At 61.3% G+C, this 57,671-nt stretch carries 50 protein-coding genes (2 of these 50 cut by a window edge); 26 read left to right on the top strand and 24 right to left on the bottom strand.

Annotated elements, in window-relative coordinates; translation table 11 throughout:
- A protein-coding gene (locus tag AB8A23_RS03725; RefSeq protein WP_439061196.1) for an AMP-binding protein crosses the window boundary here: on the top strand, positions 1-2,595 show its 3' portion. It extends 105 nt beyond the left edge of the window; only the last 2,595 of its 2,700 coding nucleotides appear in the window; its start codon lies off the left edge, out of view; its stop codon occupies positions 2,593-2,595.
- Between the two features lie 51 nt (positions 2,596-2,646).
- Here the strand turns inward: AB8A23_RS03725 and AB8A23_RS03720 are convergent, their stop codons facing one another.
- Positions 2,647-3,174: a DsrE family protein gene (locus AB8A23_RS03720; protein ID WP_089266626.1), complete on the bottom strand. Its 528-nt coding sequence runs from the start codon at positions 3,172-3,174 to the stop codon at positions 2,647-2,649.
- Between the two features lie 512 nt (positions 3,175-3,686).
- On the opposite strand from AB8A23_RS03720, the gene AB8A23_RS03715 reads away from it, so the two are divergent.
- The 3 genes from AB8A23_RS03715 to AB8A23_RS03705 are packed head-to-tail and all read left to right on the top strand — an operon-like array spanning position 3,687 to position 6,763.
- On the top strand, positions 3,687-5,075 hold the full coding sequence (locus AB8A23_RS03715) for a hypothetical protein (RefSeq protein WP_439060386.1): 1,389 nt from the start codon (positions 3,687-3,689) through the stop codon (positions 5,073-5,075).
- 48 nt (positions 5,076-5,123) lie between these two features.
- Positions 5,124-6,146: a TAXI family TRAP transporter solute-binding subunit gene (locus tag AB8A23_RS03710; RefSeq protein WP_089266912.1), complete on the top strand. Its 1,023-nt coding sequence runs from the start codon at positions 5,124-5,126 to the stop codon at positions 6,144-6,146.
- Positions 6,143-6,763: a hypothetical protein gene (locus AB8A23_RS03705; RefSeq protein WP_439060387.1), complete on the top strand. Its 621-nt coding sequence runs from the start codon at positions 6,143-6,145 to the stop codon at positions 6,761-6,763. Before AB8A23_RS03710 ends, AB8A23_RS03705 begins: the two co-directional genes overlap by 4 nt.
- A gap of 175 nt (positions 6,764-6,938) precedes the next feature.
- Here AB8A23_RS03705 and AB8A23_RS03700 read toward each other — a convergent pair whose 3' ends face one another.
- From AB8A23_RS03700 to AB8A23_RS03685, 4 genes are all read right to left on the bottom strand, one after another.
- Positions 6,939-8,435: an HlyD family type I secretion periplasmic adaptor subunit gene (locus AB8A23_RS03700; RefSeq protein ID WP_439061197.1), complete on the bottom strand. Its 1,497-nt coding sequence runs from the start codon at positions 8,433-8,435 to the stop codon at positions 6,939-6,941.
- Entirely contained in the window at positions 8,432-10,231 is a 1,800-nt protein-coding gene (locus AB8A23_RS03695; RefSeq protein WP_439060389.1) for a type I secretion system permease/ATPase, read from the bottom strand. Before AB8A23_RS03695 ends, AB8A23_RS03700 begins: the two co-directional genes overlap by 4 nt.
- A gap of 241 nt (positions 10,232-10,472) precedes the next feature.
- Entirely contained in the window at positions 10,473-12,092 is a 1,620-nt protein-coding gene (locus tag AB8A23_RS03690; RefSeq protein WP_439060390.1) for a calcium-binding protein, read from the bottom strand.
- A 584-nt stretch (positions 12,093-12,676) separates the two neighbouring features.
- A complete protein-coding gene (locus AB8A23_RS03685) occupies positions 12,677-13,300 on the bottom strand; it encodes a TetR/AcrR family transcriptional regulator (RefSeq protein ID WP_120288111.1) in 624 nt (207 codons plus the stop codon).
- Positions 13,301-13,498: 198 nt separating this feature from the next.
- On the opposite strand from AB8A23_RS03685, the gene AB8A23_RS03680 reads away from it, so the two are divergent.
- The 9 genes from AB8A23_RS03680 to AB8A23_RS03640 are packed head-to-tail and all read left to right on the top strand — an operon-like array spanning position 13,499 to position 22,333.
- On the top strand, positions 13,499-14,362 hold the full coding sequence (locus AB8A23_RS03680; protein ID WP_439060391.1) for an FAD binding domain-containing protein: 864 nt from the start codon (positions 13,499-13,501) through the stop codon (positions 14,360-14,362).
- Positions 14,359-14,871: a (2Fe-2S)-binding protein gene (locus AB8A23_RS03675; RefSeq protein WP_439060392.1), complete on the top strand. Its 513-nt coding sequence runs from the start codon at positions 14,359-14,361 to the stop codon at positions 14,869-14,871. Before AB8A23_RS03680 ends, AB8A23_RS03675 begins: the two co-directional genes overlap by 4 nt.
- Positions 14,868-17,240 carry a xanthine dehydrogenase family protein molybdopterin-binding subunit gene (locus tag AB8A23_RS03670; protein ID WP_439060393.1) on the top strand — a complete coding sequence of 791 codons (2,373 nt, stop codon included), beginning with the start codon at positions 14,868-14,870 and terminating at the stop codon, positions 17,238-17,240. The genes AB8A23_RS03675 and AB8A23_RS03670 overlap by 4 nt, the downstream gene beginning before the upstream one ends.
- A 29-nt stretch (positions 17,241-17,269) precedes the next feature.
- Positions 17,270-18,520: an ABC transporter substrate-binding protein gene (locus AB8A23_RS03665; protein WP_439060394.1), complete on the top strand. Its 1,251-nt coding sequence runs from the start codon at positions 17,270-17,272 to the stop codon at positions 18,518-18,520.
- Positions 18,521-18,538: 18 nt separating this feature from the next.
- Entirely contained in the window at positions 18,539-19,405 is an 867-nt protein-coding gene (locus AB8A23_RS03660; protein WP_092140480.1) for a branched-chain amino acid ABC transporter permease, read from the top strand.
- A gap of 50 nt (positions 19,406-19,455) precedes the next feature.
- Entirely contained in the window at positions 19,456-20,409 is a 954-nt protein-coding gene (locus AB8A23_RS03655) for a branched-chain amino acid ABC transporter permease (protein ID WP_439060585.1), read from the top strand.
- A complete protein-coding gene (locus AB8A23_RS03650; RefSeq protein ID WP_439060395.1) occupies positions 20,406-21,161 on the top strand; it encodes an ABC transporter ATP-binding protein in 756 nt (251 codons plus the stop codon). Before AB8A23_RS03655 ends, AB8A23_RS03650 begins: the two co-directional genes overlap by 4 nt.
- On the top strand, positions 21,154-21,858 hold the full coding sequence (locus tag AB8A23_RS03645; RefSeq protein WP_439060586.1) for an ABC transporter ATP-binding protein: 705 nt from the start codon (positions 21,154-21,156) through the stop codon (positions 21,856-21,858). Before AB8A23_RS03650 ends, AB8A23_RS03645 begins: the two co-directional genes overlap by 8 nt.
- 28 nt (positions 21,859-21,886) lie before the next feature.
- Positions 21,887-22,333: a CoxG family protein gene (locus tag AB8A23_RS03640; RefSeq protein WP_439060396.1), complete on the top strand. Its 447-nt coding sequence runs from the start codon at positions 21,887-21,889 to the stop codon at positions 22,331-22,333.
- Positions 22,334-22,345: 12 nt separating this feature from the next.
- Here AB8A23_RS03640 and AB8A23_RS03635 read toward each other — a convergent pair whose 3' ends face one another.
- Positions 22,346-23,233, bottom strand: a complete 888-nt coding sequence (locus AB8A23_RS03635) for a LysR family transcriptional regulator (protein WP_309940952.1) — start codon at positions 23,231-23,233, stop codon at positions 22,346-22,348.
- A 98-nt stretch (positions 23,234-23,331) separates the two neighbouring features.
- Between AB8A23_RS03635 and AB8A23_RS03630 the strand changes: the two genes are divergently transcribed.
- Positions 23,332-24,825, top strand: a complete 1,494-nt coding sequence (locus AB8A23_RS03630; protein ID WP_439060397.1) for a CoA-acylating methylmalonate-semialdehyde dehydrogenase — start codon at positions 23,332-23,334, stop codon at positions 24,823-24,825.
- 63 nt (positions 24,826-24,888) lie between these two features.
- On the opposite strand, the gene AB8A23_RS03625 is transcribed toward AB8A23_RS03630, so the two are convergent.
- The 4 genes from AB8A23_RS03625 to AB8A23_RS03610 form a co-directional block, all read right to left on the bottom strand.
- Entirely contained in the window at positions 24,889-26,193 is a 1,305-nt protein-coding gene (locus tag AB8A23_RS03625; protein ID WP_439060398.1) for a PQQ-dependent sugar dehydrogenase, read from the bottom strand.
- 136 nt (positions 26,194-26,329) lie between these two features.
- Positions 26,330-26,695 (bottom strand): response regulator transcription factor, encoded by a 366-nt coding sequence (locus AB8A23_RS03620; protein WP_176454687.1) that lies wholly within the window; start codon positions 26,693-26,695, stop codon positions 26,330-26,332.
- 99 nt (positions 26,696-26,794) lie between these two features.
- Entirely contained in the window at positions 26,795-27,436 is a 642-nt protein-coding gene (locus tag AB8A23_RS03615; RefSeq protein ID WP_439060399.1) for a response regulator transcription factor, read from the bottom strand.
- The gene (locus AB8A23_RS03610; protein ID WP_439060400.1) at positions 27,429-28,934 is read right to left on the bottom strand and encodes a sensor histidine kinase; all 1,506 of its coding nucleotides are present in this window, start codon (positions 28,932-28,934) and stop codon (positions 27,429-27,431) included. The genes AB8A23_RS03615 and AB8A23_RS03610 overlap by 8 nt, the downstream gene beginning before the upstream one ends.
- Positions 28,935-29,200: 266 nt before the next feature.
- Between AB8A23_RS03610 and AB8A23_RS03605 the strand changes: the two genes are divergently transcribed.
- The 3 genes from AB8A23_RS03605 to AB8A23_RS03595 all read left to right on the top strand — a co-directional run bounded on the left by AB8A23_RS03605 (position 29,201) and on the right by AB8A23_RS03595 (position 31,414).
- Positions 29,201-29,758, top strand: coding sequence for a helix-turn-helix domain-containing protein (locus AB8A23_RS03605; RefSeq protein WP_439060401.1), 558 nt, complete (start codon positions 29,201-29,203; stop codon positions 29,756-29,758).
- 132 nt (positions 29,759-29,890) lie between these two features.
- Positions 29,891-30,205, top strand: coding sequence for a hypothetical protein (locus tag AB8A23_RS03600; protein WP_439060402.1), 315 nt, complete (start codon positions 29,891-29,893; stop codon positions 30,203-30,205).
- A gap of 189 nt (positions 30,206-30,394) precedes the next feature.
- Positions 30,395-31,414, top strand: coding sequence for a carbon-nitrogen hydrolase family protein (locus AB8A23_RS03595; protein WP_439060403.1), 1,020 nt, complete (start codon positions 30,395-30,397; stop codon positions 31,412-31,414).
- Here the strand turns inward: AB8A23_RS03595 and AB8A23_RS03590 are convergent.
- The 5 genes from AB8A23_RS03590 to AB8A23_RS03570 are packed head-to-tail and all read right to left on the bottom strand — an operon-like array spanning position 31,411 to position 36,229.
- On the bottom strand, positions 31,411-32,358 hold the full coding sequence (locus AB8A23_RS03590) for an acetamidase/formamidase family protein (RefSeq protein ID WP_439060404.1): 948 nt from the start codon (positions 32,356-32,358) through the stop codon (positions 31,411-31,413). The two genes, AB8A23_RS03595 and AB8A23_RS03590, sit on opposite strands and share 4 nt — an antisense overlap.
- A gap of 14 nt (positions 32,359-32,372) precedes the next feature.
- Positions 32,373-33,149: an ABC transporter permease gene (locus tag AB8A23_RS03585; RefSeq protein ID WP_068737726.1), complete on the bottom strand. Its 777-nt coding sequence runs from the start codon at positions 33,147-33,149 to the stop codon at positions 32,373-32,375.
- A complete protein-coding gene (locus AB8A23_RS03580; RefSeq protein ID WP_439060405.1) occupies positions 33,146-33,988 on the bottom strand; it encodes an ABC transporter ATP-binding protein in 843 nt (280 codons plus the stop codon). The genes AB8A23_RS03585 and AB8A23_RS03580 overlap by 4 nt, the downstream gene beginning before the upstream one ends.
- Before the next feature lie 4 nt (positions 33,989-33,992).
- A complete protein-coding gene (gene allB / locus AB8A23_RS03575; RefSeq protein ID WP_439060406.1) occupies positions 33,993-35,420 on the bottom strand; it encodes an allantoinase AllB in 1,428 nt (475 codons plus the stop codon).
- A 14-nt stretch (positions 35,421-35,434) separates the two neighbouring features.
- Positions 35,435-36,229, bottom strand: a complete 795-nt coding sequence (locus AB8A23_RS03570; protein WP_439060407.1) for an SDR family NAD(P)-dependent oxidoreductase — start codon at positions 36,227-36,229, stop codon at positions 35,435-35,437.
- Here AB8A23_RS03570 and AB8A23_RS03565 point away from each other — a divergent pair.
- Positions 36,228-36,380, top strand: a complete 153-nt coding sequence (locus AB8A23_RS03565; RefSeq protein ID WP_439060408.1) for a hypothetical protein — start codon at positions 36,228-36,230, stop codon at positions 36,378-36,380. The two genes, AB8A23_RS03570 and AB8A23_RS03565, sit on opposite strands and share 2 nt — an antisense overlap.
- A gap of 38 nt (positions 36,381-36,418) precedes the next feature.
- On the opposite strand, the gene AB8A23_RS03560 is transcribed toward AB8A23_RS03565, so the two are convergent.
- The 3 genes from AB8A23_RS03560 to AB8A23_RS03550 form a co-directional block, all read right to left on the bottom strand.
- Positions 36,419-37,468: an ABC transporter substrate-binding protein gene (locus AB8A23_RS03560; protein WP_439060409.1), complete on the bottom strand. Its 1,050-nt coding sequence runs from the start codon at positions 37,466-37,468 to the stop codon at positions 36,419-36,421.
- A 206-nt stretch (positions 37,469-37,674) separates the two neighbouring features.
- The gene (locus tag AB8A23_RS03555) at positions 37,675-39,132 is read right to left on the bottom strand and encodes an amidohydrolase family protein (RefSeq protein ID WP_439060410.1); all 1,458 of its coding nucleotides are present in this window, start codon (positions 39,130-39,132) and stop codon (positions 37,675-37,677) included.
- Positions 39,132-40,184, bottom strand: a complete 1,053-nt coding sequence (locus tag AB8A23_RS03550) for an ABC transporter substrate-binding protein (protein ID WP_439060411.1) — start codon at positions 40,182-40,184, stop codon at positions 39,132-39,134. The genes AB8A23_RS03555 and AB8A23_RS03550 overlap by 1 nt, the downstream gene beginning before the upstream one ends.
- A gap of 166 nt (positions 40,185-40,350) precedes the next feature.
- Here AB8A23_RS03550 and AB8A23_RS03545 point away from each other — a divergent pair, with 166 nt between their 5' ends.
- Together AB8A23_RS03545 and AB8A23_RS03540 are read left to right on the top strand one after the other, a co-directional pair.
- Positions 40,351-41,259 (top strand): LysR family transcriptional regulator, encoded by a 909-nt coding sequence (locus tag AB8A23_RS03545; protein ID WP_175369547.1) that lies wholly within the window; start codon positions 40,351-40,353, stop codon positions 41,257-41,259.
- An 89-nt stretch (positions 41,260-41,348) separates the two neighbouring features.
- Positions 41,349-42,974: an ABC-F family ATP-binding cassette domain-containing protein gene (locus tag AB8A23_RS03540; protein WP_175369548.1), complete on the top strand. Its 1,626-nt coding sequence runs from the start codon at positions 41,349-41,351 to the stop codon at positions 42,972-42,974.
- A 46-nt stretch (positions 42,975-43,020) separates the two neighbouring features.
- On the opposite strand, the gene AB8A23_RS03535 is transcribed toward AB8A23_RS03540, so the two are convergent.
- Entirely contained in the window at positions 43,021-43,497 is a 477-nt protein-coding gene (locus tag AB8A23_RS03535) for an Lrp/AsnC family transcriptional regulator (RefSeq protein WP_068737711.1), read from the bottom strand.
- A 153-nt stretch (positions 43,498-43,650) separates the two neighbouring features.
- Between AB8A23_RS03535 and alr the strand changes: the two genes are divergently transcribed.
- The 3 genes from alr to AB8A23_RS03520 all read left to right on the top strand — a co-directional run bounded on the left by alr (position 43,651) and on the right by AB8A23_RS03520 (position 48,035).
- On the top strand, positions 43,651-44,814 hold the full coding sequence (gene alr / locus AB8A23_RS03530) for an alanine racemase (RefSeq protein ID WP_439060412.1): 1,164 nt from the start codon (positions 43,651-43,653) through the stop codon (positions 44,812-44,814).
- Positions 44,811-46,064: a D-amino acid dehydrogenase gene (locus tag AB8A23_RS03525; RefSeq protein ID WP_439060413.1), complete on the top strand. Its 1,254-nt coding sequence runs from the start codon at positions 44,811-44,813 to the stop codon at positions 46,062-46,064. Before alr ends, AB8A23_RS03525 begins: the two co-directional genes overlap by 4 nt.
- Before the next feature lie 333 nt (positions 46,065-46,397).
- Positions 46,398-48,035 (top strand): GMC family oxidoreductase, encoded by a 1,638-nt coding sequence (locus AB8A23_RS03520; RefSeq protein WP_439061198.1) that lies wholly within the window; start codon positions 46,398-46,400, stop codon positions 48,033-48,035.
- Positions 48,036-48,056: 21 nt separating this feature from the next.
- Here the strand turns inward: AB8A23_RS03520 and AB8A23_RS03515 are convergent, their stop codons facing one another.
- Positions 48,057-48,404 carry a helix-turn-helix domain-containing protein gene (locus tag AB8A23_RS03515; protein ID WP_439056869.1) on the bottom strand — a complete coding sequence of 116 codons (348 nt, stop codon included), beginning with the start codon at positions 48,402-48,404 and terminating at the stop codon, positions 48,057-48,059.
- The gene (locus AB8A23_RS03510; protein ID WP_439056870.1) at positions 48,364-49,011 is read right to left on the bottom strand and encodes a hypothetical protein; all 648 of its coding nucleotides are present in this window, start codon (positions 49,009-49,011) and stop codon (positions 48,364-48,366) included. Before AB8A23_RS03510 ends, AB8A23_RS03515 begins: the two co-directional genes overlap by 41 nt.
- 145 nt (positions 49,012-49,156) lie before the next feature.
- Here AB8A23_RS03510 and AB8A23_RS03505 point away from each other — a divergent pair, with 145 nt between their 5' ends.
- Positions 49,157-51,280 (top strand): molybdopterin-containing oxidoreductase family protein, encoded by a 2,124-nt coding sequence (locus AB8A23_RS03505; protein ID WP_439056871.1) that lies wholly within the window; start codon positions 49,157-49,159, stop codon positions 51,278-51,280.
- 9 nt (positions 51,281-51,289) lie between these two features.
- Here the strand turns inward: AB8A23_RS03505 and AB8A23_RS03500 are convergent, their stop codons facing one another.
- The 3 genes from AB8A23_RS03500 to AB8A23_RS03490 all read right to left on the bottom strand — a co-directional run bounded on the left by AB8A23_RS03500 (position 51,290) and on the right by AB8A23_RS03490 (position 54,862).
- A complete protein-coding gene (locus tag AB8A23_RS03500) occupies positions 51,290-53,380 on the bottom strand; it encodes a molybdopterin-containing oxidoreductase family protein (RefSeq protein WP_439056872.1) in 2,091 nt (696 codons plus the stop codon).
- Between the two features lie 96 nt (positions 53,381-53,476).
- Positions 53,477-53,668: a hypothetical protein gene (locus tag AB8A23_RS03495; RefSeq protein ID WP_081422070.1), complete on the bottom strand. Its 192-nt coding sequence runs from the start codon at positions 53,666-53,668 to the stop codon at positions 53,477-53,479.
- Positions 53,669-53,749: 81 nt separating this feature from the next.
- Entirely contained in the window at positions 53,750-54,862 is a 1,113-nt protein-coding gene (locus tag AB8A23_RS03490; protein WP_439056873.1) for an alkene reductase, read from the bottom strand.
- Positions 54,863-55,054: 192 nt separating this feature from the next.
- On the opposite strand from AB8A23_RS03490, the gene AB8A23_RS03485 reads away from it, so the two are divergent.
- Both AB8A23_RS03485 and AB8A23_RS03480 read left to right on the top strand, forming a co-directional pair.
- Positions 55,055-57,337: an FdhF/YdeP family oxidoreductase gene (locus AB8A23_RS03485; RefSeq protein WP_439056874.1), complete on the top strand. Its 2,283-nt coding sequence runs from the start codon at positions 55,055-55,057 to the stop codon at positions 57,335-57,337.
- 84 nt (positions 57,338-57,421) lie between these two features.
- A protein-coding gene (locus tag AB8A23_RS03480) for an MFS transporter (RefSeq protein WP_439056875.1) crosses the window boundary here: on the top strand, positions 57,422-57,671 show its 5' portion. Its footprint extends 1,031 nt past the window's final position; the window shows 250 of its 1,281 coding nt (coding positions 1-250); the start codon lies at positions 57,422-57,424; its stop codon lies off the right edge, out of view.

Raw genomic sequence — 57,671 nt, 5'->3', positions numbered from 1 at the left:
CTGGGCGGGCCTGTCGATCGCCCCTTCAATCGTATGGGAGTCGAGTTTGCCTGCGTGCCCGCGATCACGCATCTGGATGCGGTTGCAAAGAGATTTCCGAACAACGTAGCCATCAGCGACGACACCCGCCAAATCACATATTCGGATTTTCTGATCAGAGTGTTGACGCTGGCCCAGGCTATTGCAGCGGTGGCTCCCGAAGGGCGGGCCGTCGGCCTGTTGTTGGGCCACTCGATCTGGCATCCGATCGCCATGCTTGCATGTATGGCCGCAGGGCGCGCCCTGGTGCCGCTCAATCCGCGCGATCCCGACCAGCGACTTGCCCACATCGTTGCTAATGCGCAGATTTCTGTACTGATCGGCCAGGGCGACAGTAGCTCAACCAAATGGATCGACGAAGACGGCCTGCGTTGGATCGATATTACGCGCGCCAACGAACTTTCCGGCAACGTCGCATCGCTTGAGCCGATCTCGGTGGATGCTCCTGCCCTCGTGCTCTACACCTCGGGCAGCACCGGACAGCCAAAGGGCGTTGTGAATAGTCAACGCAGCTTGCTCCAGCGCGTCCAGCAATATGCGGATGCATGCCACATAGACGCCACTGACGTCTTCATGCCTCTGAGCGGCCCTACGACCATTGCGGGCACCAGAGAGATGCTCACGGCCTTGCTGACCGGCGCAAGATTGCATATGGCGGATGTCGAGGCCCTTGGCCTTCGCGGCGTGTTGCGTCAGATCCGATCGCAGCAGATAACGATCACCTACATCGTTCCCGCTCTCCTGCGGGCAGTGATTACCGCGAGCGAAACCGGTGATTTCGAATCGCTCCGGGTTGTTCGCATCGGCGGCGAGAAGGTGCTGTGGACGGATGTTGCACTCGTCCGAAAGGTCGTGAAGCCCTCCTGCTTCATCCAGATCAGCTATTCGTCGACCGAGACTACCGGCACGCAGTGGTTTCTTCCCGACGACTGCAAGGAAAGTGATTTCAGCATACCCCCGGTTGGCTATTTGCTTCCCGGAATGTCGTTTGCCGTCGTCGACGACAACGGGGTGCCTGTGCCCACCGACGAGGTTGGGGAGCTGATCATTAAGAGTATGCACGTGCTGCTTGGTTACTGGGAGAACGGTCAGGTGCTTCCTGCATTACCCGACCCGGATGACGACCGTTGCCGCATCTTCCCGACAGGCGACCTTGTTACTGTCGATCCGCGCGGATTGATGCAGATGCTGGGACGAAAGGGGCGTCAGCTCAAAATCAATGGACGGCGTGTCGAACCGGCTGAACTCGAGGTCGTCGTACGCAGAATTCCCTATGTGAGCGACGCCGTCGCCATCGTCACCGATTCAAGCGAGCTGGTTATTTTTGCATCGCCAGGTCTCGAGGCCAAAGCAACATTCACGGCTGACGTTCGGGACGTCATCAGGCAGACGCTTCCGAGCGCATTGCATCCCACCAGATTGCATGAAATCGCAGAGCTTCCGCGGCTCGCCGGCGGAAAGATAGACGTCGCGAAACTCAAGGTGCTGGATACCGAGAGCCGAAGAGGTCCAGCCCCACCTCAGCCCCCAGGGGCGGGTGAAGTGAAGCAAGCCGAAAAAATAGTGGCGCAGGTATGGATGCGGATCCTAGGTACGACCGACGTTGCCAGCCGCTGGGACGAGGCAGGTGGCGATTCCCTCAAGCTTTTGCGATGCGTGATGGAGCTGGAAGAGCTGGTCGGCCAAGAGCTCAACATGGAAGCTTTCACGGTGGACATGAGCGCAGCCGATATGATTCAGATCGTCGCTGCAGGTGGCCGATCGCAGCGGCAACAAGCCGCCGGGGAACTCCTGCCTCATCTGGTGATGTTGCCAGGCTCGATAGGTTACGGTCCGAGTCTGGCGGCGTTCGGGGCGCAGCTGAGCAAGACGGCTCATGTGATCCCGATCCGCTACCCGGATCTGACGTCTGCCCTGACCGGATGTGGCTCGGTCGACCACATGGCGACGTTGGCTCTGGAACAGATTAACGCCGTTCATCCTCGCGGCGACATACGTCTGATCGGTTATTCGCTGGGTGGCGGCGTCGCATTTGAAGTGGCAGCCCGGCTGATTGCGGAAGGCCGGTCAGTGAAATTTCTGGGCATATTGGACACGAATATCGGCCCCCGCAGGAGTGACTATCGGGAGACCCTGTCACGTACGCTGCAGCGGGTCAGATCACACCGGGTTACGATGTACCGAATGCTGTGTCGCGCTATCGCAAAATGTGTTGCTCGACTCCACTGGGAGGTGAAGTTCTGCCGAATTCTCGATGCGAGGATCTGGACGCGTCTGGCCGGCACCCGCTTCATGCTCAAGTTGGAGCTTGAGGAGATTCTCCGGATGCAGGAATTCGGACGCTGGGTGGCGAGTGCCAAACCTCGCTTGCCAATTACCGGAACGCTATTCCTTTGCAACCGGCGAGGGTCACCAGCACACCTCGGATGGGACTCTTTGTTTGCAAAACTGGAGGTAATTCCGATTGCTGGCGGCCATCTCGATCTCGTGATCGACCCGCATTTGACCGTCAACCGACCAGTCATCGAACGCGCGATCACGTCGTCCTGTTCCTGATCTCGACCAACAGATTCGAACGAGGCGATGCAGATCGCAGGCCCCTCTGGATTAAGGTCGCAAGTAACTCCAGCCTCGCTCTTGCAGCTCCATGATCCGTACCACTCCGGATTTGGTGACCTTGGCCTGCGGGATAAGAGGAATATCTTTCGCCTCAGCTTTTGCCATGTTCTCGCGGGTGTTCCCGCATGCTGAAAAGGTCAGCTGTGGCATGGTTTCGCTCATGGATTTGATGCGCGCTTTGACGGGAGAAGTATCATCTCGCAGCATATGCAGTCCGGGTCCAAAAACGACCACTTCGATTCCAACCTTTTGACCGATCTCGCTGTAGTGCTGAGCTACATTGCTAACATTATTGAGAGCGAGATTGATTGTCGCGGGGTCATTGACGTCAACCTGTACAACGAGCCGATGGGGCTGCATTCGGATGGCGGCAGTGGTCACCTTGGCGTTGGCGTTCATTTTGGCAGAAGTCTTGGCAGACGTATTGATTTCTACAGCGCCGCTGGTTTGGGTGCTCAGCATCAAGATACTCCCAACGGCGGCCATGCTGGCGAAGACGACGAGTGATCTGTTCATGTTGTTTCCTTGAGTGTGCTGGGAGTGCGGGCTCAAGTGTGCGCGATAGCGTAATCGCGCGCGAACAGGCGGGTCAAGAATGGTTCAGACAATGCAGGCGTGATCTACTTAATTGCCGCGATTGGTGCGCCTACCTCGTTGTGACTACTTCCATTGCTACATCGACAAACGGCCGATGAAGGCTGTGTCATCAAAATGGACACACATAAAAGCTCACCTGAGTTGTCACGATGTGGTCACAGGCAGTTGAGGTAGCATCGCATTGGCTACCGCGATCCAAAGCTGTTGAGGGTTCCCGCGCAACAAGCAGAACCGCTGCGCGTGCCTCGTCTGCAGTAGGAGCTTGCATTCTGTGGGTCCTCATTGGGGCTGCGGAGGATGGGCTATGCGGTGAAAGCCAATTCCGCGCGCAGGCCTCCGAATCTTCTCAAACACGGGAGCGGAACCGGGCTGAAGCCCTTGCACCTGTGCTTGTCGCGCCCCCCCGAGCAGAACTCAATGCGGCCCAGTCGATGGCTGACGCGACCAGCACCACGCTAAGACAGGCGCTTGATCAAGAGCGAGCTAGGGTAGACGCCCTTGCGGGTGAACTTGCGACCCTCCGGGCGGAACTCGAGACGGCGCGGGTGGCAGGTAAGGAATCTGCCCAGGCCATCGAGGTAGGGATCAGGCAAACGCAAGCGCTCGAACACGAGCGAGACAAAACAATCGACCTTATGCGTGAGCTTGCCTTCCTTCGGACGGAACTCGACGCGGCGCGGATCGTGATTTCGAAAGCTGTGCAAGCCACCGAGGCAGAGATCAAGCAAGAGCAGGCGCTCGAACAGCAGGAGCGGTGGAAGGCAGACGCGCCCGCCCATGACCTTGCTTCCCTTCGGGCGGAACTCGATACGGTGCGGATCGCAGCTTCGGACGCCGCAAAAGCCACCGCGGCAGAGATCGAGCAAAAGCAGGCGCTCGAACAGCAGCTCAAACAGCAGCAAGACGGGACGGAAGCCCTTAAGCGTGAATTGATCTCTCTCCGGACCGAACTCGACGCGGCGCGTGCCGCGACGCCGGAGGCTGCGCGGATCGTCGAGGCTGCGAAGGTCGAACAAGAGCGCGCATCTGCAAAGGAGCGCAGCCGGACCGAGGCAGTCGCCCGCGAGCTCTCCTCGGCGCGTCAGCAGATCGAGGAGCATGCCAGCCGTCTCGCGGCGGCACACGCTGAGGTGCTTCGGGTGACGGAGGCCAGCAACACCACGGCAGCAGAGCAGAAGCGAGCTCTTGCCAGCGAGCGCGAGCGTGCTGACGCACTTGTGCAGGAGCTTGCTCTTGTTAAGAACCAACTGGAGGCTCGAAACCAGCAGCTTGCTGCCGTGAGTGTTTCTCAGACTCTCGCTTCGCGCCAACCCGCCCCTACTGGTCGGAACGAAGGCGCGGCGGAGCCCCGTGTGAAGACGACCGAGGGAAAGAGCGCCTTGCCGCAGTGGGCTTCCACTCAGGCCGTCGCCTCATATGCGGAACGATCGTCCGTGTTGGAAACGCCACCGCAAGCACGGTCGACCGCTCGCGAAGCCGTGCCAAGTGTGGAGCCGAAAGTCCCCGTGGCATCAGAGGCAACCGTGCTGGCGAGTGTCGCTCCCTATTCTGTGGCGGACGAACAGAGACTGCTTGTTCGGGCGAACGCATTGCTCCGGCAAGCTGACATCAGCGGGGCGCGCCCATTGCTTGAACACGCTCTTGGACATGGTAGCGCGCGAGCCGCCTTTATGCTCGCGGAGACCTACGACGCCCGCGTGCTGAAATCGTGGAGCGCACGTGGAGTCCTCGGTGATTCCAGAAAGGCACTCGAACTGTATGAAAAGGCACAGGCGGGCGGCATTGAGGATGCGAAGGCGAGGATTGAGTCGCTGAAATAGCAGCCAGCTCGTGACGCGTAGATGGTCATTCCGAGAATGGAGACTCGCATGTCGCTCATCAAGTTCTCATTTGCTATGGCATTAGCGGCGTTCGGGCTGCAACTGGCTGCCAATGCCCAATCTCTCCCGACGCGCGAGACGCAGGCTATGGCGGCGGTGAAAAGGACCGAAACGGCCGCGAAAGAGCGCATCAATGCATGGACTGTCGGCCTCGCCGGCGGGCTCATTGAAGGGGCACCGCTTCGTCTCGCGGCAGAGATCGCTCGCGTCGTAAACGAGGAGGATAAGCTTCACGTCCTCCCGATCGTGACGCGCGGAGCAACGGAAAACGTCAATTCGCTGCTGTATCTTAGAGGCGTTGATGCGGCGATCATCAACACGGATGCTCTTGAGGAATATAAAGCTCAAGTTCCGTCTATCGAACGGCGTATCGTTTACGTTCTGAACCTCTTTCCGTCCGAACTGCACATATTCGTCCGCCCGGAGATTCGGTCGCTCGAAGAGCTCAAGGGAAAAAAGGTCAATTTCAATACGCAAGGTACGGCAGCCGCCTATTCCGGTCCGCTGATCTTCAGTCGGCTGGGACTAAACGTGGAAAAGATGTTCATTCCGCACCAGGTCGCATTGGAGCAAATGAAGCGCGGAGAAATCGCGGCCGTTGTGTTTGTGACGTCAAAGCCCGTCGACGCTTTTCTGAAGGGACGCTGGGATCCCGGATTTAAGTTCCTCCCCGTCGAATACGGCGCCAAATTTGAGGACTACTATCTTCCATCGTCTATCGATGCGGCGGACTATCCGAGTCTGGTGCCGAAAGGTGAGCGGATAGCGACGATTGCAGTCCCCACCATTCTTGCGGCCTATAACTGGCCACAACAGTCTGACCGATACCGGCGCGTGGCGCGCCTTGTCGATCACCTGTTTGGTCGCTTCGACCGGTTGCAGTCCCCTGGTTTCGATCCGAAATGGAAAGAGGTCAATCTGCGGGCCAGCGTGCCGAGCCTCGGCCGGTTTAAGCCGGCGCAGGAATGGCTTGATCTTCCGCAAGCCGTAACAGCGGGACGGTCCCCATGAAGGACACGGGTACTCTCGGTCTGGCTGTGCTCTTGATTATGAGCCAGACTGTGTGTGCTCAAACCGGTGGCGCCATAGATCGCCTGAAGACCTGCTCACAGTTTGAAGGCATGGAGCGCTTGAAGTGCGTCGATGAGCTGTTGGGGGAGATGACCGAAACCCACGCTACCACGCCGTCTCCAAGTCCGAACTGGATCATCAGCGAGACCACCTCTCCGGTGGATTATCAGCCGCAGATTGAGGCGCTGATGACAGCGCGCACAGCATCGCAAAATGCTGCCTCCGCGCTCGCCATCCATTGTCGCGCCCATCGCACGGAGTTGATAATTTCCACAAAGGGGTCCTGGAAGCAGGTCCCGGATGGTGAGGTGAAGGTCGCGCACCGGATCAACGAAGAGCCGGCTGTTGAACAGCGCTGGAGAGCCATAGAAGTGGGGAAAAGTCTTGCCTTTCCAGGCGACGTCGTCCGCTTGCTCCGTTCAATGCCGGATGGTAGCCAGCTTCTCGTTAAAGTCCACGTTGGGAAAGGTCCGGCATATGAAAGTACGTTTCAATTGGTCGGCTTGAATGCCATCCGACGCAAGATGGCGACGGCATGCAACTGGCCCGCGCCCTGACCGACGCGCGTACGAGTGCAGGACAACGCGACCAGTTCGCAGCTGCCCTTCGCACCCGCTCGTCCATTCAACGCTCCAACATCTTCAATGTCTTGGCATTGCGGCAACGACGGTTGTGCTGAACTGAACCAAGCCGCGGCGAGGCTTAGGCAAGTCGCGACGCCGGTTGGCCTCCTTAGTCCTCCCGCATGCCACGCCGTATCGCATCGGTCATCGGTTGCATGAGATAGGCAAGAACGGTGCGTTCACCAGTCGCGATCAGGACGTCGGCCATCATGCCGGGTTTGAGCTTCTCGCGAATTTTGTCGGGAAATTTGGTCACTTGCACTGAAACTTTGACTTCGTAGTAAGGCTGGTGCGTGGCTTCGTCGCGAAGCGCATCGGCTGCCACCGAAAGAACTTCGCCGATGGCGATCGGCGTCGAGCGAGCCTTGAACGAGGGAAGTCGAACTTCCGTGGGCATACCGATTTGTACGTGATTGACGTCGAGAGAGGATATTTTCGCGGCAACCACGAGGACGTCGTTGTCCGGTACGATTTCCATCAAGACGTCGCCCGGCTTGATCACCGCGCCGACCGTGTGGACTTTCAGATTGACGATACGTCCGGAGCGAGATGCGCGAACGTCCATTCGACCGAGAACGTCTGCGGCCATGCGCAGCTTCTCGCGCGCGTCGGCGAGCTGAGCGCGGGTGTCGGCAAGCTTACCGGTGGCTTCCTCCAGAACTTTCTGCCCGACCTGATTGATCTGTAACCGTGCTTCGTCGATGATCCGTCCGAAGCGCGCGATGTCGGCGTCGTATGAACCAATTCGGCCCTCAAGATCGGATTTGGAACGCTCCAGAGTCGCAATCCGCGCGAACGGAACAATCCCCTGGTCGGCGAGCGGCTTGAGCTTGGTATATTCCTGCGCCATACTGTCGAACTGCGCGCGTGCAGCCTTGCTTTGCGCAGCGTTTCCCTGGATCTGGCGCTGCGCCTGTCCGATCTTTTCTTCAAGGATCGAAACCTCGATCTTTCGCGCGACGCGGCGTTCCTCGAACCGCCGCTTCTGGTCACCCATGGCACGCTGCGCAGAGGGATCGGAGGCCTTCTGCGTCAGTTCGGATGGAAACGTGATCGTATCTGCCCCATCGGCTTCCGCAAGCAGACGCGCCTCTTCCGCGATTGCCGAATACACGGCCGAACGCGCCATCTCCTCCCGCGCCCGGTCCTGTGTTGGATCGAGTCGCAACAGCACCTGTCCCTGTTCGACATGCGCGTCGCCCCTCACCATCAGGCTTTGGACGATGCCACCTTCCAGGTGCTGAACGGACTTACGGTCGCTCTCGACGACGATCGAGCCCGCAGCCACGACGGCACCGTCGATGGAGGCCAGGCCAGCCCAACCACCAAACACAACGAAGGTCAGGAACACGATGCCAAAGCCGCGTCTCGCCGGAGTGCGCCAATCGCCCGATGGGCCGCCATTTGCGTTCCCGGCGTCGCGATTCGGGGATATCGACAGCCAGACCTTTGATAGCCAGATCAGCAACCGCGCCTTGATCTCCACAAATCGTTGCAAGACATCAGGCCTGCGAAACGCGTGGCCACCATCGCTCAAACGTCTGAGGAGTCGCGCCAGTTCGTCCTGAGCAGCAATCTCTGCTCGCAATTTAGGAATCTTCATCATTGCCTCGTGACATGGACAGGCCGAACCGAACTTGGGAACGGCGCGTGGCGCGAGGCCCCATCAACTCGGTGGCTTTCTGTTGCGATCCGCGGTTCGCGGCGCATGGGCGCAACGGTCTCACCAAGAAGCAAGGGAAGAAGCTCTTCGCGCGTACCCGCGCGCCCGATGTGTCCGTCGTGCATGAAAACAATCTTGTCGACCAATGAAAGGAGATTTGGTCTGTGATTGATGATCACGATCGTCACACGCTGTTGACGGAGCATTTGGATGGCGTCAGCCAGAGCACGATCGCCGTCACCATCCAGATTGGCGTTCGGTTCATCGAGCACGACAAAGACGGGCCTGCCAAAAAGTGCGCGGGCCAACCCGATGCGTTGTCGCTGGCCGCCGGAAAGACCCGCCCCGTTTTCCCCGATGACAGTGTCGTAGCCCTGCGGCAGCCGCTGGATCATGGCATGCGCCGAAGCCAGCTGCGCCGCCTCGACAACCTGTTCATCCAACGCGCCGTCACGAAAGCGAGCGATGTTGTCGCGGACGGTCCCGGCGAATAATTCAACATCCTGCGGCAAGTAACCGAAACTTTGTCCAAGGAAACTGGCCTCGAAATGCCGGATGTCATTTCCATCGACGCGTACGCAACCCTGTGCGGCTGGCCACGCTCCAACCAGCGCGCGCGCTAAGGAAGATTTGCCGGAACCGGACGCACCGACGATCGCAACAACTTCGCCAGGTGACAGCCGGAAACTGACATCGGAAATCGCCGCCAACTGCGATCCCGGTACCATAACGGTCAAAGCCTCGACGGAGATGTTGCCGACCGGGGGCGGCAATCGCGTCGGTTGTCTTTCCGTCGCCCGCGTCCGCAGAGCCTCGTCGAGGCGGGAAAAAGACGTCCGCGCCGACACGAACGCTCTCCATTGCGCGACAGCCGCCTCTACCGGTGCGAGCGCGCGCCCCATGATCAAGGAGGCAGCGAAGAGAACGCCTCCCGAGATCTCTTGATGAATTGCCAAGTAAGCCCCGACGCCCATAATCGCCACCTGAATCGCCATCCGCAGAAATTTCGAGATTGCGAGCAGCGTTCCGCCGCGTTCTCCAGCCTTGGCGCTTTCAACGAGCGCCTGTCCATGCGTGGCGCCCCAGGCGGCGCGTATGGCAGGCCCCATTCCGAGACCACGGATCGCTTCCGCGTTACGAAGCGAGGACGTCAATCGGTCCAGAGCGTGGAGATTCTTGAACGAAGCCGCCATCAGCGGCGCTTTGGTGGCGCGCTCATTGAGAAAGGCGAGCGCAAGGATGACCAGCGCGCCTGTCAGAGCAACCATGCCGATCGACGGATGAAGCAGAAAACACATGCCGAGAAAAATCGGAGTCCAGGGTGCGTCCATCAGAGACGTGATCACGCCGCCGGATAGAACGTCGCGCAATGTGTCGACGTCGCGCAACAGCTGAACATGATGCGAGCTTCCTGTGCGCACTGCCTGCGCGAGAGCCGTTTCGAAAGCTTCTCCTGACAGCAAATGGTCGAAGCGAATTCCGGTTTGCACGAGAACACGGCTGCGAAAGTGCTCGAGTGCTGCGTAACTGATGAAAAGCGCGAGCGCGATCAGCGAAAGCAGCAACAGCGTCATCGCGTTTCGGCTCGTCAGCACGCGATCGTAGATCTGCATCGTATAAAGCGGCGAAACGAACACCAGGAGATTTATGAAGATAGACAGCCCGCCAGCGGCAAGCAGGCCTGGACGTATCTGGCGGAAAGCGTCCGCAAGCGCGGGCGGTCTTGCTGAAGTATACATGTGTGCATCCAGGCCGCCCGGATCGGACGGCGCTAACGTTAGAGAAGCCATATGCGAAGAAGCGAGCGCGAATTGGCTCGTACGCAACACATCCCGCACTGCGCGAGACGGCATTCCTCTCGCGACCATACTGGCCGCGATGATCCCCAAATGGGGGGCCATGAAGGCCCCCCAAGTCGCTTTCATATGCGCGGATCACCGCGCATATGTCGTTCTTTGTCGCAGACTCAGTTCTGCGGGTTTACCAGTGCCACGAATGGTGATCCACGTGATGGTTGTTGTGGAGGCTGGCGAGATCCAGATGCGGCGCCAGAGTTGCGTCGGTGACGTCGCTCGAAGCCGTATCCGTTGCAGCCGTCGCTGCTGCGGTTGCAGCGGGCGAAGCGGATGCGTGCTGATGATGACCACCCCAGAAAGATTTGTTCCCATCCGTGAGATGAGAGAAGTCCAGCCTGTGATGGTGGTTGTGCCCGGAGTTGCCGACGTCGGTGGCCGGAGCCGTCGTCGTCGGCTCGGTGGTCGTAGGCGCAGTCGAGGTGTCGACAACGCTGCTGGAAGCGGTATCCGCTGCAACGCTTACGGACGCGGTTGCCGCGGATCCGTGGTGATGGTGTCCACCTCCGGATGATGTGCTGCCATCGGTCAGCTGGGAGAAGTCCAGCTTGTGATGGTGGTTATGCCCGGAGTGGCCGGCGTTGGTGGTCGGCGCCGTCGTCGTTGGCTCGGTGGTCGTGGGCGCCGTCGAGGTGTCGACCGACGCTGTGTCGGTAACGCTGCTGGAAGCGGTATCCGTTGCAGTGCTCACGGACGCGTTTGCCGCGGATCCGTGGTGATGGTGTCCACCTCCGGAACCGGACGATGTGCTTCCATCTGTCGACTGGGAGGAGTCGGCCTTGTGATGATGGTTGTGTCCGGAGCCGCTGGTATCGGTGGTCGGCGCCGTCGTCGTTGGCTGAGAGGCCGTGGGCGTCGTCGAAGAATCGCTCGAAGACGTCGTATCCGTCGAGGTGCCGCTATGCGACGTATCGACCGGCGTCGTCGGGTTGCTGCTCGACGTGTCAACCGGAGTCGTGCTTCCAGTCGATGTCGAATCCGTCGTCGTGGTGCTCGTATTGTGCTGCAGGAATACGTTCTGGAGCGCTTGCGAGTTTTCCAGCGCCACGTCTCCGTTCTGCGATCCCCAGGCGTAGGCGTAGTCGAAAGCCGGATTGGGAACGACAGATGCCCAATGGTCGAGCATTTGCTGTTCCTGCGCGGCGGTCGGCATCACATAGTGACCACCCTGATCGGTGACCCAGTTACCGCCGCCGAATGTCTGAAATACCGGGACGATGCTGGCCTCCGGAATTCCAGCGGCTTTGGCGGCAGCGACAGCCTTGTCAATCATGCTGTAGTCGACTGTCGAGCTATCCGACCGCACCGGATACGGATCGATTCCGAAGAGGTCGATATGGGTGTTCTCCGGGGTGTACGTATTCGCGAAGCTGGGATTATCCGAAGATCCCATGTTCATCATGGTGATGAACGTCTTCGCACCCGGAACGTTGGCGTGAATCCAATCGGACTCAGCCTTCAGGTTTGCAGCGGTCACGAGGGTATTCCACTGCCCCGTGGGATCTGGCTCGTCCTTAAGGAAGAAACCGTAGACGTTGGGATTACCGATGTAAGGTTTCACAGCGTCGATGAAGCTCTGGGTGACGCCGTCACCCTGATCGAGCCAGACGAGGCCCTTCACGCCTGCCGGCAAAGCGTTCACTTGCTCCACCGACGAAACGTCGGCAAGATTGAAGCCTGCTTGAGCTGGGGTGAAGTTACCTTGTGCGTCGATGTTGTCGCCTGATGCGTAGTGTAATGTTGCCAATACCGTTCCCCTGTATTGTAGTACGTTGACGAGGCCCCCAAGAATCTTCGTAAAAGTAAATGCAGGTATGTAACTACAGTTCTGCGTTAGCTTTGATCGAAGCGCCCATGGATTAACGTTTGTTTACGTTTGAGGCGGGAGTTTGTCGCAGCACCGGACGAAACAGTGAGTTTATTGTGCTAAAACTTGGAGGCTGGTATCAGAGAAGTGTTAGCACGGTGCGTAACGATTCAATCTGTTCGCAGCGGTACTTTTCGATAGTCCCGATGCGGTGAAGGAACTACACAAGCGCGCATAAGTATCGCTGAGAGAAATGATACTCGGTGACGCGCGTTTCGCTTTCCTCTGCTGCAGTTGCACTCGTGACGACGACAGCAAGCTTCTCTCCGACCTCGGGTGCCCATTTCGGGCGTCGCACTTCGGAAAGCCCGTAATGTCGGTGTGGCGCGATCTCACTCTTTCGACGCAAAATGCGTGCGCCGGTGCCGGGTCACATCAATGCCGCGGCAGAACCTGGCTCCGTAGCTGCACTTCATGCGCTCGAGCAGCTTGATCAATCTGCCGGCGTGGCTGTGCTACAAACGTCATGATGCCGATTGTACAAGCTCAGGCATCAGCTGTTTTGAGCCATCGAGAAACACCCTCACTGCGTCGTTGACGATGTCGTCCAGTCGCTCCGGTGTGGGCGTGTCGTAGACGAAACGCCGGATGGCCATATAGAAGATGCGGCCGTGCAAGCCCCAGAACATTTCGACTTCGCGCTCCGACAGCGGGACCTGATCGCTTGAAGGTAGCTTCAACTCGTGACGAAGCTCGCGGCAGGCGGGCTCGATGATTTGTTCGCGGACAATCTGAAGATAGCGCTTGGTGATGTCGAACGATTTCATTCCGGAGAAGACGAAGATTCTCACCCAGTTGTATTCGAAGACCTGCTCGACATATTCCAGATAGAAGCGCGACAGCCGGGCCTGCAGCGATAGCGTGCGATCCTGGATCAGGCCGGCCCACGAGGGTGACCAGCGGCTGAGATAGATCTCTTCATAGACGCGTTCGATCAGTGCTTCCTTGCTCGGGAAGTGCCTATAGATAGCCGAATGGGTGATGCCCATGCGTTTCGCCAGTTCGCGCGTTTGCCCGCCGAAGCCGTGTTCGGCGAAAAATTTCACGGCTTCATCGACGATGAAACGCTCGCGCTCCGCCGCGCGCATGTTGCGACGCGGTGGCTTTTCGATTGATTTGATGAGCTTTTTTGCCATTTTTGCTTCGCGTTGCGGGAGTTCTGAATAGCTCAATTCGAAAAAGAGACCAAATGGTCATTTTAAGTTGACCTGGGGAAATCGACGTGTTCTAGATTTCCGACCAAATGGTCACAACTGGACGTCCGCGAGACGTTTAGGGAGAAGACGTTGAAGGCGAGGGCGTTCAACTATGTGAGGGCTTCCACGGTGGTGGAGGCTTTGAAAGCGTTCGAGGAAGCCGGCGACGATGCGAGTTACATCGCAGGTGGCCAGAGCCTCGTGCCGGCGCTTGCCTTGCGTTTGCAGGCGCCGCAATTGCTGATCGACATCGCGCATATCTCGACGCTTCGTGGTGTCGACCTGCAGGGTGACTGGTTGCGCATCGGCGCGCTCACCCGCCATCACGAAGTGCTGACCGATCCATTGATCCGCCGGCACGCGCCGCTCTACAGCGAAGCCGCGCCGCATGTGGCGCATCCGGCCATACGAAACAAAGGCACGCTTGGTGGCAGCATCTCGCATGCCGATCCGGCCTCGGAATTCCCGGCGATGACGTTGGCGCTGGGCGCTGAGCTCGAAATTGCTGGCGGCGACGGCGTACGTCGCGTGCCGGCCGACGATTTCTTCCTTGATCTGTTTCAGACAGCGATCGAACCGGGCGAGCTTCTTGTCGCGATTCATGTGCCGGTGGTCAGGCCCGGCCATCGCTGGGCTTTTCACGAGCTTGCGCGTCGGCGTGGCGACTTTGCGCTGGCGGGCTGCGGCATTCTCGCCGAATTCGTCGATGACGTGGTCAAACAGGTGCGTATTGCGTTCTTCTCCGTCGGCAGCACGCCGCTGCGCGCCCGGCAGGCCGAGGACAGTCTGATCGGCAAGAAGCTGGATCAGGCTGCAATCGCTGCTGCGCAGGCCGTCGTCGGCGATGACCTCGATCCGCCTGAAGACGAGCACACGCCGCCTGCCATGAAGCGCCATCTTGCGCGCGTTCTTCTTGGCCGACTGCTGGGCGAGATCGCGAGGCAGGGCGCATGAGCGATCTTGTCAATGTCACCATGACGGTGAACGGCACTGAAGTGTCGCACAGCATCGCGCCGCGCATCACGCTAGCGGATTTCCTGCGCCAGACGCTGGAACTGACCGGCACCCATACCGGCTGCGAGATGGGCGTTTGCGGCGCCTGTCTGGTTATTCTGGATGGCCGCGTCGTACATTCTTGTCTGACCTTCGCGGTGCAGGCGAGCGGGGCGGCCATCGAGACGGTAGAAGGTCTCAGTGATCGGGCGGTGATTGCGGACATCCAGGAGGCGTTCCATCAGCGTAACGCCCTGCAATGTGGCTTCTGTACGCCCGGCATGTTGATGACAGCCCACGCCCTGTTGTCGCAGCCAGGTGTGCCGTCGCGTGAGGACATTCGCGACGCGCTGTCGGGCAATTACTGTCGTTGCACCGGTTATGAGGCGATCGTCGATGCGATCGAGAAGGTCGCGCGCGATCGTCATGCGGGCGCGAATGCTTCGGCTCCCGAGGAGGTTGGCGCATGAGCGTGCTAACCCCACTGGATCGTCCGAATTCCTATATCGGCCGCTCGGTGCCGCGCCCGAATGCCAAGCGATTGCTGGCCGGTCGCGGCCGATACGTCACAGATATCACGCTGCCGCGCATGCTCCATGTCGCCTATGTACGCAGTCCTTATGCGCACGCCCGCATCGTCTCGATTGATGCGACGACGGCGCGCGAGATGCCTGGCGTGCGGCTGGTGGCCACCGGCGAGGACCTCGCCAGGCTCTGCACGCCATGGGTTGGTACCATGGATCACTTCAAGGGTATGAGGTCGCCGCCACAGCTGCCGCTGCCGATCGACAAGGTCGTATGGTCCGGGCAGGCGGTGGTCGCCGTCGTTGCCGATACGCGCGCGTTGGCGGAAGATGCTGCTGAGTCCGTGTATATCGAATTCGACGAGCTGCCGGCCGTTGTCGATATCGATGCGGCACGCGCACCGGATGCGCCGGTGATTTCACCGGAACTCGGCAGCAATCTCTGTTTCCACGGCAAGATCGATACCGGTGGTGTCGAGGATGTCTTCGCCAGCGCCGCCCATGTGGTGGAAGAGGAGTTTCACTTCGGCCGCCACACGGCGGTCACCATGGAGCCGCGCGCGATCATCGCTGATTACGATGCCAGCGAGGGGCAATTGACGGTGCATCATGCGACGCAGACGCCGTATCAGTTCCAGGACATCTATGCCCGCCACTACGGCCTCCCTGAATCCCGCGTCCGCGTGATCGCACCGGATATCGGCGGTTCGTTCGGCATGAAGCTGCACATGTATCACGAGGACATGGCGGTGGTCGGGCTCAGCATGATGCTGGGCCGCCCAGTCAAATATGTCGCCGACCGTATTGAATCCTTTGTGTCGGACATCCATGCGCGCGACCACCGCGTCCGCGCGCGCATGGCGGCGGATATCGACGGTAATATCCTGGCGATGGATGTGGAGGATGTCACCGGCATCGGGGCGTTCTCGGCCTATCCGCGCACCAGCGTGGTCGAAGGCAATCAGGTCTACCGCCTGATGGGCGCGCCTTACACGTTCAGGAGTTACCGGGCTGATCTCCAAGTGGTATTCCAGAACAAGGTGCAGATGAGCCAGTACCGCGCCGTCGGTCATCCGGTCGCCTGCACGGTCACCGAGCGTCTGGTGGACATGATTGCCGACAAGACGGCGCAGGATGCGTTCGACATCCGCAGCCGCAACATGATTGCTGACGATGCCTATCCCTGCACGTCGCCGACCGGCTACCAGTTCGAAGCGCTGTCGCATCACGCCTGTCTCGCCAAGCTGAAGGCGATGATGGACTACGACCGGCTGCGCGCCGAGCAGGCGGAGCTGCGCACCAAAGGCATTCATCGCGGCATCGGCATTGCCACCTTTGTGGAAATCACCAATCCCGGTCCGGCCTTCTATGGCGTCGGCGGTGCGCGCATCTCGTCGCAGGATGGCGCCATCATCAAGATCACGCCGTCGGGGGATGTCCATTGCTCGATTTCAGTGACCGAACTCGGGCAGGGCACCGAGACCATCATCGGGCAGATCGTCGCCGAACATCTCGGTGTCGATAGCAATCGCATCAAGGTGATGACGGGCGATACGGACACTACACCGCATGGCGGCGCGACCTATGCTTGCCGTGGCGCCGGCATCGGCGGCGAAACTGCGTTGCAGGCTGCCAAGAAGCTGAAGGCCAATGTGCTGGCCGTGGCCGCGGCCATCCTGCAGGACGAGCCGGAGAAGCTCGACATCCACAGTGGCTGGATCGTCGATGCCGCGACCGCCCAGCAGCGCATGGAGCTCTCGGAGATCGCGCGCATCGCTTACTTCCGTTCCGATACACTGCCGCCCGGCACCCAAGCGCAGCTGTCCGTCGCGCATCACTATGCGCCGCAGGGCTATCCCTTCGCATTCACCAATGGCGTTCAGGCCTGTCATCTCGAACTCGATGTCGAGACAGGTCTGGTCAAGATACTTAAGCTGTGGGTGGTCGAGGATTGCGGCCGTGTCATCAATCCGCTGCTGGTCGACGAGCAGATCCGCGGCGGCGTCGTGCAGGGGCTTGGCGCGGCGTTCTTCGAGGAATGTGTCTACGGAGACAGTGGCCAGCTCACCAATGGCTCGCTCGCAGACTATCTCGTGCCGATGGCGGTGGAGATGCCGGACATCGAAATCGGACATGTCGAGACGCCGACGCTGGATACCCAACTCGGCGCCAAGGGCGTCGGCGAAGCCGGTACGGCTGCGGCATCGGCAGCAGCGCTCAATGCGATGAATGATGCGATGAAGCCATTTGGAGGCACGGTCGCGCAGGTACCAATGACACCGACGCGAATACTCAAGGCGCTTGGACACATCTGACCCAAACAAGAAATCAAACGGAGGACATCATGACGAAGGACATTCGAGACACCAAACGCAATCATATCTCGCGCCGCCATGTGCTGGCCGCGCTCGGCACCGGCGCGAGCGTCGTCGCCATGCCGTGGATCGCACGAGCGGCCGATGACACGATCCGCATCGGCTTTCCGACACCGCTGACCGGCCCGTTCGCGGCGGAAGCCAAGGATCAGGTCAAGAGCGCAGAGCTCGCCGTCAAGCAGTTCAACGACAAGGGCGGCGTTAACGGTCGCAAGATCGAGCTGCTGGTGCGCGATGATAAGCTCAATGGCGGCGAGGCGGCAACGCGCACGCTTGAGCTCATCGAAAAAGACAAGGTCCATGCGATCGTCGGATCGCTGTCCAGCGCGGTGCAGCTCGCGGTCAATGAAGTGACGCGCGCACGCGGCGTGCTCTATGTCTCCATCAGCCAGTCCGACACCATCAATGAGGTGAAGGATTTCAGCAAATACACCTTCCATGAAGCGCTCAATCCGACCATGACCGCAGGTGCCGTGGCGCGCCATGCGTTCAAGAAGGGCACCAAGGTCGCGCATCTTGTGGCCGACTATGCCTATGGCCATGAAATGCTGCGCGGCTTCAAGCGTGCACAAGCCGTAATCGGCGCTGAGACAGTCGGCGAGATTATGCATCCGTTCGGTGCGGCCGATTACTCGACCTTCATGCCGCGTCTGCGCTCGATGCGTCCTGACATCCTGTGCATCAGCAATTTCGGCCGCGATCAGGCCAATTCCATCAAGCAGGCGGTGGATTTCGGCCTCAAGCAGCAGGCGAAGATCGTCGTGCCTGTGCTGCTGCATAATCAGCGGCTGGCGGTGAGCCCGGAAGTGTTCGAAGGTGTCGTTGGCGGTTCAAATTACTATTGGGGCCTTGAGAGCCAGTTTCCGAGCGCCAAGGCATTCAACGATGCCTATCGTGCGGCCAATGGCGGCGCCATCCCGACCGACTACGGCGCCTATGGCTATACCGGCGTCTCGTCGCTGCTGCAGGCGATGCAGGTGGCTGGCGGTACCGACACCGACAAGGTGATCGCGGCGCTGGAAGGCCTGAAATACGATGTCGCCAAGGGTCCGCAATATTATCGCAAATGCGATCACCAGTCGGTCCAGTCGGTTCTCGTGCTCGAGTCCAAAAAGAAGGCCGATATGAAGGGCGACAGCGATCTGTTCAGCATCGTGGCCAATGAACCGGCTTCGGAAAACGTGCTGCGCAGCTGCACTGAACTCGGCTTCCCGGCCTAACGAAAGCATTCGTCGTCCATGGATACAGAACTCATTCTGATGCAACTCTTCTCTGGAGTTGCCCTCGGTGCGATCCTCGTGATCACCGCGCTCGGCTTGTCGATCATTTTCGGCATGCTTGGTGTGGTGAACTTCGCGCATGGCGCGCTGTTCATGGTCGGCGCCTATGCCGGGCTATGGGTCGCCTCATTGACCGGCAGTTTCTGGTGGGGGCTGCTCGTTGCCCCCATCATGATCGGTGTGTTCGGGATGGCGATCGAATATGTCCTGATACGTCCGCTTTACGGCCGTTCGATCGACGATCCGCTTCTGCTCACCTTCGGTCTCAGTTACGTGCTGGTCGAAGGCGTGCGCATCGTGTTCGGCAGTGACGGCATTCCGTTTCCCACGCCGTCATCATTGACCGGCGTGGTCGATCTCGGCGTCGGTTTCTTCCCGATCTACCGCATCTTCGTCGTCGGCGTCGTCTTCCTGGTCGTGGTGCTGTTATGGCTCGGGCTGGAGAAGACCAAGTTCGGCCTGATCGTGCGCGCCGGCGCGCGCGATCCGACCATGATGAAGGTGCTCGGCGTCGATATCAGCAAGGTCTGGTTGCTGGTGTTCGGGCTCGGTGTTGGCCTCGCCTCGCTCGGCGGCGTGCTCTCCGGCCCGATGCGGTCAGTTAATCCCGAGATGGGCGCCTTGGTGCTGGCCGAAGCCTTCGTCGTGACTGTCATCGGCGGCCTCGGCTCGCTGGTCGGCTCGATCATCGCCGGTCTTCTGGTCGGCGTCGTGATCAGCATGACCGCGCTGTTCGCACCGGAAATGGCGACCATCGTGATGTTCGCGCTGATGGCCATTGTTCTTCTGATCCGGCCGCAAGGTCTGTTTGGCAAACTCGCGTAACGGAGCGGACCATGACATCCCCGGCGCTCGCCGTTTCCCCTTCTGCAAGCATGCGTAAGCCCGCACGCTTCAAATCGCTCGTGATCAAATATCGCGTCCCGCTCTCGATCCTCGCGCTCTGCCTGTTGCCCTGGCTGCTGCCGTCCAAGGCGCTGGCGGTGAACGTCCTGATCTACGGCACGGTCGCCGTCGGCTATAATCTGCTATTCGGCTATACTGGTTTGCTGTCGTTCGGCCATGCGGCCTTTGTCGGTACCGGGGCTTACGTCACCGGCATCGCCATCGGCCAGTTCGGTGTGCCCTGGTATCTCGCAGTGCTGATGGGCGTTATTGGCGGTGCGCTGCTGGCCTTCGTCATGGGCGCGCTATCGACGCGAACGCGCGGCATCTATTTCTCGATGGTCACGCTCGCTCTCGCGCAGCTGGTCTATTATGTGGCGCTCCAGGCGCCGTCCTGGACAGGTGGCGAGAACGGACTGCGCGGCTTCACTGTCAACAAGATCAATCTGTTCGGCTTCGACATTAACTTCCTCGATCCGGTCAACAAATACTATGTGCTGATGGCGTTCGCCGCCGCGGCGCTGTGGCTGGTCTCGCGTATTCTCAATTCACCTTTCGGCGCCGCCATCGAGGCGATCCGCGAGAACGAGCGTCGTGCACGGACCTGCGGCTACAATGTCGAGCGCACCAAGCTGTTGTCGTTCACACTGTCAGGCACGATTTGCGCCCTCGGTGGCACCATGTCGGCGCTGCATCTGGCCTTCGTGCCGCTGGATTCGTTGCACTACCTGTCCTCCGGCATGATCGTGATGATGACGCTGCTGGGCGGCGCCAGCAGCTTCTTCGGCCCGTTCATTGGTGCATTGGTGTTCCTGGTGATGGAGGACGTGTTCTCGCTGTGGACGTCGCACTGGCAGATCATCGTCGGCTCCATCTTCGTGTTGTTCGTGCTGTTTCTGCCCAAGGGCATCTGGGGTACATTTCTCACAAAGGTCATGCGATGAACGCGCCGCTTCTCGCCGTCCACGATATCGGAGTGAGGTTCGGTGGCTTCGTCGCGCTGCAAGGCGTGACGACGGAGTTCCGGCCGGGCCGCGTCACCTCCATCATTGGCCCCAATGGCGCCGGCAAGAGCACGTTCTTCAATGTGCTGTCCGGCGTGCTGACGCCCTCCAGCGGTTCGATCCGCTTCAAGGGCGACGATCTCAAGGGCACGAAGCAGCACGAATTCGTGCATCGCGGCATCGCGCGCTCCTATCAGATCACCAACATCTTTCCCGATCTGAGCGTCCACGAGAACGTTCGTGTCGCAGCGCAGGCCAGTCGCTCGCGCTACAATATCTGGACCAACCGGAACAAGTTCACAGAGCTGGATGCCAAAGCCGATGCGGCGCTGGAGGCTGTCGGTCTGATCGCCAAGCGCGACGAGACCGCGAAGTTTCTGGCCCATGGCCAGCAGCGTGCTTTGGAGATTGCCATCGCGCTGATCTCCAATCCGGAAGTGCTGTTGCTGGACGAGCCGACCGCGGGCATGGGTCCGGAAGAGACCAAGGAAATGGTGGCGCTGCTCGAGAAGCTGGCGGCGGAGCGGACCATCCTCTTGGTTGAACACAAGATGAAGATGATCCTCGGCCTCAGCGACCGGATTCTGGTGCTGCACCATGGCCGGCTGATCGCTGATGGCACGCCGAACGACATTCAGACGGACCCCGAGGTTCGTCGCGTCTATCTGGGACAGAACGATGGCTATGCTTGAAACCAAAGACCTGAACGCCTGGTACGGCGCCAGCCATACGTTGTATGGGGTCTCGATCTCGGTGGCGCAGGGCGAGGTCGTCGCACTGGTCGGCCGTAACGGCGCCGGCAAGACCACCACGATCCGTTCGGTCATGGGGTTGATGTCGAAGACCACGGGCAGCATGACCTTCGACGGCAACGATCTGACATCGATGCCCGCCCATGATCGGTTCAGGCTCGGCCTTGCTTATGTGCCCGAGGAGCGCCGGATCATTCCAGGCCTGACGGTGCGCGAGAACCTGCAACTCGGTCTCGTCGCCAGCCGCGGTCAGATCAACGAGAAAGACGCGATCGAGGAAATCGCGGAGAGCTTTCCACGCCTCAAGGAGCGCCTCGATCAGGAAGGCGTCACCATGTCCGGCGGCGAGCAGCAGATGCTGGCCATCGCGCGCGCGACCATCGCCAAGCCCAAGATGATCCTGCTCGACGAGCCCTCCGAAGGCATCATGCCGGTGCTGGTCGAGGAGATGGGCGTGCTGTTCCGCAAACTGCGCGATCAGGGCGTCACGCTGTTACTGGTCGAGCAAAATGTGGAATGGGCGCTGCGCCTTGCTGATCGCGCGATCATCATGGACCAGGGCGAGGTCGTTTACGAGAGCAGCTCGGCGGCATTGCTTGCCGACAAGGAAATCCAGGAACGTTATTGCGCGGTCTGACGCGCATGCTTGCAGACAGGTCACTCCCATGCAGATGAAAGACAGCCAAACCGTTCCGGCCTCGCGCGACAAGGTTTGGGCCGCGCTCAACGATCCCGCTGTGCTGAAGCAGTGTATTCCCGGCTGTCAGGTGCTGGATATGATGTCACCGACCGAGATGACTGCAACGGTCGTGATCAAGGTGGGCCCGGTGAAAGCGACCTTCGGGGGCAAGGTGACGCTGAGTGATCTCGACCCGCCAAACGGCTACAGGATCACGGGTGAAGGCTCCGGCGGTGTCGCCGGTTTCGCCAAAGGCGGCGCAGCAATCAGGCTCGAGGCGGCCGGCGACAATGAAACGATCCTGCATTATGAGGTGGATTCCCAGATCGGCGGCAAACTGGCGCAGCTCGGTGGGCGACTGATCGACTCCACCGCCAAGAAACTGGCCGGCGAGTTCTTCACCAAATTCGGCGCAGTCGTTTCCGCGAGCTGAGCGTAACGCCCGCTATTGCACGACGAACTGGCTGCGGGCCTCGCGCACCTTGGCGACGATATAGCGCCGTACCTCGCGGACCCGGCTCGTGTCATGCGTGTCTGGATGCGAGACCAGCCAATAGCTTCGCGTAAAGCGACTGGCCGGCAGAATGCGCTTCAACTCGGGATAAAGCTGCGCCGCGTAGTCGTGCAGGATGCCGACGCCGTGGCCGGCACGAACCGCTTCAAGCTGGCCGACCACGCTGCCGCATTCGAAGCGGCGGGTGATCAGTTCGCTGAAGGTCGATGCATAGTCCAGCGCGCGGCTGTAGATGATATCGTAGATGTAAGTGATCAGCAGGTGGTCGGCGAGATCGCCGGGCTCGCGGATCGGCGTCGACCGAGCCAGATAGTCCTCAGACGCGTAGACGCTGAGCGTGTAGTCGGTGAGCTTGGTGCAGATCAGCTTGCCTTCGTCGGGCCGCTCCAGCGTCACCACGATATCGGCCTCGCGCTTGGCAAGCGAAAAGGTGCGCGGCAGGGCCACGAGCTGGACGATGAGATCCGGATTGGCTGCGGCAAAGCCGCCAAGCTTGTCAGCCAGAAAATAATTGCCGAGCCCGTCCGGCGCGCCGATCCGCACCGTGCCTGCCACCTTGTCGGCGGCCGATGTCAGCTGCGATCCCACCTTGAGCAGTTCGGATTCGGCGCGCTCGGCCGCTGCGAGCAGCGCAACCCCCGATGGCGTCAGTGACGAGCCCGTCGTCTGCCGGTTCAGCAGCTTTGTCTTTAGGTCTTTTTCGAGGGCGGTGAGCTGGCGCGCGACCGTCGCATGGTTGAGCTTGAGCCGCTTGGCGGCGCCCAGAATCTGGCCGGTACGGGCGACTTCCAGGAAAATCCGAACTTTGTCCCAATCCATCGTCGGACTCTATTTGCTGCACATCGAAGCCGCAATACTTCGCGTTGTTCGAGACAGGGAAGCGGCGCAAGACCGCCGGAGCATCAAAGGAGAGTTCGATGGCTTCGGAAATCAAGCACTATATCGGCGGGCAACAGGTGGCAGGTCGCAGCGGCCGGACGTCGCCGGTTTTCAACCCTGCGACGGGAGAGCAGACCGCTCAGGTGGGCCTCGCCAGCACCTCCGAAGTGGGTGCCGCGGTTGCTGCCGCGCTCGCGGCAGCAGAGAGCTGGGCCGATACGCCGTCGCTGCGTCGTGCCCGTATTCTCAATAAATTCCTGCGCATCTGCGAGGACCGCATCGACGATCTCGCGGCTGTGATCACCTCCGAACACGGCAAGACCCTGTCGGACGCCAAGGGTGAAATCCAGCGCGGCCTCGAAGTGGTCGAATTCGCCGTCGGTGCTCCGCAATTGCTGAAGGGCGAAGTCAGCGAGAATGTCGGCACACGCGTCGACAGCTATGGCGTGCGTCAGGCGCTCGGCGTCGTCGCCGGCATCACGCCGTTCAACTTCCCGGTCATGGTGCCGATGTGGATGTTCCCGGTGGCGCTGGCCTGCGGCAACACCTTCGTGCTGAAGCCCTCGGAGCGTGATCCGTCGGCATCGCTTCTGATTGCTGAATGGCTGGCCGAAGCCGGTCTGCCAGCCGGCGTGTTCAACGTCGTGCATGGCGACAAGGAAGCCGTCGATGCATTGCTGCATCATCCCGATGTCGCGGCCATCAGCTTCGTCGGATCGACCCCGATCGCGCGCTACATCTATTCGACCGCGACCAGCACCGGCAAGCGTTGCCAGGCGCTCGGCGGCGCCAAGAACCACATGGTCGTGATGCCGGATGCCGACATCGACCAGGCCGTCGATGCGTTGATGGGTGCCGCCTATGGCTCGGCCGGCGAACGCTGCATGGCGATTTCGGTGGCTGTGCCCGTCGGCGAGAAGACGGCGGATGCCTTGATCTCCAAGCTTGAGCCAAAGATCCGTGCGTTGAAAGTCGGTTCAGGCTTCAACGCCGAGTCCGAAATGGGCCCGCTGGTAACCCAGCAGCATCTCGACAAGGTGCGCGGCTATGTCGATTCCGGCGTCGAGCAGGGCGCCAAGCTGGTCGTCGATGGGCGGGACTTCCGGTCCAACGAGGGTGGCTACTTCATCGGTGGATCGCTGTTCGATCACGTGACGCCGGACATGAAGATCTACAAGGAAGAGATCTTCGGACCTGTGCTCGCGGTGGTGCGTACGCCGGACTATGCGACGGCAGCGCGCATGATCAACGACAACGAATACGGCAACGGCACCGCGATCTTCACGCAAAACGGCGACGTCGCGCGTGAATTCGCGCATCGCATCCGCGTCGGCATGGTCGGCATCAATGTGCCGATCCCGGTGCCCGTGGCGTTCCATTCCTTCGGTGGATGGAAAGCCTCGCTGTTCGGCGATCACTCGCTGCACGGACCGGAAGGCGTTCGCTTCTATACCCGCCTGAAGACCGTCACCAGCCGCTGGCCAACGAGCATTGCGCAAGGTCCGGAATTCGTGATGCCGACAATGAAGTAAGGTCGGAGCGTGGAGCGCGCGACTAACGCGTGCTCCACGAGCCTGCCGGTCTATTCCACGCCCTTAGGCCGCGGCCGTCACACGCCAGATCACGTCGCCCACATCGTCGGCCACCAGCAACGCGCCGTCCGGGGTGAGCGTGACGCCGACAGGGCGTCCATAGGACACCTTCTCGTCGGGTGCGAGGAAACCCGACAGGATATCCCGCGGCGGGCCGGACGGCTTGCCGTTCACGAACGGGATGAAGACGACCTTGTAGCCGCTGAGCGTGCTGCGATTCCATGAGCCGTGCTGGCCGATGACCATGCCGTCCGGAAATCCCGGCAGTGTGCCGGCCGGCAGCCAGCATAGGCCGAGCGAGGCGGTGTGACCGCCCAGCGCATAGTCGGGGGTGATCGCAGTGGCCACCAGTGCCGGATCCTGCGGCACGCGGTCATCCACCGTCTTGCCCCAGTAGCAATAGGGCCAGCCATAAAAGCCGCCGTCGCGCACCGAGGTCAGGTAATCCGGTGGCGTCTCGTCGCCGAGGCCGTCGCGCTCATTGACCACGGTCCATAGGGCGCCGGTCGTCGGCTCCCATGCGAGGCCGACGGGGTTGCGCAATCCGGCGCCGAAGATGCGGCTCTTGCCCGTCGCAATATCGAGCTCATAGACAGCGGCGCGGCCTTCTTCGACCTCCATGCCGCCTTCGGCGATGTTGCTCAGCGAGCCGACGCCGATATAGAGCTTGCTGCCATCCGGGCTCGGCAGGATGCTCCGCGTCCAGTGACCGCCCGACTTGAAATTGGTGAGTTTCTTACCCGGCGCCGTGATGCTGTCTGCGCCCGCCACATAGGGGAAGGCCACCACGCCATCGACATTGCCGACATAGAATGTGTTGTTCAGCAGCGCCATGCCGAACGGCTGGTTCAGCCCCTCCATGAAGGTCTGGCTGGTCTCGGCGACGCCGTCGCCGTCCCGGTCGCGCAGCAGCGTGATGCGGTTGGCGCTGATGCCGAGCGCGGCGGCCCGCCGCATCGTCGCCTGCATCGCATAGCCGAACATGTTACGCACCGGGCCTGCGACCTGCGTCGCCTCCGCGATGAGGACGTCACCGTTGGGCAAAACATTGATCCAGCGCGGATGTTTTAGGCCGGAGGCAAAGGCATTGACCCTGAGCCCGGGCGCGACCTCGGGCTTCTGTCCCGCGGCCCATCCCTGGGCAGTCGGCATCTTCAATGTGGGGATGGCGCCTTGCGGCTTCGCCTCTGGCACCACCGGCGCGCTGCCCCAGGCGGGCGCGTGTGTATTGCCCTGCAGGCGGCGCCACTGCAGCGCCGCGCCGCCGATGACCGCCACGACGCGCGCAAAAACTCCAGACAAACTCATGTCATTCCCCCATGTAAGTGCGCGCACACTATCCGACACGCGCGCGCGTTAAAACCGCCGCGTGACGGCATATAGGGCATGTGAGCCCATCGCTATTGGGGGATCGGTGCCATCGATATTGGGAAGATCAGCGCTGCTATGGTGTCGCGATAGCCTGGTTGATGCAGGCGGCTAGTTCGTCGACTTCAAACGGCTTGTTGAGGACGCAGGGCGTGTTGCCCAGCCGCTGACGCACCTTTTGCTCGGAATTGGCCGTGATGAAAATGACCGGCGTCTGGTTCTTGTCCGAGCGCATGCGCTCATAGAGGTCGATGCCGGTGAGGCCCGGCATTTCGACGTCGGTCACCACGCATGACGTAGCGAGCACCGACGGCGATGTCAGAAACGCTTCGGCGGATTCGAAGCTGAGGACGACAAAGCCCAGCGATCGCAGCAGGCTTTCAAGCGCGCGGCGAACCGACGAGGAATCGTCGATGATGGCAATGGCATGTTCAGAGTTCAACGCAATCTCCACACGGCGGCTTTGACAGCGACCCCAGTGTTGAGCCGTTTCGCCTAGGATATTGTCAAATAACGCCGTGTAGTGAAATCATACTGAGGTTTATCGGGAGGTACTCGGGGCTGGTTTCATGCCGATGGCCTCGGCCATGCGCACCAGAGAGGCGAAGGATTTCGCATCCATCTTCTTCATCATCTTGCCGCGGTGGATCTTAACCGTAATTTCGCTGAGGTTCAGCTTTGCGGCGATCTGTTTGTTCAGCAGCCCAGCGGTGGCAAATTCCATCACCTCGCGTTCCCGCGCACTCAAAGTGCCGAAACGCTCCTTGATATCGGCCAGTCCATCGCGCTCTTGCCGCGCCTTGCGGTCGCGCTCCACCGCGCCGGCGACGGCATCGAGCATTTCCTGATCGCGAAACGGCTTGGCGAGAAAATCGACGGCTCCGGCCTTCATGGCGCGCACCGTCATCGGCACATCGGCATGGCCGGTCATGAAGACGATGGGCGTATTGCCGCCGAGATCGGCCAGGCGCTTCTGGAAATCAAGGCCGCTGACGATCGGCAGCCGAATATCGAGGACAAGGCAGCTGGCCCTGGTGAGAATGTCGCTCTCGAGAAGCTCGACCGCCGAGGAGGCGAAGCTGACTTCATATCCGACCGAGCGCAGCAGACTGCCAACCGCAGTGCGGATGGCGGCTTCGTCGTCCACGACGACGACCAAAGGTGCTTCTGCGTCGTTAGGCAAGGTTGCCGGATCCTTCTGCGGTGGCCGTCGGTATCACGAAATGGAAGGTGGTTCCACCACTCTCGTTTCGTTCCGCCCAGATGCGTCCGTGATGCCACTCGATGATGGATCGGGAGATCGAGAGGCCGATGCCCATTCCCTCGGCCTTTGTCGTGAAGAACGGCGCGAACAGGCGTTGCATATGGTCGTCCGGGATACCTGATCCTGAATCGCGCACCGAGACGAGAATTCCCCGCGTCGCATCGAATGCCGACCACACCCTCAGCTCCTTCGTCGCACTCGCCTTCATGGCGTGGACGGCGTTGTTGACGAGATTCATCAGCACCTGCTGAAGCTGCACCTCGTCGCCGACGATGGTGGGCAGATCGGGTGTCAGGTCGAGGACTGCTGAAATCTGGTGCTGTGCCAGATCGCGCTGAACCATCGCCAGTACCTGCGTGACGATAGCGTTGACGTCGACCTGGCCGCGCGCCAACTCGCCCTTCACGGCGAGCGACCTCAGCCGGTGAATGATGTCGCCGGCCCGGCGGCCCTCCTGCACGACTTCCTTGAGGCAGGCCGTGGTCTCGCCGAGATCGGGCCGCTCCCGCGACAGCCAGCGCAAGGCGGCCTCCGCATTGGTCACCACGGCGGCAAGCGGCTGGTTGACCTCATGGCCGATCGATGCCGTCAGGGCCCCCAATGTCGCGATGCGCGAGACGCGGGTGAGTTCTGCGATGCTCTGCTGGAGCGCTTGCTCGGCTGCGATCTTGGCGGTGACATCGAGCGAATTGATCAGGACGGAGCGAGACCGATCGGTGGGGAAGGTTGCCGTGACGATGGTAGTGCGCAACTCGCCGTTGACGGCACGGATGGCCGCTTCAATCGTGAATGAGCTTTCTCCCGCAAGAAATGCGAGCAGGATTTCGCGAAAGGCGACCAAAGTCTCCGGCTCAAGTGCCGCATCCCAGGACTGCCGAACGTTCTTCTGGTCGAGATCGCCGATCAATTGCTTCGCGGCGTCATTTGCGTCGAGGGTCCGGACGAGAAACAGGCAATGTTTGAGGAAGCCCTCATTGGCGATGAGATAGTCGCGCAATCGGGGAATGCCTTGTTGCAGGATCGGCGCGCAGGCATTGGCCGCTTCCGTGAAGTCCTGCTCCCAGATGGCAACACTCGTGCCCTGAAAGATGTTGCGATAGCGCTCTTCGCTCCGCCGAAGCCTTGCGTCCGACATCCTGATCTGGACGCAGAGCACGGCGGCGATGGCAATGGCGAGCGCGCTGACGGCGCCGCGCAGCATTGCTCCCTCATTGGGGTCGTTCGCGTGGCCGATCAGATAGCCGAGGATTGTCAGGCCGATGCAGCCCAGAGCGATCAGGATGATGCCCGTGACATTGGTGAAACGGAGCGCCATCAGCAGCACGACGATATAAAGCGCCGCGACGGCGATCTCGAACGTGCTGAAGGCGTCGAACGCGAAAATACCCGCAGCAAGGATAGCTGTCGCAATGGCCATGGGCAGCTGTGAGGGGCGGTGCACCCGATCAGAATTGGTCATTTGAGCCGCAAAATAGGAAGCAGGGCGTGCGTCCTGCAGGGAATGGTGAAGTCGTCCGAAGTCTGTGGCGTCTCGCCCGAAATAAACCTTGGTATAGGGCGGGATTACCTTCGTTTCTTGAATCTCTATTCTCGTAGAATGGTTAGCGCGGCCGGAATCTCTCATCCTTGGATCGTCGAAGTCATCGCGATGTCGATGGCATTCACCACCCAAAGGAGACCGATATGCTGCTCGATTCACAGTCCCAGAATTCTGACTCGTTTGCCGGTGTATTGTCTGACGCAAGTTCTACGACGGTCGCCCAGCTCCTGCTAGATGCACGGCAGGCGATCGGATCGGATGTCGGTGCGGCTCTTCGCTGCATCAGGCAGGCTGCATCGCTGCTCGAGGCGCCCTCCCAACCGTCGCCCGTCAGCCCCGCGAGGGGCGGTCTCGCACGCTGGCAGGCGGAGCGGATCAAGCGCCACATTGATTCAAATCTGGATGAAGCGATCCAAGTATCGGATCTCGCGAGTCTCGCTCGCCTGAGTTGCGGTTACTTCTCAAATGCGTTCAAGACCACCTTTGGCCAGTCTCCCCATGCCTATATCGTCTCCCGCCGTCTGACGCGTGCGATGGAGCTGATGACATCCAGCAGCAAGTCACTCTGCGAGATCGCGATCGATTGTGGCTTCTCCGATCAGGCCCACATGTGCCGCCAGTTTCGCCGCGCGACCGGGGCCAGTCCCAACGTCTGGCGCCGCGACAACATGATGATGTCCGCACTCGCAACACAGCAGTGATGCTCCTCGAGGAGTATCCAGAAACGGGCCACGGACGCTTGCATGATCGTCCCCGCCTTTGACGAATAGTTCGCATCGACGCTCCACCTGAAGATATCTCGCTACCTCAACCATGATGAAAGGATCGCTCAAATGTCTGCGCACAACACGATGATGAAATCGGCCCGGCGGTGGCTCCTGGTGCCCGCGTCCGTGGCTTTCGTGATGTTGAACTCCATGACGGAGAGCTCGGCGGCAGCCGACAAGGCCTATCGCTGGATCGGAGATCCCCGGCTCTCCACCGACATCAGCGCAGCCCGCCGTGTACAGCAGCGGCGTGTCCATGCTCCCGCTCGCGTGACGGTTCCTTCCGTTGCTCCGCCGGTGCGGCCGATGGATTCCTATGCGAGTGCGCCGACAAGCTATGGCTACGGCATCGGCGACAACTCCCGAAACCAGACGTGGTGAAGCGAGGCGCCCAGCCAGGCCCGGTCGATCCTCGAAGCATGGTGGTCCGTGCAGCCCGGGTTGCAGAAATGCCCGGTGGTCCCGTGGCCTTGAATGGATAGGTTCCTTCCCGAACATGGTTCAGCGACGTTTCGGGGCCTTCCGACGAGCCTGAGACATCGCTGCATCGATGCAAGAGGAAGAATGACGATGTCGTCACAGGTTAAAGTCGCTGCGGTCCATGCTGCGCCGATATTTCTCGATCGCGCGGCCACCACGGCGAAGGCGATTTCGATCATTCGCGAGGCTGCTGCCGCAGGCGCGCAGCTGATCGCATTTCCTGAAACCTATATCCCGGCCTTCCCGGTCTGGGCAGCCCTATGGGCGCCGATCGAGAATCACGATCTGTTCGTGACGATGGCCGAACAGTCGGTCTCGATTGCAGGTCCGGAAGTGGCCGCCTTGCGCAACGAGGCGCGGGCGCTTGGCGTGACCGTCTCGATGGGCATCAGCGAGAGCTCGCCGGTCAGCGTCGGCCTGATCTGGAACAGTAATGTTCTGATCGGGCCCGACGGCAACATTCTCAATCATCACCGCAAGCTGGTGCCGACCTTCTATGAGAAGCTGGTTTGGGCTGCCGGTGATGGCGCGGGCCTCCGTGTCGCCGATACGCCCGTGGGCCGTGTCGGCAATCTCATCTGTGGCGAGAACACTAATCCGCTGGCACGCTATACGCTGATGGCGCAGGCCGAGCAGATTCACATTTCGAGCTGGCCGCCGATGTGGCCGACGCGCCGCCCGAGCAGCGGTGGCAATTTCAACAATGTCGCCGCCAATCGCATTCGCGCCAGCGCGCATTCCTTCGAGGCCAAGGCCTTCGGCATCGTCACCGCCGGTTATATGGACAAGGCAATGCGCGACTTCCTGATAGCGCGGGATCCCGATGTGGTCGATGTGATCGATCGCACGCAGCGCGCCGCCAGCTTCTTCGTCGATCCGACCGGCGAAGTACTTGGCGACGTGCTGCAGGACGAGGAGGGCATCGCCTATGCCGAATTCGACCTGCGCCGCTGCATCGAGCCGAAGCAGTTTCACGACGTGGTCGGTTACTACAATCGCTTCGACGTGTTCGATCTGACCATCAATCGCAAGCGCCTGGTGCCGGCAACCTTCGTCGACAAGATCGACGACGAAGGGGTCGCGTTTGAGCCGGCCGAACGCGCGGTTTAGCGCTTCGACTGGTTCAGAACCGCATGCGGCATCATCACATGGATGCCCTTGTCGAGATTGACCAGCTGGGTGACGCGGACATCGGCCGCAAGACTGCAGAGCATATAGGCATCGTCGGGCGTCAGCGTTGTGCGTGCGACGATCATGCTAACCATCCGGCGGAGCGCGATACGCGCGGCTTCGTCTAGGTCGGGATCGAAGGCCATCGAGATGAGATGATCCTTCGTCTCGGCATAAGGTGCCTCCAACTGCGTATTCTTGACGAGATCGATCTTGAACGTACCGGTGAGGCCGGTTTCGACGGCGGTCACACAGACTTCGCCGTCGCCCTGCACGGCGTGACCGTCACCGCAGGAGAACAGGCCACCCTCGGTCCAGACAGGAAGATAGAGAACGCAGCCTGCGCCGAGCTCCTTGTTGTCGATATTGCCGCCGAAATGCGAGGGCATCGTCGTACTGACCCGGCCGACCGCGGGTTTCGGCGCGGTGCCCATCACGCCGAAGAACGGCAGCGCCTTTAGCGTGATGCCCCATGGCGTCTTCACCACGCCATTGGCCCGATCAAGTCCGATATGGACGCGGCGGAAATAGTCGAAGTCGTCGGGCAGCGTGCCCATGCCGGGCTTGAAGAGCGTGTAGCCCCAGTCATCCGCGAGCTGGACATCAAGGATCTCGACACGCAATGCGTCACCCGGTTGGGCGCCGCGCACGGCGACGGGCCCGGTGAGGATATGCGGCCCGAGTTCTGGCGTGACGGCATCCAGGATGGCGACAAGTTCGGGGCGGATGGTCATGCCCGCTTCTGTCGGGAGGTTCTCGCGCGTGCCGCTGACGCTTGTGATCGTGACCGTCTCGCCGGGATCGATGGTGGCGATCGGCTTCAGCGTAGCGTCAAAATAACCCCAATGAACGGTCGTCGGGCTCGGAAGCAGTGTCTGCGTCATGGAATGTCCTGTGTTCAGCCGCCGGCGGCGAAACTGTCGCTGCGCACGGCCCAGCCGGTGACGCGCGCCTCGATCAGCGAGAACACAATATACAAACCGACGCCCAATGCAGCCAGAATGAACAGGCCGGCGAACACCAGCGGCACATCGAAGCTGGACGACGCGATCATCATCAGATTGCCGATGCCGCGATTGGAGGCCACGGTCTCCGAAATCACCGTGCCGACGAAAGCCAGCGTCGCAGCCACCTTCAGTGAGGCGAAGAAGTACGGCATGGTGCGCGGCAGGCCCACATTCCACAGAATTTCCAGCTTGGTCGCGCGCAGCGTCTTCATGACATCCTGCAATTCGGGCTCTGTCGCCGCAAGGCCGGTGGCGACGTTCACGACGATCGGGAAGATGCACATGATCATCGCGGTGAGGATTGCCGGCACGGTGCCCGCGCCGAACCACAGTACGAAGATCGGCACCACCGCGACTTTCGGGATCGACGAGAATCCCACCAGCATCGGATAGGCGACGTCATAGGCCAGCTTCGACGAGCCGATCAGCATGCCCAGGAGAATGCCGATCGCGATGCCGAAGCCGAACCCAACCATGGTTGTGTATAGCGTCTGCAGCGCATGCGGCCAGATCGCGGGGAAGCGCGTCCAGAGCGTCGCAAGCACCTGGCTCGGCCGCGGCAGCACGATGTCCGAGACATGGAACATCAGGCACAACAATTCCCACAGTACGAAGAAGCCGATGATGCAGGCGGTGGACATGACCTGGCGGCGGACGCGTTCGCTCATGACACGATCTCCTGAACGGCGCGAGCCGCGACGATGCGCTGGCGCAGGCGCTGGGTCAGCGTGACGAAATCCGGCTCGAACGACACGTCGATGGTGCGCGGCCGCGCGAACGGCACCGTGCTGTCATCGACGATGCGACCGGGCCGCGCCTGCATCACGCAGATGCGCGACGCCAGATAGGCGGCTTCCTTGAGGTCGTGAGTCACCAGCAGCACCGTCGGACGCTTCTCGATCCACAGGTTCTGCATGATCTCCCATAGTTCCTCGCGGGTGAACTGATCGAGCGCTCCGAATGGCTCGTCGAGCAACAGCAAGGTCGGATCATGAATCAGCGCCCGGCACAGCGAGGCACGCTGCTGCATGCCGCCGGAGAGCTGCCAGGGAAACTTGTCGCCGAAGCCGCCGAGGCCGACCTGCTTGAGCGATGCCTCGACGCGGTCGCGATATTCGGTCTTGCGCTTGGCGCTGAAGCGTTCCTTGAACGGCGGCACGATCTTCAGTGGCAGCATGACATTGTCGCGGATATTCAGCCACGGCAGCAGCGTGGGGTTCTGGAACGCCATGCCGATGCGCGCCGCACCCGCGCCGATTTCGCGGCCGGCAACGAACATGTTGCCCTGGGTCGCATTCAGCGTGCCGGCCACCAGTTTCAGAATCGTCGACTTGCCGCAGCCGGACGGACCGACCAGGGCGACGAATTCGCCCTTGTCTATGCGTAGCGACGTCTCGGCCAGCGCGGTCACGGCGTTCTCCGCCGTGCCGAAGGTGACGCGCACCTTTTCGAGCTCGATCACATTGTCCACAGCGCGGGGCTTTGGGTGGGCGAGCGGTGCGTTCATTGGGTCAGGCTTTCTGCACGGAGGTGATCGCGGCCATGGTCGAGTCGGTGTTGGCCGGCATCGCCGGCGGCATCTGCTGGATCGCATGCACCGATTGCCCGGTGCCGCGGGCTTCCTCTTGCAAGATCCGGTCCTTCATCACGAAGCGGCCGCGCACGATGGTATGGATCGGCAGTGCCGAGGCCTTGCGGCCATGCCACGGCGAAATCTTCGCGCGCGACTGGATCATCGCGTCGTCGACGGTCCATTCGCGCTTGAGGTCGACGATGGCGATATCGGCATCGGACCCCACCGTCAGCGTACCCTTGCGTGGATACAGGCCCCAGATTTTGGCGGGGCTCTCGGCGCTCCAGCGCACGTAGTCGTTGATGGTGGCGCGGCCCTTGTTGATCTCGGTCAGCATCAGCGGCATCTGGGTCTCGACGCCGGGAAAGCCGCAGTCGACCGTCCAGATGTCCGGCCGGGTCTTCTCGTCCGGTGCATGTGGCGCATGGTCGGTGGCGATCATGTCGATCGTGCCATCCATCAGCGCGTTCCACAGCGGCTGCTGGTTGGGCTTCTCGCGCACCGGCGGATTGACGCGCACGACGCCGCCGAATTTTTCGTAATCGGTCTCCGACAGCAGCAGATATTGCGGGCAGGTCTCGCCGGTAATGTCGACGCCCCGCGCCTTGGCTTCGGCCAGCGGCTGCAATTCGGCAGCGGAGGAAATGTGCAGCACGTGGATGCGCGCACCCGTCCATTCGGCGAGGATCGCCGCGCGAGCGACGGCCTCGACGGCGACGACGGCGGGCCGTGCTGCCAGATGCGCGATCGATTCGATGCGTCCGCTGGCACGCAGCCGTGCTTCGCGGCGCTCCATGATGGAATTGGTCTCGGCATGCAGCGAGATGCGCTTGCCGGTCGGGGCCACCACTTCGAAGGCTTCCAGCATCGCGCCGGTGGTCGGCGAGGGGATGCGGCCGAAAGTGTTGCCCATATAGAGCTTGAAGCCGATCACGCCGCCATCGATCAGCGCGTCGACATGTTCGATGCTGTCTTCGCCCAGCACCGCATAGAGCCCGTAGTCGACATAGGCCTTGGCAGAAGCGATCTTGTGCTTGTCAGCCAGCGCTTCCGCATTGTTGATGGTCGGCAGCGTGTTGGGCATGTCGAACACGGTGGTGACGCCGCCAAAGGCCGCGGCGGCGGTGCCGCTGGCAAAGTCTTCCTTCTGCGGATAGCCGGGATCGCGGAAATGCACGTGCACGTCAATGGCGCCGGGCAGAACATGAAGGCCCGTGGCGTCGAGTATCTGCGTCGCCGGCGGCATCGCCTCCGGCGCGCCGATGGCGTGGATCACGCCGTCCTTGATGGCGATGCTAGCCCTGTAACTTGCATCGGGCGATACGATGGTGCCGCCATTGATGACCAAATCAACCTTGTCGCCCATGTTAGCCCCCTCGCTCACAGCATTGCCCAACCGCCATCGACCGGCAGGTCGACGCCGGTAATCTGGCGCGAGACGTCGCTGGCCAGAAACAGGCAGGCATTGGCTACGTCGGCATCGACGGTGACGCGGCGCAGCGCGTAGTCCATCGCGTGGCGCTCGGCGGCTTCCTGTTCGGTGATGCCGAGCTTCAGCGCCATGTCGCGGCAGACCTTGTCGCGAAAGCGCGGGCCATCGACCATGCCAGGCGCCACGCAATTGACGTTGATGTTGTGCGGGCCGACCTCGAGCGCGAAGCTCTTGGTGATGCCGCGCAGACCCCATTTCGAGGCCGAGTAGGCCATGCGGCCGGCGCGGCCGCGCATGCCGAAGGTGCCGCCAACATTGACGATCTTGCCGTAGCGCTGATCGATCATGGTCGGCAGTGCCGCGCGCATGGAGTGGAAGCAACCGTTCATATTGAGCGTGACGATCTCGTCGAACTCCTCCGGCGTGGTTTGCACCCCCGTTTTGCCGATCGGGCCGGAGCCGCCGGCGACATTGACAAGAATGTCGATGCGCCCGCCGAACGCCGCCTTGGTCTTCTCCGCCGCGGCCTCGCATTGCTCGGACTTCGTGAGATCGCAGGGAATGACGATCACCTCGCCGCCCTTGGCTTTCACCTCGGCGGCAACCGGCTCGATCGCAGAGGTATCGCGGCCCAGCAGCGCCAGCTTGCAGCCTTGTTCGGCAAAGGCGTGGGTGATGGAGGCGCCCATACCCTTGGCGGGGCCTGTGATCATGACGACGCGGTTTTCGAGGGAGAGTTTCATGGTGTTATCTTTCTTGGGTCGTTTGCTCTGGCCCCTCGACGTGATTGCAAGGAGCGAAGGCGACGCGGCAATCCAGAAGCCACGAACGGAAGAAGACTGGATTGTTTCGCCCAACGAATTGGCTTCGCCAATTCGCCAGGGCTCGCAATGACGGTTGAGAGGTGATGATGCTGAGGGGCCGGTTCGTCGTTACATCGCGGCCTTGATGGCCGTTGGGCGATCGGCCAGCGGCGGCATGAAGCTGCGGTCGAATACGTCGCCGACCTTCGGCGTGCGTGGCAGTTCCTTGGCGCTAACGAGAATATCGATCGCCTTGCTCATGCGCTCGTCGCTGATGTCGCCATGGCCAATCTTTGAAATTTCCGGCGAAGTCATTTCGTCGGACAGCGTGGCTTCCAGGCGCGCGCGTTCGATGTCCGGCTTGATCAGCGGTTCGCGCTTCTGCACCGCCTCGATGGCGGCTTTGGGATCGGCCATGGCATCCTTGACGCCGCGGTTGAGCGCCTTGAGGAAGCCCTTCACGGCGTCGGGGTTTTCCTTGGCAAACTTGCGCGAGACAATGATGGCGTTGGAATACAGATCCATGCCGTAGTCCCCGAACTTGATGAAGCGAATCTCTTTTTCAGGATCGATGCCGATCAGCCTGGCGCTGAAGCGGATGGTGGTGATGTAGCCGAACACGCCATCGACCTGATCCTTCATCAGCATCTGTTCGCGCAGATTCGGCTGCATGTTGGTAACCTCGACCTTGCTGCAGTCGATCTTGGTCGCCGCGCAGAGCGCCGGGAATAGCTTCAGCGCGCCGTCGTTGGCCGCACCGCCGAGCTTGCGTCCAACGAAATCGGCGGGGGTCTTGATTGGGCTGTCGGCTTTCACCGCCACCGTGAAGGGCGGGCGGTTGTACATCTGGTAGACGCCGATCGGCGCTTCGTCCGGCTTCCTGGCGGCAAGTTCGATCAGCGCATTGATGTCGCCGAACCCCATGTCATAGGCCCCGTTGGCGACCTGCGGCACGGCCGCACCAGAGCCGTTACCCTGGTCGAAACTGACGTCGAGGCCTTCAGCTTTGAAGTAGCCGCGATCCTGCGCCAGGAAGAACATGCCCTGCGGACCTTCATACTTCCAGTTCAGGACCGTCTTGATCTTGGTGTCGGCCTGCGCGGCGACAAACGATCCGGCCGTCACGATCAGTGTCAGGGCAAGCGTCTGCAATCCACGAAATGCATGGCGTCCGGTCATCGGTGTGTTCCTGTTGAGAAGAGTGACACGATCGGCCGGTGGGGTGTCTCTGCCTGCGGCCGCCCTCAGGAACAAGTTAAGCCTATCCGAGTGCGCTTATCTGCTGCTATCTTTTTGCTTAAGCGGTGCAAAAAAGGCCTCACCGGAATCGTCCAGATAACGCGTTGTTCGGGCCGGCGCTTGCAGAACCGCGAGGCGCAGGCACGTCAGCAGCATCCGCAAAAGCTTGCGGCAATCACGCCGTCGAGCGCGGCGAGGGCCCCAGCCAGGTTCTGGCCAGAGGGCAGGCCGGCGCGCATCTGAGCCAGAATCTCCTGCCGCGCGGCCGTGAAGTCGATCCCGGTGACATGCCCATCGCGTACGATCGTGTGGCCTGCGACGATCACCTCCCGGATATGGCGCGCGGTTGCCCGCGAGAACAGGAGATTGATCGGGTCGAGATCGCTGCGCAGCGCGTCGTCGTTGAGGGCGTTCCAGTCCAGCAGCAGCATGTCCGCATCGGCGCGGTCGCGCAGGCCGCCGTCGCTGACGATATTAGTAACGGCGAAGCGGCCGTTGCTTACGCTCTCATGCAGCGCCCGGTGGCGGGTCACGACTTGATCGAAACCGCTGCCGGAATGAAGCAGATGTGACAATCGGAGCTCGCGCAGTGCATCGTTGTCGTCGTCGAATGCTTTGCCGTCGATGCCGAGGGCGACCCGGCATCCGGCGGTCCACATTCGGGTCATGGGTGCTAGGCCCGAATGCAGATGCAGGTTGGAGCTGGTATTGACCGAAATGACGACGCCGCGTTCGGCCAGGAGTTCGAGTTCATCGCGCCGGGCCCAGACGCAATGTGCCAGCGTCAGCCGCGGGGACAGCAGACCGATCTCGTCCAGCATGTGGACTACGCCGCCAGGATAATTGGCGTCACACCACTGGCGTTGATACTTGGTCTCGAGCAGATGCATGTGGACACGGCGGCCGGTGCGTGCCGAGGCTTCGGCGATCGCCTGCAACAGCGCGTCGCTGCACCACTGCACGCCATTGGGACCATATTGCACATCGAATGTCGGGCCATCGGCGGCGGAGACAATCTCGTCCACTAGCGTCATGTAATCGCGCGGTGACAGCGGCGGACGCGTGAAGCGCTGCGCGATCTCCGCCCGAACGTCCGGCGGCAGCGCTGCTAGCACAGGTTCCGAGGGACCGTAGACCAAAGGATTGCGATCTCTCATTGCCACGGCGAGGCCGGTGCGCACGCCGACATCGCGTGCCGCGCGCGATACCTCGGCCAGTTCGGTCGGCAGATCAGTGAAGCCCTGCACGCGGGTGTAATGGTTCATGACGATACCGGCACCGCCCAGCGCGCTGCTGGCGAACGCGACGCAGGCCGCTACATAGGGATCGACCGCAGGAAACAATGCAAGATAGTGGATCCAGGACTCCAGCGGCTTGGCGTCGGCGCCGATGGAGCTGGTGCGGACCGCGCGGCCGTGGTCGTGGGCATTGACCAAAGCGGGCAGCGCCATGATCGGCTCTGCTGCTTCAGTTGTCCGCGCGATCGACTGGATCTTGCCGTCGTGCAGCGCGATCACCTGCGCGCCGGGCATCGGCCCGTCCGGGCCAAGCACATGAGCGCAGGTGATGCGACGCGGCGCGCCGGTGGAGCGAGCCGTTGTCATTACGGCGCGATGGTCGGGGGCATCCGGTCGGGCTTGGCCGGCAGGAACGTATCGTTGAACACGTCGTCGGGCTTCGGTGTTCGCGGCAGTTCGAACGAGGTGACGATGGTGGAGATCGCTGAAGTCAGGCGCTTCTGATCGAGCTCGCCGAGGCCCAGATCCCCGACCTCTGGCGTGTTGATGAAGTTGTTGTAAACGTAGGTCAGGCGCCGCTTCTCGATATCCTTCTTGATCAGCGGTTCCTCGGTGGCGAGCAGGTCGATGGCGGCGTCCGGTGCCTGGACGGTTTCCTTGATCGAGCGGTTAATGGCGCGCAGCAGACCTTTCACCGCCTCCGGATGTTCCTTCAGCAGCTTCTGCGACACCATTACGCCGTTGGAATAGAGGTCGAGGCCGGCGTCAGAATAAAAATTCCAGCGGAAGTCCTTGTCGGGATCGACCTTGAGCGACACCAGGTTGAGATAGCTGGTGGCCGCGAACACCGCGATTGAATCCACTTGGCCCTGCAGCAGCATTTGTTCCTGCAAGGCCGGCGAAACCTGCAAAATGCTGATCTTGCTGTAATCGATGCCGTTCTGCTTGGCGAGCAGCGGCAGTAATTTCAGCGACGCACTGCCGGAAGGCGAGGCAAGCTTGGATCCCTCGAGATTCTTGAGAGTTTTGATCGGTCCATCCGCCTTGCTGAGCAGCGCGAACGGCGTCTTGTTATAGATCATGTAGACCATCACCGGTGCATCGTCCGGCTTGGTGGCGGCGTTCTGAATGATGGCGTTGATATCGCCGAAGCCGGCATCATAAGCGCCCGACATGATCCGCGTAACGGTCGCCGCCGAGCCTTCGCCCTGATCGATCGTCACGTCGAGATTTTCATCTTTGAAGTACCCTTTGGCCTTCGCCCAGTAGTACCACGCATGCAGACCCTGGATTTTCCAGTCGAGGGTAAACTTGATCTTGGTTGGCCCGGCAGCCTGGGCAAGAGTGAAGGTTCCTGCGGCTACGCCCAAGGCTAATACGAGCGTCAGTAATCCACGAAGTGCCCGGCGTTCGGTCATCGATGCTTTCCTGTTGCGAAACGTGACATGATTGGTCGGTGGGCGACGTCGCTCTCGCGACTATCTTCCTGTGTGAATCAGGATAGGCCTATTCGAGTGGTCACATCTGCTGCTATCTTTTCCAGGGACCGGTGTGAAAAAGGCATCACTTGAGAAGCGAGGGGCAATGAGGCATCTGAGGTTGCTGACCCATGTGGTCGAAGTGGCCCGCACCGGCTCGATCCGCCGCGCCGCGGAACTGCTCAACTTGACGCCTTCCGCGATGAACCGGCGCATTCAGGACCTCGAAGCCGAAATCGGCACGCCTTTGTTCGAGCGCCGGCCGCGGGGCGTGAAGCTGACCACCGCCGGCGAGATGTTCGTGCGCTACGCGCGCAGCCAGATTGCCGATGCCGAGCGGATGAGATCGCAGGTCGAGGATCTCAGAGGTCTGCGGCGCGGTCCGATCCAGATCGCCTGCAGCCAGGCGCTGGCGCTGGATTTTCTGGCGCTGCGCGTCGCTGCGTTCCAGAAGAAGCATCCGAAAGTGGTGTTCGACCTCAAGGTGATGGATCACGAGCGCGCGCTGGCCGCGCTGGCGGCTTACGACGTCGATCTCGCTCTGGTGCATCGTCCGGCGATGTGGCCGTCACTGCGCGTCATCGCCAGCCTTCCCCAGCGTCTTGTGGTGATCACCCGCTCGGATCATCCGCTGGCAGCCAAGAAGATGCTGCGCCTCTCCGATTGTGTCGATTATCCCGCAGCCCTGCCAGATCGGACTTTGAGCGGCCGCCAGATTCTCGATGAGGTCACGACCCGGCGCGATCTGCGCCTCAACATGCTCGCGGAATCAAACTCCTTCGAGATGCTGCGCGGGCTGGTGTTCCGCTGCAACATGATCTCGTTCCAGATCGAGATCGGAGCCCCCACCGGGAACCTCGGCATGGGGCTGGTCGGCCGCCCGATCGATACCCGCGATGTGCCCACCGCCGATCTAGTGCTGTGCCAGCTGCGCGGTCGCACACTACCGGTAGCCGCGGCGACTTTCGCGGAAATCCTGATGAAGAGCCTGAGCGAGATGCGGGCAGGCACTTAGCTCTTTTGCGGTGCAAAATATCCTTCCTTGGGCGGGCCGGATGCCTTATTGGCAGGCCTCAATCCCTGTCTCGTGAGCCCGTAGTTCCCATGATCCGCCTCGACAATATCAGCAAGCAGAACGGTCATCAGATCGTCTTCATCGAAGCCGCCGGCGCGCTGCTGAAGGGTGAGAAGATCGGTCTGGTTGGGCCCAACGGTTCCGGCAAGACGACCCTGTTCCGCATGGTCACCGGCCGCGAACTGCCCGACGAGGGGCAAGTGGTGGTCGAGCGCGGCGTCACCATCGGCTATTTCAGCCAGGATGTCGGCGAAATGGCGGGCCATAGCGCCGTTGCCGAGGTGATGGAGGGCGCCGGCCCCGTCAGCGTGGTCGCGACCGAACTGAAGGAACTGGAAACGGCCATGGCCGATCCGGACCAGGCCGACAATATGGACACAATCATCGAGCGCTACGGTGAGGTCCAGGCCCGCTTCGAGGAACTCGACGGTTATGCGCTGGAAGGCCGCGCCCGCGAAGTACTCGCCGGTCTCTCATTCACGCAGGAAATGATGGACGGCGATGTCGGCAAACTGTCTGGCGGCTGGAAGATGCGCGTCGCGCTGGCACGCATTCTGTTGATGCGCCCCGACGTGATGCTGCTCGACGAACCCTCGAACCATCTCGACCTCGAAAGCCTGATCTGGCTCGAAGGGTTCCTGAAGGGCTACGAGGGCGCGCTACTCATGACCTCGCATGACCGCGAATTCATGAACCGCATCGTCACCAAGATCATGGAGATCGATGCGGGCTCGCTGACGTCCTATTCCGGCGATTACGAATTCTACGAAGCGCAGCGCGCCATGAACGAGAAGCAGCAGCAGGCGCAATTCGAGCGCCAGCAGGCGATGCTGGCCAAGGAAATCAAGTTCATCGAACGCTTCAAGGCCCGCGCCTCGCATGCCGCGCAGGTGCAGAGCCGCGTCAAGAAGCTCGACAAGATCGAGCGCGTCGAGCCGCCGAAGCGCCGCGAGGTCGTGTCATTCGACTTCCTGCCGGCGCCGCGTTCGGGCGAAGACGTCGTCAGCCTGAAGAACATCCACAAGGCCTATGGCAGCCGTACCATCTATGAAGGGCTGGACTTCTCGGTGCGTCGTAAAGAACGCTGGGCGGTGATGGGTATCAACGGCGCCGGCAAGTCGACACTGTTGAAGCTCGTGACCGGCGCGGCCGAGCCGGACAACGGCAACGTCACCATCGGCGGCAGCGTCAAGCTCGGTTACTTCGCGCAGCACGCGATGGATCTGCTGGATGGCGAGCGCACGATCTTCCAGAATCTCGAAGACTCATTCCCGCAGGCCGGGCAGGGTACGCTGCGTGCGCTCGCCGGCTGCTTCGGCTTCTCCGGTGACGATGTCGAGAAGCGCTGCCGCGTGTTGTCAGGCGGCGAGAAGGCGCGTCTGGTGATGGCCAAGATGCTGTTCGATCCGCCGAATTTCCTGGTGCTCGACGAGCCGACCAACCATCTGGACATGGCCACCAAGGAAATGCTGATCAAGGCGCTCGGCGATTACGAAGGCACCATGCTGTTCGTGTCGCATGACCGCCACTTCCTCGCGGCGCTGTCGAACCGCGTGCTCGAACTGACCCCGGACGGCATCCAGCAATATGGCGGCGGCTATACTGAATATGTCGAACGTACCGGCCAGGAAGCGCCGGGTTTGCATCCGAATTAAGCGCGCCTGTTTCCTACGCCCCGCAAGCGGGAGAGGTTAAGCAAGTTCAGCCCGTCAGCGCGGACACCGAGACGCCGCGCTTCACCACGCTGCGCATCGCGAAGCTTGAATGCAGCCGCGCCACGCCGGGCATCCGCGAGAGGTGCTGCTTGTGGATGCGCTCATAGTCTTCCATGTCGCGCGCCTGCACATGGACGAGATAGTCGTCATTGCCCGACATCAGGTAGCACGACACGACATCCGGGCATTTGGCGATCTCGCGCTCGAAGGCGGACAGCGCATCCTCGCTCTGCTTGTCGAGCGTGATGTGGACGTGGACCGTCATCATGTAGCCGAGCTCGGATGCGTCGATCTCGGCGGCATAGCCTTTGATCACGCCCTTCTTTTCCAGGGCCGTGAGACGCCGGGTACAGGCGGTGGGTGACAGGCCGACTTTCTCTGCCAGTGCCATCTGGCTGATCCGGGCATCCCGGACAACCTCGCGAAGGATCTTCCGGTCGGTCGAATCGAGGTCGCTTGCCATGGTTCTCGCCAAAGTTTTGCAGGATTTCTCTACAGGGACGTAAATTTACGCCGATAATCACCGTTTATGACCGTAGCAGCGGCCGGAATCGCCGTAAAGCGCCATGCGGAAGGTGAGATACTGCCGTTGCGATCATTCGTAGCGGGGGATGTGATGCTGGCACCTTGGACAGGCGGAACGGGCACGCGGCATGCGAGCGCGGTGCTGACCATCGATCTCGAAGCCATCTCACGCAATTACCGGCTATTGGCCGAGCGGGTCGGCCCCGGCGTCACCTGCGCCGGCGTAGTGAAGGCCGACGCCTATGGCCTCGGCGCTGATCGTGTCGCGCCGGCACTCTATCGGGCCGGCTGCCGCACCTTCTTCGTGGCGCATCTCGACGAAGGGCTGGATCTCCAGACCCATCTGGCCCGCGACGTTACGATCTACGTGCTCAACGGTCTGCCCTCGGGCAGCGAGCGTGACTGCGCGGAAGCCGGCATCATTCCGGTGCTCAATTCGCGCGAACAGCTTGAGGCCTGGTCGGATCAGGCGCGGCAACGCGGCCGGATTCTGCCCGCGGTCGTTCAGGTCGATAGCGGCATGTCGCGACTGGGCATGTCGCCGCGTGAGGTCGCCGAACTCTCGGGCAAGGACACCTCAGTTCTCGATATCCAGATGGTGATGAGCCATCTCGCTTGTGCCGACACGCCGGAGCATCCGGCCAATGCGCATCAGCTTGCGGTGTTTCAGACGCTTGCGAAGCGCTTCCCCGGTGCGCGAAAATCCTTTGCTAACTCATCAGGCATTTTTCTCGGCCGCAATTACCATCACGATCTCGTCCGCCCCGGCGCCGCGCTCTACGGGCTCAATCCCCATCCCGCGCAAAGCAATCCGATGCTGCCAGTGGTTCGGCTCACCGCGCAGGTGCTCCAGATGCGCGAGGTCGCAGCCGGTGCCCATGTCGGCTATGGCTGGAATTTCAAGGCGACGAAGCCGACGCGTCTGGCGACATTGGCCATTGGTTACGCCGACGGATTGCAGCGCGCCTTCGGCAATGGCGGCGCGGTCTATTTCCGCGGGCGGAGGCTGGCGGTTGCCGGGCGCGTCTCGATGGACTCGCTGACCGTCGATCTCGGCGATCTACCACCCGGCATGTTGGCACGGGGATCGCAAGTGGAGATCATTGGCGGGCATCAGTCGCTCGACGCGCTGGCCGCAGCCGCGGGCACGATTGGCTATGAAATGCTGACCTCGCTGGGTCAGCGCTATGAACGGATTTACTCGGATGAGATCGATGTGCGGTGGACCGCCCGGTCTGGAGGCACGGTGCGATGAAGGTTCTGGTTCTTGGCGCGGGCGTGATCGGCGTCACCACGTCCTATTATCTGGCCAAGGCAGGCCACGAGGTCACGGTGATCGACCGTCAGCCCGGCGCCGCACTGGAGACCTCGTTCGGTAATGCCGGCGAAGTCTCGCCCGGCTACGCCTCGCCCTGGGCCGGCCCCGGTGTGCCGAAGAAGGCGCTTGGCTGGATCATGGACAAATACGGTCCCTTGGTGGTGCGGCCACAGGCCGATCCGCACCAGTGGCGCTGGATGCTGCAGATGCTGCGCAACTGCACGAGCGCGCGCTATGCGCTGAACAAGTCGCGCATGGTGGGAATCGCCGAATACAGCCGCGATTGCCTGCGTGCGCTGCGCGCGGAGACCGGCATCACCTATGACGATCGCAGCCAAGGCACGCTGCAACTGTTCCGCAAGCAGTCGCAGCTCGATGCGACCGGCGGCGATATCGACGTACTCAAGCAATATGCCGTGCCCTATGAGGTGCTCGATCGTGCCGGCTGCGTGAAGTATGAACCGGGCCTCGCCGGCGTGCAGGATCTGTTCGTCGGCGGTTTGCGTCTGCCCGAGGACGAGACCGGTGACTGCCATCTGTTCACGCAGCGGCTGGAAAAGATCGCGGCCGGACTTGGGGTGAAGTTTGTCTATGACACGACCATCAAGTCGGTGGATGCCACCGGCGGCCGCGTCGCGCAGGTGACCACCGACAAGGGTGTCTTCATCGCGGATAGTTACGTGATGGCGCTCGGCAGCTTCTCGCCGCTGTTGTTGCGCCCGCTGGGCATCGATGCGCCGGTCTATCCGGTGAAGGGCTATTCGCTCACGGTGCCGATCACCGATGAGAGCGTTGCGCCACAATCGACGATCATGGACGAAAGCTACAAAGTGGCCATCACGCGCCTTGGTGACCGCATCCGCGTCGGCGGCACCGCCGAAGTCGGTAATTATCACCCGGTGCCGACCGCCCCGCGCCGTATGCCGCTGGACAAGTCGGTGACCGATTTGTTTCCGACCGCCGGGGATCTCTCGCGCTCGACCTTCTGGAGCGGGTTGCGACCTATGACGCCGGATGGCCCGCCGATCGTCGGACCGACGCATCTCGGCAATCTCCATCTCAACACCGGTCACGGCACGCTCGGCTGGACCATGGCCTGCGGCACCGCCCGCGTGCTGTCCGACCAGATCTCCGGCAAGGCGCCGGAGCTGGATGTGAAGAATCTGGCGATCAGCCGCTATAGCTGAAGCGACGCTCTTTCTTAACCTCTCCCCGCTCTGCGCGAGGAGAGGTCGCCGCGTCTTCGCGGCGGGTGAGGGGCCGTCTCGGACGAAGCCTCCATCACGGGTCTCTCGGTTCACATGTCTTCGACCCGAGAGACCACTCCTTTTGCATCGTATGTGCCTCGCCCCTCACCCCAACCCTCTCCCCGCGCAGAGCGGGGAGAGGGAGCTTACCTCACGCAGTCGCTCGCTTTCGCATTGCGACGGTTCTAGCCGCATGCGTGCCATGCTTCCGGCCGCGCCCATTTACATCCCCGTCATTTCCGTTTTCAGTTGCTGAAAACAGTCGGGGGAAACATGAGCGGTCAAACTGCGTCGACGCATCGCGCGTCGGCTGATGCCATTGAGGCTGATTACATCATCGTCGGTGCCGGCTCCGCCGGTTGTGTGCTCGCCAATCGCCTGTCGGCCTCCGGCAAATATTCGGTGCTGCTGCTGGAAGCCGGCCCGAAGGATCGGAATATCTGGATTCACGTGCCGCTCGGTTACGGCAAGCTCTTCAAGGAGAAGTCCGTCAACTGGATGTATCAGACCGAGCCCGAACCGGGCCTCGATGGACGCTCGGTCTTCCAACCGCGAGGCAAAGTGCTCGGCGGCTCCAGCTCCATCAACGGGCTGCTGTATGTGCGCGGCCAGCATGAGGATTACGATCGCTGGCGTCAGCTCGGGAATACTGGCTGGGGTTATGACGATGTGCTGCCCTATTTCAAGAAGGCGGAGAATCAGACGCGTGGGCCGAGCGAGTATCACGGCGTCGGTGGCCCGCTGCCGGTGTCGGATTCGCGCTGCCCCGATCCGTTGTCGGAGGCCTTCATCGCCGCTGCTGCCGAGACCGGCATTCCCGTGAATAACGACTTCAACGGTGCGACGCAGGAAGGGGCTGGCTGGTTCCAGACCACCACGAAAGGTGGCCGCCGCGCCTCGACCGCGCGGGCCTATCTGCGCCCGGCGCTGAAGCAGGGCAAGGTCCGCGTCGAAACCGAAGCGCTGGCCCAGCGGATCCTGTTCGAAGGCAAGCGCGCGGTGGGCATCGAATTCAAGCAGCATGGCGTGGTGCGCAAGGCGCGCGCCCGCAAGGAAGTGCTGGTGTCGAGTGGCGCCTATAATTCACCGCAACTGCTGCAGCTCTCCGGCGTCGGTCCCGCCGATCTGCTCAAGGAACACGGCATCGAGGTCCTTCTTGATGCCCCCGGCGTCGGCAGTGATCTGCAGGATCACATGCAGGTCCGCGTGGTGATGGAATGCCCGCAAAAGATCACGCTCAATGACTTCGTCAATCATCCCGTTCGCCGGGCGATGATGGGTCTGCAATACGCCGCGTTTCGCACCGGTCCGCTGACCTATGCTGCTGGCACCACAGGCGCTTTCTTCAAGACCGATCCGCGCATGGCATCGCCAGATATCCAGATCCACTTTCTGCCGTTCTCCACCGACAAGATGGGCGAGAAACTGCATCCGTTTTCCGGTTTCTCCGCCTCGGTCTGTCAGCTGCGCCCCGAAAGCCGCGGCTCGCTGCGCATCAAGAGCGCTGATCCCTCGGTGCCGCCGGCGATCCGCATCAACTATCTGGCGACCGAAACGGATCGTACGGCGAATGTCGAAGGCCTGAAAATCCTGCGCAAGATGCTGAACGCGCCGGCGATGAAGCCCTTCGTGACGAAAGAGGTCGAGCCCGGCCCAGGCACGGTGACCGATGAGCAATGGCTCGCTTATTGCCGCCAGCGCGGCAGCACGGTCTATCACCCGACCTCGACGTGCCGGATGGGCAATGATACGAAAGCGGTGGTCGATCAGCGCCTGCGCGTGCGTGGGCTGGAAGGTCTGCGCGTGATCGATGCATCCATCATGCCGGACCTGATGTCGGGCAACACCAACGCGCCGGTGATCATGATTGCCGAAAAGGCGTCGGATATGATCCTGGAGGATGCGCGGTAGCTCCAGTTGCGAGCTCCAGCGCTACAGTTCGTCGGACATCCGATAGGCGGCTGTCTGGCCGCGGAACTGGCCGGGCGTCATGTTGGTCGCCCGGCGGAAGGCGCGGGTAAAATTGGCTTGAGATGAAAAGCCCGCGGTATAGGCGACATCGACGATTGGTCGATACAGATCCGCCAGCATTTGTTTCGCCAGTGTCAGCCGCCGTTCGCTGACGAACTGATGCGGTGTGAGACCGGTTCGGACCTTGAACACCCGCGCGAAATGCGCCGGGCTGAGACAGGCCGTGCGGGCCATATCGGCGACCGCGAATTCGCGCGAGATGTTGGCGTCAACGAATTCGATTACCCGCGCCAGCCGCCGTTGATCCAATGGCTTGTCGGATGACGGTGGCGGCTTCAGCGGAATCGCGTTCGCCGCATATTTGTGAACGAGATGTGCGGACAATGCTGCTGAGTGTTTCAATCAGCAGTCGGCCGGCGGAGGTCTCGGTATTCAGCTCCTGCAGGATCAGCTCGGCGACCTGTTCGATGAATGGATCATGATCGACGCTCTCATAGCGCAAGGTCATACGTGATGGATCGATTTCCAGATCCTGCAGAAGCGTGTCCTCAAAGGGCTGGCCGGGAAGATAGATGTGCAGGCAGTCCGCGACCGGTTCGGAGACGTTGATATATTCTTCGCGAATGCCGGCGGGGCAGAGCCAGATGGTGCCGCGATGGCCCGACGTTCGTTGCCGCATACCGCCGCCCTGACGCTCCACGACCGAGTTGCCGCGCAGGAACATGGCAATCTCGGTATCTCGTGGCAGCACCGAGGGTAGATCGCCGGCCCGATGGCTCCAGCGCTCCGCGAGCAGATGGGGCCAATTCCGGTCCTGAGACCCATCGATGAGATGTCCGGTGACATACTTTTCCGCGCCGTGGCCTGCAATCGTCATAGCCAACCCCCACTCGCTGAAATGATCGCCGCTTAACATTCAATTCCTGTGCCATGGGCGCGGGGCGGAACCCGCCGCGTGGTCAGCAGGATTTGCAAACAGAACAGCAGGCTCGGAAAAGCCAACAGTCCGTCAGCTCAGCATGCTCGGCATCAACCCAGATCGGTAGCCAGCGGAGGCCAGCTTGACCCAGATAACCGTAATTGGTGCATGCCCCCATGATTGCCCCGACACCTGCTCCATGATCACGACGGTCGAAGATGGCCGCGCCGTGTCCGTGCGGGGCAATCCGGATCACCCGTTCACGCAAGGTCGGCTCTGCGTGAAGGTCAACGATTATCAGGAGCGCGTCTATAGCGACCAGCGCATTCTCTATCCGATGCGGCGCTCGGGGCCGAAGGGCAGTGGCCAGTTTACGCGCATCTCATGGGATGACGCTCTGTCCGAGATCGCCGGCAAATGGAAGACGATCATCGCCGAGGACGGCGCCAAGGCGATCCTGCCGTGCAGCTATCTTGGCACCCAGGGCATCATCAACGGCCTCAATGTCGGCGATCCCCTGTTCAACAAGCTCGGCGCCACGGTGGCCGAACGTACGTTCTGCGATTCCGGCGCCTGTACAGCCTATCTGATGACGATAGGCCATACACCGGGTACCGATCCGGAGAGCTTCGTCCACTCTAAATACATTATCCTCTGGGCCTGCAACACGCTCAGCACCAACTCGCATCACTGGCCTTATATCAAGCAGGCGATGAAGAACGGCGCCAAGCTTGTGGTCATCGATCCCGTGCGGACGCGGACCGCGCAGCAGGCGGACTGGCACATCGCTATAAGGCCGGGGACAGACGCGGCGCTGGCGCTGGGCCTCATCCACGTCATCACCACCGAGGGGCTGATCGATCGCGATTACGTCGACAACTATTCGATCGGCTATGACGAGCTGGCCGAACGTGCCGCGATTTACACGCCCGACTACGTGTCTGGAATCACCGGGATCGCGGCGGACGACATCCGCACGCTGGCGCGTGAATATGCCACCACGCCGCCCGCGGTAATCCGCATCGGCGTCGCCGTCGAGCGACATGCCGGCGGAGGCCAGACCGTGCGCGCGATCTCATGTCTGCCCGCGCTGATCGGTGCCTGGCGTCACGTCGGCGGCGGTCTGCTGCAGCTGCCGATCTGGGCGTTTCCGGTGAAATGGGACGTGCTGATGCGCCCGGACCTACAGGGAGAGGATTTGCGCATCGTGAATCTGTGGCAACTCGGCCCGGTGCTCACCGGCGAGCTTGGTTTCGATCCACCGATCAAGTCGCTGTTCGTCTACAATGCCAATCCGATGGCCATGGTCACAGAGCAGGGCAAGATCGAGGTTGGCCTGGCGCGTGAGGATCTGTTTACCGTCGTCAGCGAACACTTCATGACCGACACCGCGCGCTTTGCCGATATCGTGTTGCCGGCGACGACGCAGCTCGAACAGAAGGATCTGATGTTCTCCTGGGGGCATCTTTATCTGTCCTACAACAACCAGGCGATCGAACCCCTCGGTGAAGCCGTATCGAACACCGAGCTGTTTCGCAGGCTCGCCGCCGCCATGGGCATCGACGATCCGTCGTTCTTCCGCAGCGATGACGAGATGATTTCGGATTCGATGGACTGGACCAGTCCCGTGCTGGAAAACATCACCATCGAGCAATTGAAGCAAACCGGCTATGCGCGCTTGAAAGTCGAGCGATCCGATACTTACGCGCCACATCGCGAAGGCAATTTTTTCACGCCGTCAGGCAAATGCGAATTCAAATCCTCGATCGCCGCCGGCGGCAATTTCGTGGTGCCGCTGTTCCGGCAGGGCTATGGTGGCCAACAGTCCGGCGAGCCGGTCGATCCGTTGCCGTCCTATATTCCACCACGAGAATCGCCCCAGACCAATCCTGAACTGGCGAAGAGATATCCGCTCAGCCTGATCTCGCCGAAGAGCCACGCATTCTTGAATTCCAATTTCGGCAATATGCCGAAGCAGCTCCATCATGCCGGCGAGCAGGCCGTACTACTGCATCCCGACGATGCTGCAGTACGTGGCATCGAAGCGGGCGCGCCGATCCGTGTCTATAACGATCGCGGCTCGTTCGAGGCGCTCGTCACCATCTCGGCGGATGTGAAGCCCGGCGTGGTGGTGGCACCGAGCGGCTATTGGCAACGCTCGACCCGCAAGAGTGCAACGGTGCATGCGCTGACTTCGCCGGCGATGGCCGATCTCGGACGTGCGCCGACCTTCTCCGACATCCTGGTGCAGGTATCGACGGCGTAAGAAGGCGGGCTATCCCGCCTTCTTCACCCACACTTTGTTGTCGTGAAACGCCGCGCCGCCATAGGGCGCGACGGCTTCGCCGCCGGTCAGCATATTGATGCCATGACCGCCGATATGCGCCTTGTTGGGGTGCACCGATTCCGCAATCAGCACACCGCGCCGCAGGCCGTCGAAGATGCGCGCGGTCAGTGTCGTCTCGCCGCGCATGTTGCCGAGTGTCACGGCATCGCCATCGACAATGCCGAGCCTGGCCGCATCGACCGGATGCATCATCACGCTTGGCGCGCCTTCGCGGGCCTGCGATGATGGCGTTTCGTTGAATGAAGTGTTGAGGAAGCTGCGTGACGGGCTGGTGGCCAGACGAAACGGATGCGCCTCATCGACCTGTTCAATCGCCGCCCAATGGTCGGGGAATGACGGCATCTCGTCCCATGCGCCCATCAGCCCGGCATTGGGCATCGGCACTTTCGACCAGTCCGCCTTGAAGTGGAATTTGCCGTCGGTATGGGCGAAACCGTCGAGATAGTGCGAGGTGCGGAAATCCGGCTGGATATCGCGCCATTTGTCGGCCTCCAACCCTTCGATACCACCGCGGCCGCTGACTTGCAGCGTCTCGTCGATGATGTCGCGCGGATGCATGTCGAAAGCGCGGTGTTTCGCGCCGAGGCGGATGGCGAGGCCCTGCAGAACGTCGTGGTTCGAGCGGCATTCTTCCGGCGCGTCGATCAGCTTGGCACCGACGGAGATGTGCTGGTTGCCGCCGGCGTAATAGAGATCGTCGTGCTCCATGAACATGGTCGCCGGCAGCACGATATCGGCCATCATGGCGGTCTCGGTCATGAATTGCTCATGCACCGCGACGAACAGGTCTTCGCGGGCAAAACCCTGCCGTACCAAAGCCTGTTCCGGCGCCACCGTCATCGGATTGGTGTTCTGGATCAGCATCGCCTTAACCGGCGGGCCGTTGTGCAAGGCTTCCGCGTCACCGGTCAGAATGCGGCCGATCTTCGACTGATCAAGACGCCGAACGCTCTCGTCGAGCACGTCGAGGCCCTCGATCAGCGTCTTGTCGAATTTCCAGATCGCGGCATTGTTGAAGAAAGCGCCGCCGCCTTCCTGCTGCCAGGCGCCGGTAACGGTGGGCACGCACAGCGCTGCATGCATCTGCGCGGCTCCGTTGCGGCTGCGGGTGAAGCCGTAGCCGAGGCGGAAATAGCTGCGCTTGGTCTCGCCGACCAGGCGCGCGAAGGCTTCGATTTCCGCAGCGGGCACGCCGCAAATGTCTGAGGCCCATTGCGGCGTGCGCGAAGCAAGATGCGCCTCGAACTCCGGCGAGGCATCGGTGTATTTGGCGAGATAGTCGCGATCAGCCAGGCCGTCGCGGAACAGCACATGCATGACGCCGGCGGCGAAGGCGCCGTCTGTACCTGGCCGCAGCAGGATCTTGATATCGGCCTGCTTCATGGTGTCGTTGTCGTAGATGTCGACAACCGCCAGCTTGGTGCCGCGTTCTTTCCGCGCGCGCGAGACGTGGGTCATCACATTGACCTGCGTCGAGACGGGGTTGGTACCCCAGATCACGATCAGGTCCGACTTCGCCATCTCGCGCGGATCGACGCCGGCGACCTTGCCGGTGCCGGCGGCAAAGCCGGCCCAGGCAATGGTTGCGCAGATCGTCGAGTAAAAGCGCGAATATTTCTTCACATTGGCGAGGCGGTTGATGCCGTCGCGCATCACCAGGCCCATGGTGCCGGCATAGTAATAGGGAAACACCGACTCCGCGCCAAAGTCGCGCTCGGCCTCGTTGAACCTCAAAGCGATCTCGTCGAGCGCCTCGTCCCAGCTGATGCGGGTGAAATGGCCGGAGCCCTTCGGGCCGGTGCGGCGCATCGGATACATCAGCCGTTCGGGATGATGGATGCGCTCGGCATAGCGCGCGACCTTCGCGCAGACCACGCCGGCGGTATAGCTTTGCTCCTTGGAGCCGCGGACCCGGCCGATGGTGTTCCCGCCGATCACCTCGATGTCGAGGGCGCAGGCGGAGGGGCAATCATGCGGGCAGGTGGAGTGCTTGATGTCGATCTTGGCTTGAACGTTCATGCAGCCAAGCTAGCCAAAAGTTTACTGGAGGAAAAGCCGCGGTTTTACGCATCCCGCCCGACAACCGGGCAGGCTTCCAGTCCGTAGTCCTCTCGGCTATTTGCCCAAGGCGTCGCGTTGGGCGATCAGCCGGTCCAGCTCCTCATTCTGCTGAGCCAGCCGATCCGCGGTGCGCTCCTCGTTGCTCTCGCCGGAAGCCGCGGTGGCCTGCTCGATCAACTGCCGGATATTGTCGCGAAGGATGGCGATACGATCGTCGAGCTCGGCGGCTGATAGGGTGGAATCCATGGGGCGATACTCCTGACCCGCTACGGGCCCATACACAGCCTATAGCGCGCCAGAAGTGCTTTCTATTGAATAATCCGCAGACTAGCCTGCGCCCAGCACCGGGTAGTCGGTGTAGCCAGCCACATCGCCGCCGTAAAACGTCGCCCGGTTATAAGGCGTAAAGGGCGCCTTGCGCTTGATACGCTCCGGCAGGTCCGGATTGGCGATGAACGGGCGGCCAAAGGCGATAATATCGACATTTCCGGAAGCGACGGCCTCCTCGGCGGAGGTGCCGTCGAATCCGCCGGCCGTGACCAGCACGCCGCTCCACATCGGCCGGAACAGCTCATAGGCTTTAGGCACATTGTTATGAAACACTTCCGCGCGGCCGACGCCGCTGGTGCGCGGCTCGACGAAATGGAGGTAGGCGAGGCCGAGCTTGTCGAGCTCACGGACCACATAGCTGTAGAGCGGCATCGGATCGGCTTCGCCGGAGTCATTCGAGACACCATAGGGCGACAGGCGGACGGCGACACGATCCGCGCTCCAGGCGTCGATGACGGCATTGGTCACTTCGAGCAGCAGGCGGGCGCGGTTCTCGATTGAGCCACCATATTGGTCGGTACGCTGATTGCTGCGGGTCTGCAGAAATTGTTCGAGCAGATAGCCGTTGGCGCCGTGCACCTCGACGCCGTCGAAGCCGGCTTCCCTGGCGTTGCGCGTGGCCTGCCGGTAGGCGTCGATAATGCCGGGAATCTCGCTGGTCTCCAGAGCGCGGGGCGTTTCGTAAGATACCGTCTCGCCTGAAGCCGTCCGCGTGGTAGCGTCGATCGCAATGGCTGACGGCGCGACCGGAAGCCCGCCGCCGGGCTGGAACGAGGAATGTGAGGCACGGCCCACATGCCAGAGCTGCAGGAAGATGATGCCGCCTTTGGCATGCACGGCGTCAGTGACCTGACGCCAGCCGGCGATCTGCTCTTTCGAATAGATGCCCGGCGTGTTCGGGTTGCCTTGTCCTTCCTGCATGACCTGCGACGCCTCGGCGATAATCAATCCGCCTTCGGTCGCGCGCTGAGCATAATATTCGGCATTGAGCGTCCACGCAGCGAGAGATGTCTTCTCGGCACGCATGCGCGTCAGTGGCGCCATCGCGACGCGGTGGCTCAATCGATACGGGCCGACTTGCAGCGGCTGGAACAGGGAAGAAGACGTCATCGGCGCTCCATTCAGAATATCAATCGGGCGATAGCCTTGGTGAACAGGTGTCGCGGCATTCGTATCGTTCAATACAGCGCAGGCCTGGTCAATCAAAGTTGATGGCATCTATTCGCTGTATTACAGCCTTTAATGCTACGAGGCGGAATTAGGTTGGGCCATATGGGCCCTGACGACGAAGGACGGATCGCGATGGCGAAGAAGCAGGTTCAGGGCGTCGAAGACTACAAAGGTGCCGCCGCAGGTTGGGGCGCGTTGAAAGCAGTGGCCGACGCGGTGCGCGGACAGTTGGCGGTGGTCAACGAAACGCATGGCCTCCTGACGATGAACCAGCCGCACGGCTTCGATTGCCCGGGCTGCGCCTGGCCTGACCCAAAGCATACATCGTCCTTCGAATTCTGCGAGAACGGCGCCAAGGCGGTGTCGTGGGAAGCAACGGCCAAGCGCACGACGCCGGAATTCTTTGCGGCCCATACGGTGAGCGAACTCTGGGAATGGCATGATCACGACCTCGAAAACGAGGGACGTCTCACCCATCCGATGGCCTATGACCAGGCTAGCGACAAGTATCTTCCGATCTCGTGGGGGGATGCGATGGCGCGGATCGGTGCCGGCTTGCGCGCTTTGCCCGATCCGAACATGGCCGAATTCTACACGTCGGGCCGCTGCTCTAACGAAGCAGCCTTCATGTATCAGTTGTTCGTGCGCGAATTCGGCACCAACAATTTCCCCGATTGCTCGAATATGTGCCACGAGGCCACTAGCGTCGGCCTTCCGGAATCCATCGGCGTTGGTAAGGGCACGGTGACGCTGGAGGATTTCGACCATGCGGATGCGGTGTTCTGCATCGGGCACAATCCCGGCACCAATCATCCGCGCATGCTGACGACTCTGCGCGAATGCTCCAAGCGCGGTGCTGCCATCGTTTCAATCAATCCGCTGCGCGAGCGCGGGCTGGAACGATTCACATCCCCGCAGCATCCAGCGGAAATGCTGACGTTGAGCTCTACGCAGATCTCGTCGACCTATTACCAGGTCAAGGTCGGCGGCGACATTGCCGTGCTGAAGGGCATGATGAAGACCGTCGTGGCGCTCGACGCCGCGAGCCTTGCCGAAGGCGGCCCCGGCGTGCTTGACCGCGCCTTCATCGCCGAACATACCAACGGCATCGAGGCGCTGCTCGCCGATCTCGACGCGACCTCATGGGAGGCCATCGAGAAATCGTCTGGCCTGCCGCGCGCCGATATCGAAAACCTCGGCAACATCTACGCCGCGGCCAAGAGCGTCATCATCAATTACGGCATGGGCATCACCCAGCATCGCCACGGCACCGGCAACGTGCAGCAGATCGCCAATCTCCTGATGCTGCGCGGAAATATCGGCCGTCCCGGCGCCGGGATCTCGCCGCTGCGCGGGCACTCCAACGTACAGGGCGATCGCACCGTGGGGATCACCGAAGTACCCAACGCTGCGCTGCTCGACGGCATCGAACGCACCTTCAACTTCAAGCCGCCGACTGCGCATGGTCATGACGCCGTCGCGTCGGTAAAGGCGATCCGCGATGGACGTTCGAAGGCGTTGATCTGTCTTGGCGGCAATCTCGCGGTCGCGATGTCCGATCCCGAGGAGACCTATCCGGCGATGCGCAGCCTCGATCTCATGGTGCATATCGCCACCAAGCTCAATCGCTCGCATCTTCTGATCGCGAAGGAGTCGATCATCCTGCCATGCCTTGGCCGCACCGAGATCGACGTGCAGGCGACGGGTCCGCAACTGGTGACGGTGGAAGATTCGATGTCGATGGTGCACGCCTCGCGCGGCGGCTTGAAGCCGGCGTCCGAGCATCTGAAGTCCGAGACTGCGATCGTTGCCGATATGGCCATCGCGACTTTGCCGAATACCAAGGTGAAGTGGCTGGACTACGTCGCCGACTACAGCAAGGTCCGCGACGCCATCGAGTCGGTCTTTCCGGCCTTCGAGGACTACAATGCGCGGATCAAGAAGCCGGGTGGCTTCCGGCTGCGCAACGCCGCCTCGGAACGGGAATGGCTGACGCCGAGCAAGAAGGCGCAGTTCCTGGTCTTCTCCGGCCTCTATGAGGACGGCCCCGCCGAGACCGCGTTGACGCTGACCACACTGCGCAGCCACGACCAGTACAACACCACGATCTACGGTATGAACGATCGCTATCGCGGCATCACCGGGCGGCGCGATGTGGTGTTCGTCAACGAGCAGGACCTCGCCCGCCGCGGGCTGAGCCACGGTGATCTGATCGACATCGTGCTGGACCGTCCGGACAGCGCACCGCGCGCACTGCGTCGGGTGACGGCGGTGGCTTACAACATCCCGCAAGGATCGGTAGCGGCCTATTATCCCGAGGCCAATGTGCTCGTGTCGCTCGACCAGCACGATTTGAAGTCGGGAACGCCGGCTTACAAATCGATCCCGATCCGCATCGAGGCATCTGCAGCTTAAGCTGCACCGCAGCATTGAGAGAGCATGACCGCCACGGCTTTCGTGGCGGTTGATGCGCGCCGTGTTTCCGCGTAGGCGAGCGCCATGACCAGTGCTGCCGACTCTTCTGCCTTCAAGCCCGTTGCCATCGATCCGCCCGTGAGCGTAGCGCTCGTGGCCGCTATGCTCATTCTGACCTGCGGGCATGTACTGTCCAACATGCTGCGCACCACGCCTGCGGTCGCGATCGATGTGATGTCGACCGATCTCGGCGTCACGCCGCAGACGCTGGCCGCGCTGACTTCGGCCTATCATTTTTTCTTCGCGCTCCTGCAGATTCCGGTCGGCGTCGCGC

The organism is Tardiphaga sp. 619_E2_N8_4 (assembly GCF_051810905.1).
Classification (GTDB): domain Bacteria; phylum Pseudomonadota; class Alphaproteobacteria; order Rhizobiales; family Xanthobacteraceae; genus Tardiphaga; species Tardiphaga robiniae.
This window is presented reverse-complemented; position numbering and strand designations above follow the sequence as displayed.

Bases quoted from the DNA above. Each gene is read 5' to 3' on its own strand.
- AB8A23_RS03510 (WP_439056870.1), bottom strand. From the start codon at position 49,011: ATGTTAAGCGGCGATCATTTCAGCGAGTGGGGGTTGGCTATGACGATT.
- AB8A23_RS03695 (WP_439060389.1), bottom strand. From the start codon at position 10,231: ATGTATACTTCAGCAAGACCGCCCGCGCTTGCGGACGCTTTCCGCCAG.
- AB8A23_RS03655 (WP_439060585.1), top strand. From the start codon at position 19,456: ATGCGTAAGCCCGCACGCTTCAAATCGCTCGTGATCAAATATCGCGTC.
- AB8A23_RS03565 (WP_439060408.1), top strand. From the start codon at position 36,228: ATGGTGTTATCTTTCTTGGGTCGTTTGCTCTGGCCCCTCGACGTGATT.
- alr (WP_439060412.1), top strand. From the start codon at position 43,651: ATGCTGGCACCTTGGACAGGCGGAACGGGCACGCGGCATGCGAGCGCG.
- AB8A23_RS03495 (WP_081422070.1), bottom strand. From the start codon at position 53,668: ATGGATTCCACCCTATCAGCCGCCGAGCTCGACGATCGTATCGCCATC.
- AB8A23_RS03520 (WP_439061198.1), top strand. From the start codon at position 46,398: ATGAGCGGTCAAACTGCGTCGACGCATCGCGCGTCGGCTGATGCCATT.
- AB8A23_RS03610 (WP_439060400.1), bottom strand. From the start codon at position 28,934: ATGGCCATTGCGACAGCTATCCTTGCTGCGGGTATTTTCGCGTTCGAC.
- AB8A23_RS03685 (WP_120288111.1), bottom strand. From the start codon at position 13,300: ATGCGCGCGGCGGAGCGCGAGCGTTTCATCGTCGATGAAGCCGTGAAA.
- AB8A23_RS03550 (WP_439060411.1), bottom strand. From the start codon at position 40,184: ATGACCGAACGCCGGGCACTTCGTGGATTACTGACGCTCGTATTAGCC.
- AB8A23_RS03635 (WP_309940952.1), bottom strand. From the start codon at position 23,233: ATGGATTGGGACAAAGTTCGGATTTTCCTGGAAGTCGCCCGTACCGGC.
- AB8A23_RS03660 (WP_092140480.1), top strand. From the start codon at position 18,539: ATGGATACAGAACTCATTCTGATGCAACTCTTCTCTGGAGTTGCCCTC.
- AB8A23_RS03570 (WP_439060407.1), bottom strand. From the start codon at position 36,229: ATGAAACTCTCCCTCGAAAACCGCGTCGTCATGATCACAGGCCCCGCC.
- AB8A23_RS03705 (WP_439060387.1), top strand. From the start codon at position 6,143: ATGAAGGACACGGGTACTCTCGGTCTGGCTGTGCTCTTGATTATGAGC.
- AB8A23_RS03640 (WP_439060396.1), top strand. From the start codon at position 21,887: ATGCAGATGAAAGACAGCCAAACCGTTCCGGCCTCGCGCGACAAGGTT.
- AB8A23_RS03585 (WP_068737726.1), bottom strand. From the start codon at position 33,149: ATGAGCGAACGCGTCCGCCGCCAGGTCATGTCCACCGCCTGCATCATC.
- AB8A23_RS03715 (WP_439060386.1), top strand. From the start codon at position 3,687: ATGGCTGACGCGACCAGCACCACGCTAAGACAGGCGCTTGATCAAGAG.
- AB8A23_RS03560 (WP_439060409.1), bottom strand. From the start codon at position 37,468: ATGACCGGACGCCATGCATTTCGTGGATTGCAGACGCTTGCCCTGACA.
- AB8A23_RS03535 (WP_068737711.1), bottom strand. From the start codon at position 43,497: ATGGCAAGCGACCTCGATTCGACCGACCGGAAGATCCTTCGCGAGGTT.
- AB8A23_RS03670 (WP_439060393.1), top strand. From the start codon at position 14,868: ATGAGCGTGCTAACCCCACTGGATCGTCCGAATTCCTATATCGGCCGC.
- allB (WP_439060406.1), bottom strand. From the start codon at position 35,420: ATGGGCGACAAGGTTGATTTGGTCATCAATGGCGGCACCATCGTATCG.
- AB8A23_RS03720 (WP_089266626.1), bottom strand. From the start codon at position 3,174: ATGAACAGATCACTCGTCGTCTTCGCCAGCATGGCCGCCGTTGGGAGT.
- AB8A23_RS03600 (WP_439060402.1), top strand. From the start codon at position 29,891: ATGTCTGCGCACAACACGATGATGAAATCGGCCCGGCGGTGGCTCCTG.
- AB8A23_RS03665 (WP_439060394.1), top strand. From the start codon at position 17,270: ATGACGAAGGACATTCGAGACACCAAACGCAATCATATCTCGCGCCGC.
- AB8A23_RS03645 (WP_439060586.1), top strand. From the start codon at position 21,154: ATGCTTGAAACCAAAGACCTGAACGCCTGGTACGGCGCCAGCCATACG.
- AB8A23_RS03675 (WP_439060392.1), top strand. From the start codon at position 14,359: ATGAGCGATCTTGTCAATGTCACCATGACGGTGAACGGCACTGAAGTG.
- AB8A23_RS03710 (WP_089266912.1), top strand. From the start codon at position 5,124: ATGTCGCTCATCAAGTTCTCATTTGCTATGGCATTAGCGGCGTTCGGG.
- AB8A23_RS03595 (WP_439060403.1), top strand. From the start codon at position 30,395: ATGTCGTCACAGGTTAAAGTCGCTGCGGTCCATGCTGCGCCGATATTT.
- AB8A23_RS03630 (WP_439060397.1), top strand. From the start codon at position 23,332: ATGGCTTCGGAAATCAAGCACTATATCGGCGGGCAACAGGTGGCAGGT.
- AB8A23_RS03650 (WP_439060395.1), top strand. From the start codon at position 20,406: ATGAACGCGCCGCTTCTCGCCGTCCACGATATCGGAGTGAGGTTCGGT.
- AB8A23_RS03540 (WP_175369548.1), top strand. From the start codon at position 41,349: ATGATCCGCCTCGACAATATCAGCAAGCAGAACGGTCATCAGATCGTC.
- AB8A23_RS03490 (WP_439056873.1), bottom strand. From the start codon at position 54,862: ATGACGTCTTCTTCCCTGTTCCAGCCGCTGCAAGTCGGCCCGTATCGA.
- AB8A23_RS03485 (WP_439056874.1), top strand. From the start codon at position 55,055: ATGGCGAAGAAGCAGGTTCAGGGCGTCGAAGACTACAAAGGTGCCGCC.
- AB8A23_RS03525 (WP_439060413.1), top strand. From the start codon at position 44,811: ATGAAGGTTCTGGTTCTTGGCGCGGGCGTGATCGGCGTCACCACGTCC.
- AB8A23_RS03580 (WP_439060405.1), bottom strand. From the start codon at position 33,988: ATGAACGCACCGCTCGCCCACCCAAAGCCCCGCGCTGTGGACAATGTG.
- AB8A23_RS03700 (WP_439061197.1), bottom strand. From the start codon at position 8,435: ATGATGAAGATTCCTAAATTGCGAGCAGAGATTGCTGCTCAGGACGAA.
- AB8A23_RS03605 (WP_439060401.1), top strand. From the start codon at position 29,201: ATGCTGCTCGATTCACAGTCCCAGAATTCTGACTCGTTTGCCGGTGTA.
- AB8A23_RS03545 (WP_175369547.1), top strand. From the start codon at position 40,351: ATGAGGCATCTGAGGTTGCTGACCCATGTGGTCGAAGTGGCCCGCACC.
- AB8A23_RS03590 (WP_439060404.1), bottom strand. From the start codon at position 32,358: ATGACGCAGACACTGCTTCCGAGCCCGACGACCGTTCATTGGGGTTAT.
- AB8A23_RS03555 (WP_439060410.1), bottom strand. From the start codon at position 39,132: ATGACAACGGCTCGCTCCACCGGCGCGCCGCGTCGCATCACCTGCGCT.
- AB8A23_RS03625 (WP_439060398.1), bottom strand. From the start codon at position 26,193: ATGAGTTTGTCTGGAGTTTTTGCGCGCGTCGTGGCGGTCATCGGCGGC.
- AB8A23_RS03500 (WP_439056872.1), bottom strand. From the start codon at position 53,380: ATGAACGTTCAAGCCAAGATCGACATCAAGCACTCCACCTGCCCGCAT.